At 39.1% G+C, this 57,671-nt stretch carries 50 protein-coding genes and 6 pseudogenes (1 of these 56 running past the window's edge); 29 read left to right on the forward strand and 27 right to left on the reverse strand.

Annotated features, from left to right (window positions below; translation table 11 throughout):
* Positions 1–191: DUF523 domain-containing protein (locus tag G0029_RS17195; protein WP_194087888.1), on the forward strand; the 191-nt coding region annotated here is incomplete at its 5' end.
* Positions 192–317: 126 nt separating this feature from the next.
* On the opposite strand, the gene G0029_RS17200 is transcribed toward G0029_RS17195, so the two are convergent.
* Complete coding sequence (locus G0029_RS17200; protein WP_038350081.1) at positions 318–1,106, reverse strand: aminoglycoside adenylyltransferase domain-containing protein; 789 nt, start codon at positions 1,104–1,106, stop codon at positions 318–320.
* A gap of 277 nt (positions 1,107–1,383) precedes the next feature.
* Here G0029_RS17200 and G0029_RS17205 point away from each other — a divergent pair.
* Positions 1,384–2,528 (forward strand): IS3 family transposase gene (locus tag G0029_RS17205; RefSeq protein ID WP_180110181.1). Its coding sequence is split into 2 segments (ribosomal slippage): positions 1,384–1,648 and positions 1,648–2,528, totalling 1,146 coding nucleotides; the frame shifts between segments, so codons are not numbered across the junction.
* Positions 2,529–2,700: 172 nt separating this feature from the next.
* Here G0029_RS17205 and G0029_RS17210 read toward each other — a convergent pair.
* Positions 2,701–2,922, reverse strand: coding sequence for a helix-turn-helix domain-containing protein (locus G0029_RS17210; protein WP_004658364.1), 222 nt, complete (start codon positions 2,920–2,922; stop codon positions 2,701–2,703).
* A 194-nt stretch (positions 2,923–3,116) separates the two neighbouring features.
* On the opposite strand from G0029_RS17210, the gene G0029_RS17215 reads away from it, so the two are divergent.
* A complete protein-coding gene (locus G0029_RS17215; RefSeq protein WP_004658363.1) occupies positions 3,117–3,368 on the forward strand; it encodes a hypothetical protein in 252 nt (83 codons plus the stop codon).
* A gap of 252 nt (positions 3,369–3,620) precedes the next feature.
* Here the strand turns inward: G0029_RS17215 and G0029_RS17220 are convergent.
* A pseudogene (locus tag G0029_RS17220) lies at positions 3,621–3,764 on the reverse strand (antitoxin HicB); the annotation flags it as partial.
* Here G0029_RS17220 and G0029_RS17225 point away from each other — a divergent pair.
* Positions 3,764–3,988, forward strand: a pseudogene (locus G0029_RS17225) (efflux RND transporter permease subunit); the annotation flags it as partial. The pseudogenes G0029_RS17220 and G0029_RS17225 overlap by 1 nt on opposite strands.
* Positions 3,989–4,072: 84 nt before the next feature.
* Here G0029_RS17225 and G0029_RS17230 read toward each other — a convergent pair.
* Together G0029_RS17230 and G0029_RS17235 are read right to left on the reverse strand one after the other, a co-directional pair.
* Entirely contained in the window at positions 4,073–4,960 is an 888-nt protein-coding gene (locus G0029_RS17230) for a cation diffusion facilitator family transporter (RefSeq protein ID WP_127800877.1), read from the reverse strand.
* Positions 4,947–5,351, reverse strand: a complete 405-nt coding sequence (locus G0029_RS17235; protein WP_180004480.1) for a hypothetical protein — start codon at positions 5,349–5,351, stop codon at positions 4,947–4,949. Before G0029_RS17235 ends, G0029_RS17230 begins: the two co-directional genes overlap by 14 nt.
* 79 nt (positions 5,352–5,430) lie before the next feature.
* Here G0029_RS17235 and G0029_RS17240 point away from each other — a divergent pair, with 79 nt between their 5' ends.
* Positions 5,431–5,844: a Cd(II)/Pb(II)-responsive transcriptional regulator gene (locus G0029_RS17240; RefSeq protein WP_005245163.1), complete on the forward strand. Its 414-nt coding sequence runs from the start codon at positions 5,431–5,433 to the stop codon at positions 5,842–5,844.
* A gap of 41 nt (positions 5,845–5,885) precedes the next feature.
* Here G0029_RS17240 and G0029_RS17245 read toward each other — a convergent pair whose 3' ends face one another.
* Positions 5,886–7,085 (reverse strand): tyrosine-type recombinase/integrase, encoded by a 1,200-nt coding sequence (locus G0029_RS17245; RefSeq protein ID WP_005245164.1) that lies wholly within the window; start codon positions 7,083–7,085, stop codon positions 5,886–5,888.
* Positions 7,086–7,727: 642 nt separating this feature from the next.
* On the opposite strand from G0029_RS17245, the gene G0029_RS17250 reads away from it, so the two are divergent.
* Complete coding sequence (locus G0029_RS17250) at positions 7,728–8,003, forward strand: hypothetical protein (RefSeq protein WP_227591948.1); 276 nt, start codon at positions 7,728–7,730, stop codon at positions 8,001–8,003.
* Positions 8,004–8,135: 132 nt separating this feature from the next.
* Here the strand turns inward: G0029_RS17250 and G0029_RS17255 are convergent, their stop codons facing one another.
* From G0029_RS17255 to G0029_RS17280, 6 genes are all read right to left on the reverse strand, one after another.
* A complete protein-coding gene (locus tag G0029_RS17255) occupies positions 8,136–8,744 on the reverse strand; it encodes a ParA family protein (protein ID WP_180110182.1) in 609 nt (202 codons plus the stop codon).
* A gap of 67 nt (positions 8,745–8,811) precedes the next feature.
* On the reverse strand, positions 8,812–9,204 hold the full coding sequence (locus G0029_RS17260; protein ID WP_180110183.1) for a hypothetical protein: 393 nt from the start codon (positions 9,202–9,204) through the stop codon (positions 8,812–8,814).
* A 150-nt stretch (positions 9,205–9,354) separates the two neighbouring features.
* A complete protein-coding gene (locus G0029_RS17265) occupies positions 9,355–14,322 on the reverse strand; it encodes a DEAD/DEAH box helicase (RefSeq protein ID WP_180110184.1) in 4,968 nt (1,655 codons plus the stop codon).
* A gap of 109 nt (positions 14,323–14,431) precedes the next feature.
* Positions 14,432–17,122 (reverse strand): hypothetical protein, encoded by a 2,691-nt coding sequence (locus G0029_RS17270; protein WP_106986720.1) that lies wholly within the window; start codon positions 17,120–17,122, stop codon positions 14,432–14,434.
* Positions 17,122–19,149: a hypothetical protein gene (locus G0029_RS17275; RefSeq protein ID WP_180110185.1), complete on the reverse strand. Its 2,028-nt coding sequence runs from the start codon at positions 19,147–19,149 to the stop codon at positions 17,122–17,124. Before G0029_RS17275 ends, G0029_RS17270 begins: the two co-directional genes overlap by 1 nt.
* 131 nt (positions 19,150–19,280) lie before the next feature.
* Positions 19,281–19,553: a LexA family protein gene (locus tag G0029_RS17280; protein WP_180110186.1), complete on the reverse strand. Its 273-nt coding sequence runs from the start codon at positions 19,551–19,553 to the stop codon at positions 19,281–19,283.
* A 553-nt stretch (positions 19,554–20,106) separates the two neighbouring features.
* Between G0029_RS17280 and G0029_RS17285 the strand changes: the two genes are divergently transcribed.
* A complete protein-coding gene (locus G0029_RS17285; protein WP_227591949.1) occupies positions 20,107–21,324 on the forward strand; it encodes an IS200/IS605 family accessory protein TnpB-related protein in 1,218 nt (405 codons plus the stop codon).
* A 30-nt stretch (positions 21,325–21,354) separates the two neighbouring features.
* Positions 21,355–21,573 (forward strand): hypothetical protein, encoded by a 219-nt coding sequence (locus tag G0029_RS17290; protein ID WP_000550047.1) that lies wholly within the window; start codon positions 21,355–21,357, stop codon positions 21,571–21,573.
* A 144-nt stretch (positions 21,574–21,717) separates the two neighbouring features.
* Here G0029_RS17290 and G0029_RS18605 read toward each other — a convergent pair whose 3' ends face one another.
* The 4 genes from G0029_RS18605 to G0029_RS17305 are packed head-to-tail and all read right to left on the reverse strand — an operon-like array spanning position 21,718 to position 27,866.
* Positions 21,718–21,825, reverse strand: coding sequence for a hypothetical protein (locus G0029_RS18605; RefSeq protein ID WP_372551473.1), 108 nt, complete (start codon positions 21,823–21,825; stop codon positions 21,718–21,720).
* Positions 21,826–21,885: 60 nt separating this feature from the next.
* Complete coding sequence (locus G0029_RS17295; RefSeq protein WP_127800785.1) at positions 21,886–25,086, reverse strand: site-specific integrase; 3,201 nt, start codon at positions 25,084–25,086, stop codon at positions 21,886–21,888.
* Positions 25,087–25,090: 4 nt separating this feature from the next.
* Positions 25,091–27,430: a hypothetical protein gene (locus tag G0029_RS17300; RefSeq protein WP_127800787.1), complete on the reverse strand. Its 2,340-nt coding sequence runs from the start codon at positions 27,428–27,430 to the stop codon at positions 25,091–25,093.
* A complete protein-coding gene (locus G0029_RS17305; protein ID WP_002046161.1) occupies positions 27,417–27,866 on the reverse strand; it encodes a hypothetical protein in 450 nt (149 codons plus the stop codon). Before G0029_RS17305 ends, G0029_RS17300 begins: the two co-directional genes overlap by 14 nt.
* Positions 27,867–28,183: 317 nt before the next feature.
* Between G0029_RS17305 and G0029_RS17310 the strand changes: the two genes are divergently transcribed.
* The 3 genes from G0029_RS17310 (at position 28,184) to G0029_RS17320 (ending at position 29,498) form a co-directional block, all read left to right on the forward strand.
* Positions 28,184–28,351 carry a YhfG family protein gene (locus tag G0029_RS17310; protein ID WP_000946583.1) on the forward strand — a complete coding sequence of 56 codons (168 nt, stop codon included), beginning with the start codon at positions 28,184–28,186 and terminating at the stop codon, positions 28,349–28,351.
* A gap of 12 nt (positions 28,352–28,363) precedes the next feature.
* Positions 28,364–28,960 carry a putative adenosine monophosphate-protein transferase Fic gene (locus G0029_RS17315; protein ID WP_000362164.1) on the forward strand — a complete coding sequence of 199 codons (597 nt, stop codon included), beginning with the start codon at positions 28,364–28,366 and terminating at the stop codon, positions 28,958–28,960.
* A 349-nt stretch (positions 28,961–29,309) separates the two neighbouring features.
* The gene (locus tag G0029_RS17320; protein ID WP_151829894.1) at positions 29,310–29,498 is read left to right on the forward strand and encodes a hypothetical protein; all 189 of its coding nucleotides are present in this window, start codon (positions 29,310–29,312) and stop codon (positions 29,496–29,498) included.
* 16 nt (positions 29,499–29,514) lie between these two features.
* Here the strand turns inward: G0029_RS17320 and tnpC are convergent, their stop codons facing one another.
* The 3 genes from tnpC to tnpA all read right to left on the reverse strand — a co-directional run bounded on the left by tnpC (position 29,515) and on the right by tnpA (position 31,888).
* Positions 29,515–31,098 carry an IS66 family transposase gene (gene tnpC / locus G0029_RS17325; RefSeq protein WP_180110187.1) on the reverse strand — a complete coding sequence of 528 codons (1,584 nt, stop codon included), beginning with the start codon at positions 31,096–31,098 and terminating at the stop codon, positions 29,515–29,517.
* A gap of 74 nt (positions 31,099–31,172) precedes the next feature.
* Positions 31,173–31,508: an IS66 family insertion sequence element accessory protein TnpB gene (gene tnpB, locus G0029_RS17330; RefSeq protein WP_180110188.1), complete on the reverse strand. Its 336-nt coding sequence runs from the start codon at positions 31,506–31,508 to the stop codon at positions 31,173–31,175.
* Positions 31,505–31,888 carry an IS66-like element accessory protein TnpA gene (tnpA, locus tag G0029_RS17335; protein ID WP_180110189.1) on the reverse strand — a complete coding sequence of 128 codons (384 nt, stop codon included), beginning with the start codon at positions 31,886–31,888 and terminating at the stop codon, positions 31,505–31,507. Before tnpA ends, tnpB begins: the two co-directional genes overlap by 4 nt.
* Positions 31,889–32,986: 1,098 nt before the next feature.
* Here tnpA and G0029_RS17340 point away from each other — a divergent pair.
* Together G0029_RS17340 and G0029_RS17345 are read left to right on the forward strand one after the other, a co-directional pair.
* Positions 32,987–33,292 (forward strand): helix-turn-helix domain-containing protein, encoded by a 306-nt coding sequence (locus tag G0029_RS17340; protein WP_000366814.1) that lies wholly within the window; start codon positions 32,987–32,989, stop codon positions 33,290–33,292.
* Entirely contained in the window at positions 33,292–34,557 is a 1,266-nt protein-coding gene (locus G0029_RS17345) for a type II toxin-antitoxin system HipA family toxin (protein ID WP_180110228.1), read from the forward strand. The genes G0029_RS17340 and G0029_RS17345 overlap by 1 nt, the downstream gene beginning before the upstream one ends.
* A gap of 606 nt (positions 34,558–35,163) precedes the next feature.
* Here the strand turns inward: G0029_RS17345 and G0029_RS17350 are convergent.
* The 3 genes and pseudogenes from G0029_RS17350 to repM all read right to left on the reverse strand — a co-directional run bounded on the left by G0029_RS17350 (position 35,164) and on the right by repM (position 41,530).
* Positions 35,164–36,762, reverse strand: coding sequence for an alkaline phosphatase (locus G0029_RS17350; RefSeq protein ID WP_000964377.1), 1,599 nt, complete (start codon positions 36,760–36,762; stop codon positions 35,164–35,166).
* Between the two features lie 163 nt (positions 36,763–36,925).
* Positions 36,926–37,036, reverse strand: a pseudogene (locus G0029_RS17355) (IS5/IS1182 family transposase); the annotation flags it as partial.
* Between the two features lie 3,555 nt (positions 37,037–40,591).
* Positions 40,592–41,530, reverse strand: coding sequence for a replication initiation protein RepM (gene repM, locus G0029_RS17360; RefSeq protein WP_002046604.1), 939 nt, complete (start codon positions 41,528–41,530; stop codon positions 40,592–40,594).
* A 404-nt stretch (positions 41,531–41,934) separates the two neighbouring features.
* On the opposite strand from repM, the gene G0029_RS17365 reads away from it, so the two are divergent.
* The 4 genes from G0029_RS17365 (at position 41,935) to G0029_RS17380 (ending at position 44,700) form a co-directional block, all read left to right on the forward strand.
* On the forward strand, positions 41,935–42,573 hold the full coding sequence (locus G0029_RS17365; protein WP_000585007.1) for an AAA family ATPase: 639 nt from the start codon (positions 41,935–41,937) through the stop codon (positions 42,571–42,573).
* 2 nt (positions 42,574–42,575) lie between these two features.
* On the forward strand, positions 42,576–42,863 hold the full coding sequence (locus tag G0029_RS17370; RefSeq protein WP_000908082.1) for a hypothetical protein: 288 nt from the start codon (positions 42,576–42,578) through the stop codon (positions 42,861–42,863).
* 442 nt (positions 42,864–43,305) lie between these two features.
* The gene (locus G0029_RS17375; protein WP_001232338.1) at positions 43,306–43,557 is read left to right on the forward strand and encodes a hypothetical protein; all 252 of its coding nucleotides are present in this window, start codon (positions 43,306–43,308) and stop codon (positions 43,555–43,557) included.
* Positions 43,558–43,995: 438 nt separating this feature from the next.
* A complete protein-coding gene (locus G0029_RS17380) occupies positions 43,996–44,700 on the forward strand; it encodes an IS6 family transposase (RefSeq protein WP_019383621.1) in 705 nt (234 codons plus the stop codon).
* 53 nt (positions 44,701–44,753) lie between these two features.
* Here the strand turns inward: G0029_RS17380 and G0029_RS17385 are convergent.
* Positions 44,754–44,921, reverse strand: a pseudogene (locus G0029_RS17385) (mobilization protein); the annotation flags it as partial.
* A 232-nt stretch (positions 44,922–45,153) separates the two neighbouring features.
* Here G0029_RS17385 and aph(3'')-Ib point away from each other — a divergent pair.
* The 3 genes from aph(3'')-Ib (at position 45,154) to G0029_RS17400 (ending at position 47,227) form a co-directional block, all read left to right on the forward strand.
* Positions 45,154–45,957 (forward strand): aminoglycoside O-phosphotransferase APH(3'')-Ib, encoded by an 804-nt coding sequence (aph(3'')-Ib, locus tag G0029_RS17390; protein WP_001082319.1) that lies wholly within the window; start codon positions 45,154–45,156, stop codon positions 45,955–45,957.
* The gene (locus tag G0029_RS17395) at positions 45,957–46,793 is read left to right on the forward strand and encodes an aminoglycoside O-phosphotransferase APH(6)-Id (protein ID WP_000480968.1); all 837 of its coding nucleotides are present in this window, start codon (positions 45,957–45,959) and stop codon (positions 46,791–46,793) included. The genes aph(3'')-Ib and G0029_RS17395 overlap by 1 nt, the downstream gene beginning before the upstream one ends.
* 167 nt (positions 46,794–46,960) lie before the next feature.
* A complete protein-coding gene (locus G0029_RS17400; RefSeq protein ID WP_052928020.1) occupies positions 46,961–47,227 on the forward strand; it encodes a hypothetical protein in 267 nt (88 codons plus the stop codon).
* Positions 47,228–47,242: 15 nt separating this feature from the next.
* Here G0029_RS17400 and tet(Y) read toward each other — a convergent pair whose 3' ends face one another.
* The gene (gene tet(Y), locus G0029_RS17405) at positions 47,243–48,418 is read right to left on the reverse strand and encodes a tetracycline efflux MFS transporter Tet(Y) (RefSeq protein WP_011931119.1); all 1,176 of its coding nucleotides are present in this window, start codon (positions 48,416–48,418) and stop codon (positions 47,243–47,245) included.
* A gap of 82 nt (positions 48,419–48,500) precedes the next feature.
* On the opposite strand from tet(Y), the gene tetR(Y) reads away from it, so the two are divergent.
* The gene (gene tetR(Y), locus G0029_RS17410; protein WP_011931118.1) at positions 48,501–49,124 is read left to right on the forward strand and encodes a tetracycline resistance transcriptional repressor TetR(Y); all 624 of its coding nucleotides are present in this window, start codon (positions 48,501–48,503) and stop codon (positions 49,122–49,124) included.
* A 63-nt stretch (positions 49,125–49,187) separates the two neighbouring features.
* Here the strand turns inward: tetR(Y) and G0029_RS17415 are convergent, their stop codons facing one another.
* Positions 49,188–49,484 (reverse strand): hypothetical protein, encoded by a 297-nt coding sequence (locus G0029_RS17415; RefSeq protein WP_044501921.1) that lies wholly within the window; start codon positions 49,482–49,484, stop codon positions 49,188–49,190.
* Between the two features lie 140 nt (positions 49,485–49,624).
* A pseudogene (locus G0029_RS17420) lies at positions 49,625–51,463 on the reverse strand (Tn3 family transposase); the annotation flags it as partial.
* Positions 51,464–51,523: 60 nt separating this feature from the next.
* Between G0029_RS17420 and G0029_RS17425 the strand changes: the two are divergent.
* Both G0029_RS17425 and G0029_RS17430 read left to right on the forward strand, forming a co-directional pair.
* The gene (locus G0029_RS17425) at positions 51,524–52,228 is read left to right on the forward strand and encodes an IS6-like element IS26 family transposase (RefSeq protein WP_001067856.1); all 705 of its coding nucleotides are present in this window, start codon (positions 51,524–51,526) and stop codon (positions 52,226–52,228) included.
* Positions 52,229–52,319: 91 nt separating this feature from the next.
* Positions 52,320–52,499, forward strand: a complete 180-nt coding sequence (locus G0029_RS17430) for a hypothetical protein (RefSeq protein ID WP_000902128.1) — start codon at positions 52,320–52,322, stop codon at positions 52,497–52,499.
* A gap of 153 nt (positions 52,500–52,652) precedes the next feature.
* On the opposite strand, the gene G0029_RS17435 is transcribed toward G0029_RS17430, so the two are convergent.
* Entirely contained in the window at positions 52,653–53,468 is an 816-nt protein-coding gene (locus tag G0029_RS17435; protein WP_000018323.1) for an APH(3')-I family aminoglycoside O-phosphotransferase, read from the reverse strand.
* A gap of 129 nt (positions 53,469–53,597) precedes the next feature.
* On the opposite strand from G0029_RS17435, the gene G0029_RS17440 reads away from it, so the two are divergent.
* The 6 genes and pseudogenes from G0029_RS17440 to G0029_RS17465 form a co-directional block, all read left to right on the forward strand.
* On the forward strand, positions 53,598–54,302 hold the full coding sequence (locus tag G0029_RS17440; protein WP_001067856.1) for an IS6-like element IS26 family transposase: 705 nt from the start codon (positions 53,598–53,600) through the stop codon (positions 54,300–54,302).
* Between the two features lie 375 nt (positions 54,303–54,677).
* Complete coding sequence (locus G0029_RS17445) at positions 54,678–55,073, forward strand: DUF6088 family protein (RefSeq protein WP_120376154.1); 396 nt, start codon at positions 54,678–54,680, stop codon at positions 55,071–55,073.
* On the forward strand, positions 55,066–56,013 hold the full coding sequence (locus G0029_RS17450) for a nucleotidyl transferase AbiEii/AbiGii toxin family protein (protein ID WP_120376155.1): 948 nt from the start codon (positions 55,066–55,068) through the stop codon (positions 56,011–56,013). Before G0029_RS17445 ends, G0029_RS17450 begins: the two co-directional genes overlap by 8 nt.
* 197 nt (positions 56,014–56,210) lie before the next feature.
* A complete protein-coding gene (locus G0029_RS17455; protein ID WP_001067855.1) occupies positions 56,211–56,915 on the forward strand; it encodes an IS6-like element IS26 family transposase in 705 nt (234 codons plus the stop codon).
* Between the two features lie 53 nt (positions 56,916–56,968).
* Positions 56,969–57,403: pseudogene (locus tag G0029_RS17460) on the forward strand (recombinase family protein); the annotation flags it as partial.
* Positions 57,404–57,654: 251 nt separating this feature from the next.
* On the forward strand, positions 57,655–57,671 hold the beginning of the coding sequence (locus G0029_RS17465; RefSeq protein ID WP_032073151.1) for an AraC family transcriptional regulator. Its footprint extends 802 nt past the window's final position; the window shows 17 of its 819 coding nt (coding positions 1–17); it begins with the start codon at positions 57,655–57,657; its stop codon lies off the right edge, out of view.

The raw sequence follows: 57,671 nt of genomic DNA on the forward strand, positions 1-57,671 counted from the left end.
AAAAAGTTCAATTATTAAAAGCTACTCTGGTAGTGCTTAAAGAAAATAGCCCTTCATGTGGTAGTTCAATGATTTACGATGGTCAATTTAATGGGAATAAGATCTATGGCAATGGAGTTACCTCCGCTTTGCTTAAACGTCATAATATAAAAGTCATTTCAGAAGAAACTTTTTGGCAACTTTTACCCTAGTTCCTCCGCTTTTATTTAAAATCTTCATGCAACTCCAACCACGCCCCCCTTTGCAATATCAAGTCTCTTCGGTATTTAGAGATATAGTGAGGTAATAATCTAAGAAGCATATCCATTACTTCCACATCAGTTAAAAAGTAGTGGTTCAATTTTATGCTGTAATTCTTTAACAATTTTAGCAAGCTGATCATGTAAAACTAACCAACATTGCTCATGACCTTGCCCAATATATTCATCTATTATGAGTTGCAAAATGTCTTGATCTATCTGACTTAAGAATTCTAAAAACCATGTCGCAGCAACATCCTTGGCAACTATTGTTTTATGATCTAATGTATAAGCTATACGGCATAGCGCTAAAATTTGATTACATTCATCCTGATCGTCTTTCCAATGAGCAATAATTTGTGGATAAGTTTTTTGCATGGCAAATATTAATTGTTCATAGCTAATTGGATTTAACCAATCGCAAATATCAGGTCCAAAGATAGTAATGTTATGTAATTGGGCAGTTTTAAGTAAAATACTAATATCTGGATCAGATTGACTATAAAGTAATTCACCTTTGAGTAATTCTTCTCTCAACCACTCGCCATATTGTAGCTGATATGTATATGGATGATTTTTATTGGTAATACTCCCTTTTTCTAATATCGTAATTTCTAAGGCACGCGCTGTAGCATGACCAATCGGAACAGATATATTTAGAAAATTCTGCGCTAATTGTTTTCTTTCCTGATCGGTAATTTCACGTTCAATAATAACTAAAATATCAAGATCACTTTTATGTTTTAAACCACCATCAACATACGAACCATATAAATAAATAGCATAAAGCTTATCTTTAAAATTTTTTTGTAAAAGCTGTTTTACACTTTCAACTTGGCGACACTCTTCATCATTTAAGCTTTGCATATGATTTTTAATTTAAAAAAATAAGTAATGAATTCATAGAGCATTATACAGAATAAGTGTAAATAATTTAATCAATTAGTAAATAACATACTATTTTTACAATATATTTACTTTCAATATAGAGTTTAATACATAAAACTCTATCAATCAAAAAAAGCTTGAAACAACATCTGAATAGTAAGAGTCATTTCCTCCTCACTTAGAGATGGATCCGGAAATTTGAACAACTCCTATAAGTGATACTCTGCTCCTCAAATGATGTTATAAACATCAATATATGGAGTATTTTATGGCACGTAGACCAAGAAGAAATCATTCAAACGACTTTAAGGCTAAGGTAGCACTTGCTGCGATCAAAGCAGAAAAAACACTTACTGAATTGAGTTCTGAGTTTGATGTTCATCAAAACCAAATTATTGACTGGAAAAATCAATTGATCTCAGCTTCCTCACAAGCTTTCGATCAATCAAAAGCTCCATCAGAACCTCCCATTGATCTTAAAAAGTTACATGCAAAAATCGGTGAGCAGGCATTAGAAATTGATTTTTTAGAAGGTGTGTTGAAGAAACTGGGCCGCTTCAACCACAAAAGTTAATCGATCACTCACTTCAGATTTCAGTATCTAAACAAGCTAAGTTACTGAAAGTCTCTCGTGGTTGTTATTATTATCGCCCAAAACCTGTTAGCTCATCAGATCTGAAGCTGATGCGATGTATTGATGAATTACATATGCAATATCCTTTTGCAGGCAGTCGTATGATGCGTGATTTGTTGAATCGTCAAGGGCATCATATAGGACGACGTCATACACGTACTTTAATGAAGAAAATGGGTATTCAGGCGTTATATTGCAAACCAAATTTAAGCCAGGCTAATCAAGCTCACCGTAAATATCCATATCTGCTCAAAGGATTGGCTATTCAGCGCAGTAATCAAGTGTGGTCTACGGATATAACGTATATCCCTATGGCAAAAGGCTTTGTTTATTTATGTGCTGTGATTGATTGGCATAGCCGCAAGGTACTTGCGCATAGGGTATCGATTAGTATGGAGGTGGATTTTTGTATTTCGGCTTTAAATGAAGCGATTGAAAAATATGGATCACCTGAAATATTGAATACAGACCAAGGCAGTCAGTTCACCAGTGATGCATTTATTGATGTATTGAAATCAAATGGCATTCAAATCAGTATGGATGGTAAAGGTCGATGGGTAGATAATGTGATGGTTGAACGATTATGGCGGAGCGTTAAATATGAAGAGGTGTATCTCAAAGCTTATAGCAGTGTCACAGATGCGAAAAAGCAATTGAGTGCATATTTTGAGTTTTATAATCTGAAACGACCTCATTCGAGTCTAGACAAAATGACACCAAATGAGTTTTACTATGATCAGCTACCCCAACAAAACAAGGTGGCTTAACTAGAGCGGAATATCACTTATAAATACGCTTTTAGTTGTTCAAACAAGTGGAACCACCTCTGTTTGTAATGATATTTTATAAAATTCAATATTAGATCTGCAGAGAAAAACTTATCAAACTAAGTATTGGCTAGTCTTTTTCTTCGAAAAACTTATCAAACGAAGTATTAAGTTAATCTTTTTCTTCAACTTCTTCCTTAAACTCAAACAAATCATTCATCGTACAGTTAAAGTACTTACACAACTTATCGGCGACTGGTAATTCAATACGTACAGCACGGTCATAATACATACTTGTGAGCGTGTTGCGATTGATACCTGTTGCATGCACCACTTCACTTAATTTTAAAATTTTTCTATCGCCCATGAGGCTAGATAACTTACAAGTAATCATATTTAAATTAATTTACAAAAAATAACTTGCTGTGGGTTATTTGAAGTTGTTGACTGAGTAATACTTTGCTAAAATTAACCTACAGCAGGTTATTACAACTTATAGAAAGTATATTTTATCCATTTCAACTAAATTATAACTTTTTAAATATAAGGATTGAACCTGCATTAGATTATTTTGTGGAGATGACCGCCGTGTTACCAAATGAGTTATTGATCAGCCAGCAAGCTCGTGACTTAGGAAATCAATTAATTAAAGAAATGAACATCAATAGAAGTTATGGAATGGCTAATTTTCTTGGAGTAAATACTTGCTATGATAATCATCAGGCTGTACTTATTTGGACATTTCAACTGCTTGAAAGGGAACCTGCCTTAAATGAATTAGCAGAAATTAAAAAATATTTTCTTTTAATCTTTCCAGATAGTGTTTATCAATTAGCCTAAGTTGTTTTTAAAATTAATTTATTAAATAAAAAGCACTAAATCAAAGAAAGCTTTATTTAAAAATACCTATTAATTCAAAAACATACCATTTACTGAATATATGAAGCATAGGTTCCTGCTCTATCACTCACTCGTACTAAAATTACATCGCTCTTTTTACTGATACTAAACAATTTATGTCCACGCCACGTTCTGCGGCTTCGAGGGCTAGTTTTTGTTGAACCACTGAGAACAAGGACAACAAACTGCCTACTATATTTTCCCGGAGAGTGGTGTAGGAACTTTTTCATTATTGCTAATCATATCAGCGACAACATCAGCAACGAGCTCCTCTATTCCTGAGAATGCTTTAGACTGATCCGCATCAAGCCAAGACAATGATGGAAACTCAGCACATCATTCGTTTAAGACCTATTTTAATGACGGCACTGGTCGCAAGTTTAGGTTTTATTCCAATGGCGTTAAACACTGGAATTGGTGCAGAAGTACAACGACCACTAGCAACAGTTGTTATCGGCGGTATTGTATCTTCTACAATTTTAACTTTGTTTGTATTGCCTATTTTATATCAATGGGCGCATGGCTCTGAGAGTAGCAAACAGCAATCCGACGAAATTTAAAATCAAAAAAAGCAGCTTAATTACTAGGTTATGCCTAATTAAGCTGCTTTTAATATTGTATGCCCAACATTTTATTGATAAAGCTTACTGCGCTTCATCCCGACAATTTTCATTTAAAAACTCAAACTCTATCGTTGTATGCGATAAATGATAGGAAGATAATTTAGCTGCAACTTCTTGTTTAAGCCTAATTAATTCTTTAACGTCAAAGTTGTCACTCAGCTCAAGGTGCGCTGTTAAAACGTGACTTTCACCATCTAGTGACCAAAAGTGCATGTGGTGGATACCATTAACTTCAGGAAATTCCATTAGTGATAGTTTAATACGCTTTTGAGTCTCTTTATCGGGTGCAGCTTGAAGAAATAAAACGAGTGTTGATTTCAGGTTTTTGAAAACATTAAACAAGATGAACAGCGTGAACCCTATTGATAAAAGGGGATCTAATATCGGCAGTTCAGCGAACAACAGTACGATAGAGACTATAAGAACGGCAACCCATCCAAGTACATCTTCAAGAAGGTGCCATGTCAGCACTTTCTCATTTAATGTTTCACCCGCTTTTAATTTTAATACAGCATATCCGTTAACGGCAACGCCGAGTATCGCTAGCCCTAACATCCCCTCGACTACAGGCATTTCAGGATTGGACAGCTTTGGAATTGCTTCAAATAAAATCCAAATTGAGCCAATGATTAAAACAATACTGTTTATCAATGCGCCAAAGAGAGTAAGTCTACGATAACCATAACTAAACTTATCTGATGCTTCTTTATCTGAAAAACGACTTAAAATCCACGCAAAACCTATTGAAAGACTATCACCAAGATCGTGAACTGCATCTGCCATTATCGCCGTACTGTTAGTGAGCCAACCACCTATAAATTCGATAATAGTGAATGTCACATTAAGGAAAAATGCCCAACCAATACGGTCATCTTTACCATGTTGATGACTATGATTATGGTTGTGCATTTTGTACCTCTAGTACTTTTCTATTTCTTAGTTTTGATACATTCATATTAATCAAGTGACGTATCAAGCGTTGATATATCCAGCGTTTGAACCCCGACAAGTTAGTCCCTTTTTCGAAATAGAACTCATCAGGGGAATCATAAAGCCCAAAGTCATCATGAATACCTTCTTTTTGAATATAGGTATTTTCTCCACGCCAATCTGTATCTGGTGATGAAAAGCACTTTGTTGCAACACCATAACCACAAAAATCATCTTTTACAAACTGATAAGCGGCACCAATTTTGTTGAAGTTATCCAAGTTTTTCCACCTACGTTGATCGATCAAGGATTGGATATCTTTGTGTTCAAAATTAACGATATTCGTATTGTTTAAATATTTCTCAGTCATTTTTTATATATCCTTTTCGTTGCATACTTATACTATAGACTCTATAGTAACTATAGAGTCAAATGTCTGGGGGAAATTGATGAAAATAGGCGAATTGTCAAAAAAATCGGGCTGTTCAATACAAACGATTAGATATTATGAAAGAGAAGGATTACTGTTAAATCCAAATCGTTCAGAAGGTAATTTCAGGCTGTATGATAGCAAAGCACTTAAACAATTGGAATTCGTAAAGCATTGTCGCAGCCTAGATATATCACTCAATGATATTAAACGTCTTATCGAATTAAAAAATAAGCCAGAAGAAAGCTGCTCTAGCGTTAATGCATTAATTGATCAGCAACTTGCACTAGTGAATAAACGCATGAAAGAATTAAGGGCGCTTAAAGCTGAATTACAACAAATGGCTAGTGCTTGTGGTTCGAACAACCCAACATACTCATTATATTCTGCTGACCATGTAACACGGCAAGTATATTGTTTACTATCCATTTGAAACCCCATAATGTTTTAAGTCTATGTATAAAAGTACGATTTTCACTTAGCAGTACTTAAATAATCACCCCACCACTGCATCATTTCAGTCCGCTGGGCTAAATAGTCAGCGTGATTATAGCTGGCACGGGTACGGTTCTTATCAATATGTGAAAGTTGTGCCTCAATCCAGTTATCCTGGAACAAACCTGAGTCATTCAAAATGGTACTAAAAGTGGAACGTAGTCCATGAGAGGATAATTGATGTTTTCCATAGCCCATCTTACGTATAGCCATATTTAATGTATTAAAATGAATCGGTTGATTATGTTTCCGTGGGCTAGCAAAAATGTACTTTTCACCGTATGACCATTGCATGACGTCTTTTAAAATATCTAAAGCCTGATCTGAAAGTGGAACTAAGAAGTCGGGAATCTCATGGCCTAATATGACTTTTCGTCGAAACTGTTTAATATGCAAGGCAGGTATTTTCCAGACTTTTTCATTTAAATCAAAATGATGAGGCTCAGCCAATAACAATTCAGCCCCTCGCACGCCAGTATGTAATTTGAACAGCAGTGCTTTTTTAATAATCGGATGGGCATCCAATTTTTGTAATTTATACTTAAAATCAGATATATCCTCCGCTTTCAAATACGGATAATTTTTCTTGATTTTACTGTTAATGGCGATTTTATTTAAACCATGCGCGATGTTGAATTCACAATAACCCATCGCTACAGCGTAGTCATAAATTTGGTTCAAATAACTACAAGCTTTCTTGACAGGTTCTTTTACTTGGCGTCCCTCTATTTTTTTGATTACTGAAACCAGGTCATAACGCTTGATGTTTTGAAAAGGTAGATCCTGAAGGTCTGGATAAATATCTTGCTGTAAGCATCTTTCTGCTAACTGTAGTACACCACAGCGGGGTAGATCGTTGAAGGCATTTTTCAGTTTGAACTGTAACCACTCCTCCCCGACCTTACCAAAGGTGATGACATTAGAGGCAGTATCTTGTTCAAAACAGAAATCATTGTCTTTAAAGTCATCTCTGACTTGTCGTGCCTTTTTCAGCGATAAATCAGGATAACGACCTAACTGAATGCGTCGACGTTTTTTAGTTTGTGGATCTGTATAGCGATAGCACCAAGATTTTCTTCCACTCGGCTCAATCTTCAGGCTAAGCCCATCTTCATCGGATAAAAAACTGGTTTTTTCCTTACAATGAGCTTGGCGAACTTTAATTTCAGTAAGACTCATGGAATTTAAATGAAACCTAACAATGGGTTGATTGGATCAATTATATCAAAATAGAACGCTTTATGTATGATGCGTACACTACGCATCATATATATTTGTAATATATTGTTTTATATATTTAATATTTTAAGTATTTGTATTTTAGTAACCATTATAAGTACCACCTCTTCTTTAAGTTCCCAACAACTCACTTTTTCTGTCATCAATGTTAAATAAGTCTTGTGCTTTAAATTCTTAGATGACCTCCTCTACCCTTTATTATCATTTTTATAAAAGTAACTATATGTACTCATTAAAATTTGTAGAGCTCAAAAACAAAAAAGACCGCTATATAGCAGTCTTTTAACTTAATTAAATAATAATTAATTCATTTTCATCATAAGTGCATAAGCATCACGTTTGTTTTGACGCAATGATTCTATCTCGGACTTCGTCAGCTGTTTTACGAGAGTAATTAACTATAACTAAAAATATAGACAAATATTTGCATAAGTTCTCATTTTGTCTATGTCGATTCAGTAGTGGCAAGGTGGGTATTTATTAGAGATTTAAATGATTATCTTTTGTATTTTAGGTGAGTGTCTTGGTATATTAGCATCCATATCTATTGATTATCCAATCCCTTAACCTAGGCATGACTTTGTGAAATTAACACGCATCCACCATTGTAAAAACTTGAATGTGCAAAAGTACAAACAGCTTGAGAAACAAGCTGTTTTACTTGGTCGTATTCGTAGCGAGGTGTGGGCTAAATATGGTGCTATTTCAGGTTTGAATATCAGTGACAGAGCTATTCGTGATGCGTGGATGAAAGAAAGTCGTGACTTTGGTGTTTCTGCAAATGCGTGGAAAGAAACGCTTTATGCTTCATTTTTTGAATGGTTTTTTTTAAAAAAATCAATTATTTATTATGAATAAATAGTTTTTATACACTGAGTAGAAAAAATTTTTAATTTCTAGTAGAAAACTCTATGAATTATTTGCTTTTTATTTTTTTCTACACAATAAGAAAGAGTGCATGTGCACTCTTTCTTATTTTCTAGTTTTACTTTATAGAATTTCTATAATTAGTTTATTTAATTCATCTTTAGCTTTTGAGCTATTCATCTCAGTAACTGATTTACTTTCAATAATTGCATCTCTGAATTGCTTTCTTTCAAATAGAACTGTTTTTAACAGTTTAAATTGATCAAAGTCTTTGATGAAATCAATTGCATCTGGTAGTTCATTCGATCGTGGTGATGCACGATTAATAAGAACATAAGCATCTAAATCACTATTTATTTTTCTTGCAGTTGCAATCTTATCTTGCATGTATTCAAGAACATCTAAATCCAATAATGATGGTTGAGTTGGAACTATTAGTGTATTTGCAACTAACAGTGCTTCACGAAAAATTGTAGAGTCTCGACCTGCTACATCAATAAGAATGTAATCATATTTACTATCGATTTCTTCTAGTTTGGTGAGTAGTTCTGAATGAACACCAATGCATTCTATATCATTGCGCTGTTTAGCCCATTTAGATGCTGATTGTTGCTCATCAGCATCAATCAGAATGCTTTTACCTTTATTATTTAATGCAACTGCTAAATTTGTCGCAAGTGTAGTTTTTCCAACGCCACCTTTTCTATTTGCTATACATATAATTTTCGCCATTATATTACTCCAGATACATTTATAATTAGCCTTAATATTAGTTGTATTTTTAAACCTAAATATAGACTTATTTTTTTTCCTTTTTAGGCTTAATTGAATTAAGTTGATTTGTCATAATTTGATTAAAATCCTCTTTACCTAGAACTTTTTTACATTGATCTAAAATTGTTTGTCTAATAAAAGTAGCCATTGAAATATCTTGTTCTTGCCCTAATTTTTTTACTGCTTCTTCGATTACAGTAAGTTCTTCGACAAAAAGAGGGGTTGTAAGATTTCTGCCATGTTTTGTTCGAACTCGTTTTGCAACAGGGAGTGTATTTTTCTCGATAGTAATTACACTTTGATTACGAGTAACAATATTCATTTTAGAAGGTTGTTCGATGTTTTCTTTAACATCAGAGTTCACATCATTATGAGTGAATTCTGTATTTTGTCTGGCTGCTTTAAAGCGATTAGTCATATAATTACTCAATTTATGTTTTAAATATCATTAATTATAAACCTATTTTTACAACCAATAATACAACTAAAGTTAAATTTATTAATAGCTGTTATGTTAATTGTAAAAATGAATTAAAAAAGCCCTTTCAAATAGAAAGGGCTTTTTTGCTTAAATATCTAATTTGGGTAAAGTCTTCACAATTTTCATTGTTTCCAAACTTACTGTGATGACCCGTAAAAACAACTCTAATGGATATTTAGCATCACCCATAGTTTCAATTGCCCAATCATTCGCATCATTCACAATGCCACTGTCTTTGTGCGTAGAAACGCCTTGACGCTCCATAACCCATTCAAGTGCAGACTTACCATTCACAACGTAGTCATACGCTTCTAAAGGGATTTCACGGATAGTAATGGCATTGTTATAGACCACCGTATCCTTTTGGTCTTTTTTAGGGAATTTCATCTTAGTTACATAGAAATCTTTATCTTCTAATTGCTTTAATGATTTACCGCCTAAATCCAATTTGGCTTTGTATGGCTCTACCGTTTCATAGTTTAAATGCCAATGTGCCAAATCACGCCCTGCTTTAGAGAAAGCCCAGAAATCGTCAGATTTTTTCACACATGGGATACGTGGTAACTCTTTAGTCAAGTTGTCTGCATAACGAGTACGATAATCTTCACTGTGCAATAAGCCATACACATAGTAGAAAATATCTTCCTTGCTAATCGTTTCAGTCGGATAAGCATCTTGGAAATGCTTTAGCCCTTCATCGCTAATTGCATCTTTACGAGTGTATTGACCATCTGATGTGTTAATTTCAGCATGGCTAAATAGGTCATCAGCCTTATTTTCTGTTGATGTTTCTTCATAAAGGTAAAGTGGGAAGCATTGACCATTTGCATGCAATTGAACATCAGGAATTACATCTGTAATAACACTTGAAAATTCTTTGCTTATTCCTAATCCAGTTAAATTTATTATTAAATTAGATAGTTTTTGAGTAGGTAGAATTTTAGGGATTTGCAGCATCCTTTCTACTAAATCTTTTGAAAAATATAGTGATTGTTTTGTAAATGGTCTATAGAGTGCTACACGTACATATTCAGCATCAATATGTAGAAGCTGCTTTTTAATAAATCTATTTTCAAGATTAGTTGTCCAGCTAATTTGACTAGAATCTCGGTTTGTAATAGATGTTTTAACAAGTTCTGAATTAAAGTTATTTGCCAAGTATTTTAAACTCGTTATAAGTTTGGTCTTACTAGAATTATACATCCAAGCATCACGATTAGTTTTTAAACCTCCTGAATATCCAGTAAAAAGAACATTCCTTACTTCTTTCTTATTTCCAATAGAAATAAACTCACCGAAACTATCGTCACGTTGATTGAGCCAATCATTGTGTTGGTCAGGCGTAATTGTCGTCCAACCATCAACTGCCGTAATGCCATTGATACTTACTAAGTCAGAAATCTTCTCTAATTTTTCCTCACGACTTAGATAATCACCGATGTCATGAAAATAGATTTGACCATGTTGTTTTGTATTTGGATTCTTCACCAATACCGCAATCAAAATTGGAGTTCGAGTGCCTTGACCAAAAACATTATCCTTTTCTTTACGTCTTTGTTCGCCTGATGTTCTTGCATTGCCTCTTAAATGGAAGAAATATAAAGAGCTAAATTCATCTGCTAAACATTTGCGTAACCCATCGGCTGAATTTGAATCGATATAACCACCATTGGTCACAAAACCAATCACACCACAGTCTTTAATACGATCACTCGCCCAACGAATTGCACGAATATATGAATCATAAAGAGAATTTTTTAGTGTAGCAGTTGTATGTTTTGCATAAGTTTCTTCAATGCGACTATCTAAAAAAGGATATTTCACATTGGCGTTATTATCATTGCCTGATTCTTGACCCGCAGAATAAGGAGGATTACCAACAATAACCGTTATATCGAGGTTCTTCTGGCGTTTACGTCTTGCACTGTTATCTACCAAAACCTTACTGACTAAATCCTCTTTTTCGTACATTTCAAAGGTGTCGGTTAAACAAATCCCTTCAAATGGGGTGTATTCCATTTCAGGATTGATGGTTTTCATTTGATCGTGATACACGGTTTCAATGTTGATTGAAGCAATGTAATACGCCAATAAAACGATCTCATTGGCATGGATTTCATTTTTGTACTTGTAGGTTAAACGATCCGCAGGGATTAAACCTGATTGAAGCAAACGGTTGATGAACGTACCTGTACCTGTAAAAGGATCAAGAACATGCACATTGTCATCAGCAAAGGTTTTACCAAATTCACTTTTTAGCACATCATTTACACTATGGATAATGAAATCCACGACTTCAACAGGTGTATAAACAATCCCTAGTTTCTCGGTCATACGTGGGAAGGCATTTTTAAAGAATGAATCGTATAGCGTTAAAATAATGCTTTGTTTACCTTCGGCAGTATTAATGCCTTCTGCTCGCATACGGACTGATTCATAGAAGGAATTAAGCGTATCCGCTTCTTTTTCTAAGTGATGCTCATTAAGGGCATCAAGTACCTTTTGCATTGCCAAGCTCATTGGGTTGTGTTCAGCAAAGCTATGGTCTTTAAAGAGTGCATCAAATACAGGTTTAGTAATTAAATGCTGTGCCAACATTTCAATGATTTCAGCATCAGATACGCTATTGTTTAAGTCATCACGTAGTTCATGTGCAAATTCATTGAATGCTGCAATTTCATTTGTATTAGCAGGATTCTCAAGAATGGCTTGAATACGGTCAATATGTGTTTTGGCAATTTTTGCGACATCACTTGCCCAATCTTCCCAATGATGACGATTACCACATTTTTTTACGATCTTGGCATATAAAGCACGTTCAATTTCACCGACTTCAAATTCCATTTCTGTTTGCTGTGGCATTGGTGAAACAGCTTGCCCAATAGATGATCCACCTCTAGCTTGGGCTTTTGCCTTGCGCTTTTTCCCTTCACTTAAACCCGATTGACCAGATGTTTCATTTCCATCAGTCGGTTGTGGTTTTGCTTTTTTAGTCTTTTTAACAACTTTATCTGCAATGGCAACGACTTCCATACGGGATACATCTTTGCCATTAAACTCAAGTTTGTTAATCATTGCATCAAAGCGGTCATCATGTGCGCGTAGGGCATTTAATACTTGCCACACTACACGATAGGCTTCGTTATTATTTAATGCTTGTTCAGGCTCTACACCCGCAGGGATAACGACAGGTAAAATTACGTAGCCCAATTCTTTGTTTGGAGCTTTACGCATGACACGGCCAACAGACTGAACTACATCTACTTGTGAGTTACGAGGCGTAAGGAAAAGCACTGCATCAAGTGATGGAACGTCAACACCTTCTGATAAACAGCGTACATTCGATAAAATACGGCATGTGTTTTCAGGTGCTTGTTCTTTTAACCAAGTGATTTTTTCTTTCTTTTCTGTTGCATTCATACCACCATCAACATGTTTCACTTGGCAGTTCAGTTTCAATGATGGATCAATGTATGGGTCTTCTTCTACTTGATACAAATGGTCCATTTCTGCTTGTTGGTAGGCTTCAACAACAGCACTAAACATTTCAGTAATTTGTTTTGAACTTACCTTATGTTTTTTACCTTTGTATTCTTTTTCAATGACCTGACAGAAAGCAACTGCACGTTCCATTGGCTTTGCAACTGTACCATCTGGATTATATAAACCTTGTTTAGCTAGTGCTTTCCAACAGCCAACAATTTTTGCAGCATCATCAACTTTTAGAGAATTATTTTCATCTTTTAATAAGCCCTGTAATTGGCGGTTAATATGGCTTTCTTCAACAGCAAGTACAATTACTTTGTAGTCGCATAGAATCCCCATTTTTACTGCTTGCGAGAATGTGATGACATATAAATCTTCACCGTAAAGTGATTTATCATCCATTGAACACAGTGTAACACCCTCAGTTTCTTTGGCTGTATCACCATAAATACGAGGGGTAGCAGTCATATACAGACGTTTTTTTCCTTGTACATAATCATTGTTATGAATACGCACAAATTTGGACTCATCGTCACCCTCAAATGTTGCACCTGTGGTCCGGTGAGCCTCATCACAAATGATTAAATCAAATTCAGGAAATCCTGCTTTTTGTGCTTCTGCAATAACATCAATAGAGTGATAGGTAGAGAACACTACATTCATGTCCTCATTGGCTTCATTAGGCTTGAATAAATCTCTTGCCTTAAATGCCTTAACTAAACTTTGGGGGTTAGTTGTAGCAGGGAATTTTAAGTCACTAATCCCGACTACAATATTGTCATCATCTTTTTTCTTACCCACATCACTATCAGAACACACTGCAAAGCTACGAATACCAATCATGGTATCTTGCGTCCACTCATCTAGCGTTTGACTTAGTAATGCAAGGCTTGGCACAAGGAATAAGACATTTTTGCCACGCCCTGCTAATTCTTCTGCAATACGCAACGAAGTAAAAGTTTTACCAGTACCACATGCCATGATCAGCTTGCCACGATCAGCAGTTGTTAAAGCATGCTTTACTGCATTTAATGCAGGACGTTGGTGTTGACGTAGTTGTTTTTTATCACGAAAAACTGGTTTCACATTTGGATCGAAATCAAATTGAGACCAATCAATCAAACTTCCTTCTAAATCAAGAAGCGATATAGTCGCAACTGGAGGGTGTGCATCAACTAATGATGATTTGGCATTGTCTGTCCAATCATCCGTTGAGGCTACGATATAGCGATACGCAAAATATGATTTACCCGACCCACCCAAAAAGCTATCAATGTCTTTTTTTTGAATTTTTGTAGTGTTGTAATTTTTACATTGAATTGGATGAAAATCACCTTCAATAGTTACCGCTACGAGATCAATACCATAATCTCGTTTATCAGTAATATTTAATTTTTCACCATACTTTTCGACCCAATCGGAATAAGATAAAACTTCTGTATAAAGTTCAGCATACTTTGGTTCATTTAAGAAATATTGAACCATCAAGTTTTCAAATGAAGTTCCTTTATCTCGTTGTGTTACTGATACATCCTGAATTTTTTCTAAAAGCTGTGTTAACGCTGTCACTTTAATAACCCTAAAATATAATTGACAATTCAATGGAAATAATTAAAAAAATAAATCATTTTTAGTTGTAAAAATACAACTAAAAATGATTTTAAATTTAAACTTTTAATTAGCTGTATTTTCCTTTTGACTTCTGTTCTTCTTGCAACCGCATAGACCTGAAATCGCAGTGAGAATTAGCGTAAGGACAAGAAGAACATCCTTTACAGAAATCAAAAGGCTCTTTGATATGATCAATAGTTGCTCCAAGTTCTTCTATTACTTGGTTGATTGCGTAATCATTAAATTGCATTACCTTCAATCTTTTTCCGTAAAAAGTAGTTCGACCTAAATCAACATTATCTAGTAAACCTAAAGTTCTCAATTGACGACCAATCCATTCGGGACGTTGCCACTCTGGTATTTGATTAGTCATGTTTGCACCAAAGTTATCATCTAAAAGAGTACGTAACTCCATTATTAGTTGAGTAACTGTAAAGCGGTGAAAACCATCTTTAATAATGTTTTTAACAGCCTCTTTTAGTACCTCAACAGGTTCATTACTTTCAAAAACAACAGTTCGTTGTTTAGATAAAGCTATTTCCAACTCTTTGCAACATTCTTCTGAAATCATTGAACCGATCACACGCAAAGGAAGTGCAATCTCATCAAATCGACCTGTTTTTTCATCGTGAGTTTGAGCAATTTTTTCAATCTTTTGACAATTTTCAAAAGCCCAAGCATGTAGTTCTTGACGTAAATTTTCAATTCTAGTGAAATCGGAAGCATTCATTTTCTTGATTGTTCCTTTCTCGCTATCAGGCATGTAAAGTGTTTGGATTCGCAACATACGTGTGCTTAAGATGTCATCTGCACCTGACGTATTGCTAAGTAACTTAATGCCAAAAAAGTTCAGCCTTTCGGTTTTCATCGTTTTTACATCAGTCCAAACTTTCTCTGCTGTATGCTTGTTATATGAAACTTTTAGGGCTTGAACTAAGTCACTAAATTGGCTTTCTTTACCGCCTTTACTTGCCACCCCCTCAAGATCATCAAATACAACAAAACCTCTAGCAGCATCAATGTGTCGTGCTGCTGTAGCTGCTGAAACTTGCCCAATTACCGAACCATTGCAAGAGAGTTTCGACATGATAATACCTGTTTGGGATTTACCTGTACCTGCTTGACCATTTAGGAAAATCAACGGTACAGATTCAAAAATATTTTGAACGTAAGTCGCAAGAACAGTTAAAGATAAGATGGTGTAATCTTCTTTGACAGGAAGCCAAACTGACTTTTTTAGAAAATTATAAATATCATCAAAAATGGATTTAATATCTCTTATTTTCAATTTTCCATTTATGTATGCATCAATGTGATTCCATTTCCAAGTACCATAGTCATTGGCTTTAGGCTCACTACGTATAAGAGTTCCATCAGTCAATCGAATGACACGCTCTGAATCAGGTGTTCCTTTCGGTGCAGGGGATTTAATTGCCTTATGAACGGTTTTATCAGATCGAACAACGACAGTTTCATAACGCTCAGAAACAAAGCTACTACCGTATTCATCTTCTTCCTGTTTTCGTACTAACGTCTGAATAGGGTAATACATGAATCCATTTAGGTATGCACCATTTATATCAACAGGAGCAACATTAAATCTACCTACACTAAGTTCTTCATTAGAACTAGCTTTTTCCAACCTAATAGAAAATAGTGGAGCATTCTGAATGTGATTAATAAATTCAGTTTTTCCGGGGTTAGCTTTGAAAAAATCAGTCCAATCAGCTCCCCATTCAGATTCATCTTTTAAAACTCCATCTACACTATATTTAGGTTTTGCAAAATGTGGAGGTACTTTCAAGCGGAATGCATCACGACCAATAAATGGCATAAGTTTTTCAGCCATAACATCACCAGCACTATCGTGATCATGTGCAAGATATATAGTTTCAAATCTAGTCCAAAAACTTTCATTTTTCATGGCATCTGGAATGGCAGAACCATGTGTGCTAGTACAAACTAATATTTTGTCTAATAAATTAAAATCTTTGAGATTTTGCCAAATTACCCATGCATCTTTTACACCCTCACAAATAAAAATTGCATCTTGCGAAGTATAAGCATGGGTAAAATATGGTTGTGCTGATCCTTTCATCCAACCGTTTTTATCTATTGGATTTTGGGTTAGATCAGAAATATTGTAATAACCATTAGAGCTTAGGAAGTCACCATTACAGCAACGAATAGGATAGACAAGAGCATCTGCACTAACTACTCCATCCTTATTTTTGTATGGTGTACTTAATCCAAGTCTGAACTCTTTAATCGTTTCTGCTGTTAAAGATCGACCATAAAGATATGCTAAAGCAACCTCATTTTTTGCAAGGCGTTGTTCCAACTTTTTAGACCATGAAACATTCAATTTCTTTGGAAGAATAGTATTTTTACTATCAGGTTCTTTTACTTTTAATTGTGGTTTTACAAATTTTAAGTTTTTTCTTTCTTCTACAGATAACCCAAGAAAAGAAGAAGCTATTTTAGCTGCTTCAAGAACGTCTACTGAATAAAGTGCAGCAAGTGCATCTAAAGGGCTGTAATGCTTATCACCATTAAAATCGTGAAATAAACCTTTTTTTGCACCACTTAAGGTAATTTTAAAAGACCCATCTTTACTTGATTTAGTGTTATAAACATCACCAACAACCCAATAAATCCCTTGCTTTTTCCCATTCGACCAAAAGTGGCTACAAATAGTGTCAACACTTTGAATAAGACGATTATTAATATCCTCAAAATCATATTTATAAGAATTCATTACGCTGCCTCCACGCTAATAATTTTGCCCCATTCAGCAAAGGCATCATATGGTGACAAATGACCGTAACTTTCCCTTATAGTTTCTTCGGAATCTAGTAACAAAAAAGCAGCGTAAGCGAAAGAACCTTTAAATTTTTTCAAAAAGGTTGTGGCAACAATTGCTCTAAAAGCATGAATATTAATGCCACCTATACGTAAGTTTTTATCATCATATTGATAAGTGAATTGTTTAATCATTCTGTTAAGTGATCCAGTATCAATTTTAGAAGAATGCTGACTCACTAAAAAATAATCACTTTGTTCTCCTTTTAATAATAAAGGTCTAGCTTCATTAATATAATCTGTAATCGCTTGTGTAAATTGAGGCAAAATTACAAGGCTAAATACATCAGGAATATTTTTCTGCTTGAAATTCTTAAATTGTGATTTTGGAATAGATAAGACATAACTTTTTTTATTGTCGTCAAAATATATACACTCATCATCCTGATGATAACCTATCTTCATATTAACCCAATTTCTTACTCGTAAAGGACAACAGAGAAGACATGAAACAATGCATATATTTCGGATGAGTGTTGCAGAATGACTAGATAATTCTTTACTGTCTAATACTGAATTCAAGTCCAATTTGGCATTTTTTAAAATATCCAAGATATACATAGATGGATTTTCTAACTCTAAAACGTTCCGATTTAGCAACTTATGAGAATTTTTGCTTTGCTTAACATACGATTTGACTTGCGACTGTAATTTTTTAAACCTATCTTGATTATCCTTACTTACTTGTAAAAGCTGATCCTTAGATAAGTTATAACGAGTAGAAAAAACCTCATCAGCAAATTCAACAAAAAAAGGGGAATTAGAAAACCATAAAGCTGCAAAAGAAGACAGATAGTTATACATGTGACTAGGAATAAATTGATCCTTATTGATTAAATGATTAAGAATCTTCTCACTAATTTCAGCTTGTGTGACTGTATAAAGAGATAACTCGTCAGCTTTAAGGAGTTTTAAGTCTAAAGCATACCTACTAATACGAATAATATGGCTAATGAGAACCTCAAAGGATGGGATACTTTGTTCTGGATTTAAAACACAAAGCTCCTTTATTAATGTAGCATTCATAATTGTTTTATATTTCTGTTTCGTTTTATTATTCTGTAATCTGACAGTCCATTTTTCATTGCGTTTTTTATTAATAATTGCAGATGTTTTATACTCTGCATAAAGTTTCAACTCTTTTCTAAAAGTGGAGTTAATTAATAAAATATCAAAAGAATCTGCTCGAACTCCAATTCTGCTAAGTTTTTCTTTTTTAATCTCACTAATATTAATTAGATCAATTAAGTAACCTTTGGGTGCGCCTGAAAGTTTTTCAATCGCTTTTGCTATACAAATAGGTTTATGTTGTTTTCCTAAATAAAAATCAGGTTTTATATCTATATTATCATTAACCCAAATAGGCATCTTTTTACGATAAAAATTCATTCTAAGGCTAAAAGAAGTCACATAATTACCTCCACATATATCATTAATTTGCGCCATAAAATATTTATAAGCACGATCAGTACTAATATTGGGATAACTAAGAGAAATAATCTCTTTCGCAGCTTCAATACACAGGAGAAAACGATCTAAAACGTTTAATTTTTCATCAAACTTCTTGCTATGTAAAGGCAACCAATGCTTTGTTTTATAATATCCCCATACTTCATAAAGTATGAAATTCATTGCTCGTCTTGATGAATTAACAGTTGTAATAGATTTATTATTAGCTAACTCTTTATAAAAAGAATCAAGTATTGTAATTATTTCTGGATCATTAAGAATGTCGAAAATATTGGCATCATCTGAAATAAATTGACATAGCAGTCTACAAGTTCGTTGGGAAAAGTCTTTAAGATGCAGGATCGAATTTTCTGATAGATTTGAGAGAACACGATCAGCATGAAAGCAAACATTCTTATGTAATTCAAAAAGACTATTTTGATTAATTATCTGTTTTTCAGTTAATTGACGCATAACAAACCCCTATGTTAGTTAGGTAATTTGAAACGAGTCTATAAATATGAGAGAATAATCTTATCTAGCGACTGCATTGTTAGATGAGATATTCAAAAACGGTACTGTTAGCAGCAGTGCCGTTTTTCTATTTATAGCGTTTCATTTTGAGTTAGATTTAACTTTTCATAAGCTAAATCCGTTAATTCCAAATTTCTGCGAGTGTGTTCAGATCGAACCAAGTAGCCCTTTTTTTCTAAGGGGGACAAATAAGCAGAAGCATTATTCGACTTCAATTTTAAAAACTGTGCAACTTCTCTACGAGTTGGCATGTAGCGGTGCTGACTCATATAGTCATAAAGAAACCGTAAAACAGAGGTTTGCCTCTCTGTTAAAAACGGTAGTTGCTGCACTTTTTCAATCATGTGAAAGCCTACGATACTTAGATAACATAGAAAAGTATACATTTTAAAACCTTTTTGAACAATATTACGGTACTAAAAAATCATACATATTAAATATTAAAAAAAATGTAGAAAAGGATAATTTAAATATTGGAAATATGCGTGTCACATAGTAAATGCATGTCAAAATGAAAAATAAAACTATGTAAAACAATAAGATGAAAAAAAAATTATATGACATGCTATATTGACATGCTATTGACACGCAAAATTGCATGTCAGGAAAAGCGAATCCATTAATTAAATTGCGTGTCAGAATAGTATGTCAAAAAATAAATATACATAAGTATATGATTTATATTTTTATATTTTTATATTTTTATATTTTTGTGACATGCAGTTATGAGAGCATGCCATACACTAACTTTTTGATTTTAAATAGTTTTATTTGTAATTGGATTCGCTTTTTTAATTTAATTTAATTATCTACATACTTTTTCTACGCATCATTTTTCTACATTTTTTTTTGTATTTTTTATTCCTTTCTACACCAATATGCTTTTTTAAACATAACATGTTGTTTTATATGGTTTTGTATGTATTTATATTTCCATGTAATGAAACGCTACGTGATTGCATAGGTGATATTAAAGCCTATCGAGAAGCATCAAAAGACAAAGTAAAGCAGGCGATCCGAAAACGCACCTCCTGTAATAATGAACAAAAAAGACTATACACCTTGCTTAAAAAAGATGAATGGATGACTGATAATTTCCTCCATCGTCAAATGCGTAATCACTTTAAGCATGGTGTTAATCACACACATAATCAAATTATTGTTCGTGCGGATATGTGTAAAACCTTTGAGTTAAATGGTCAATGTTGGCTTAAAGTACCAAGCCTAATCCCTCGACAAACCATTAAAATCCCATTAAATACGACTGTTGATTTTGCGCCACAAGGCACACTTAGAATCATTCTAAAAAACGGTAATGTTGAAGTTCACTCAACTTATGATGCAGTTGAAACACAGGATTGTGGTCAGGAAACCGTAGGTGTTGATAAAGGGTACTCAGAAGCTTTTGTGGACTCTGATGGCGATGTATATGGGAGTGGTCTAGGCAAGCTGATCTCAAGTGAATCAGATTATTTAAATCAAAAGTACAAGCACAGAAACAAGCTCAGAGCGATTGCTAAAGCTAAACCACACAAGAAACAGAAAATTGAGTTAAATAATCTAGGTCGAAAAAAACTAGATAAGCGACAAGATACTCAAAAAGCAAAGCTCAAAACATTAATATTTACAGCAACTCACAAGTTGGTTGATAAAGCCAAAGTGATTGTTGCGGAAGATTTAACATCCCCAATTCAAAGTAAACGCAACTATGGCAAAAACACCAATAGACGCTTAAATACATGGGCTAAAGGTTTGTTAGCTAATGCCCTAACTTCTATATCTCACCGTAGAGGTTCTACGGTGCATCTAGTCAATTCTGCATATACTTCGCAAAGTGATTCTTTCTTGCATGGCCTTTTAATAGGTACACGTAAGGGAGATCGTTTTCACCGTTTCAATGGGGAAGTTGTGCAAGCTGATTGGAATGCTGCGAGAAACGTGCTTGCAAGATTAAACGACAATGAGATAAGTCGTTATACGCCTTACAAAACTGTAAAGCGTATATTGCAAGAACGGACTGACCGCTACAAGTCGGAACTGACCGACTCAGGCTCTAGTTACACGCTTGGCAACAAGACATTAACAGAGTGCGAATTAGTCCTTGAGTATGTTTGAATACATTTTAAGGAACAGTAGGATAAAAACATGCACTTATTTAAATTAACTGACGAACAACTCGCACAAATTCTTATCCCGAAACGATTTGTACCACCTACTCCACCTGAACATGAAGGCAAGAATATGGTCTATGTATTTGATAGTGAGGATAAGTTTGAACTGACTTATGATGAGCTGGTGGAAATCATTAGCAAAGCTAGAATGGCTGGTCCGAAGTTGATACCTGTCTTAGGCACCGTGAATTAAATTGTGCAGTGTTCGCACGCCACTTGAAACATAACTTGATTGGAAATGAATTTGGGCTGAGAAAAATTCAGTTCAAATTTAACCTGACGGGCACACTAAAAAATGGGTAATTGTCAGATCGAGTTTGGACTACAACACTTTAGCTCATCGATTTACCATACCGCTAATCTTCACACCATTTTCGTAAATCCAGCGATCAAACTGTGATACTACATTCCGCTTATTAATCCAAGTCAGCATGGTGCTTTTCATAAAGGCAGTTTACTTATAAACAGGGAAATTTCTAAACAATTCCCCTTTAACATGCTTAGGCTATTTGATCCAGAGTTCATCTTTTTGCATCATTTTTAACATTAAATTAAATATAACCAGCGGAGTAACATTTTTTTTGTTAGAGCCGACAACTCTTTGAAAACTAAATTTAACGGTTCGCTCAGGAGCATCCAAATTAACTGGGTAGTTTTGTTTTTCTAAATACAGATGATCTCCTAACATTGGCTCTATACCAGTAATAAAATTAACAATTTGTTGCTCATCACCTTTCATTCGGCATTGAAAATGTAGAAAATTCTTACGCAGTTTTCCAAATAATAATAATATTTTAAGCGCCTTAACCATGTTCTTTTCTTTCAGTGCATCTTGCTGCCTATCATCTTTATAATGAAAATCAAGGAGAGGAATTATTTCATCTGGACGAGTCAGTTTTTTAGCCTTTTCGTAAAGTTCATCAAACCAACTCTCTTCTAAATTCTTACTATAAACATAATTCGTTTTTAAATTAAATTTTTGGCGATCCATCCATTTAGTGCTCATCCATTGACATCGTTGCATCCATTCTTGAGCTTGGGTATCTTCGCTTAATCGACCTTCTCTAAAACTTATCAAACGTTGAAAAGGTGTCAGAGTACTCTTCTCTATACTAAACTTCTTTTCTTGTCGGCCAGCCATCGTAACTGGCTGTGTTTGCTGATAAGAATTAAACCATTTCTGCTGCTGAGTATAACGATTTAGGTTTATGTAGTCTGTACTTGACTTCACTGGACTAAAACACTGTTCTAATACTTTTTTTGAAATGATACACGGCGAATTATAAATTCGATCGACTGCTAATAAATCCAAAACATGAAGGTAATTTGAAGCCGTTTGCTCAATACTGCTATGCCCCATCCAAGAGGCGAGCACCTGCCATTTATGTTGAATAATCTCTTCTTGAGCACGTGCTTTCATACCAAACAATAAATCCCTCATCTTTTTTGCTTTTACCCAAGGACAATCTGTGTAGGTCTTGATCATTTCTTTTGAACCGAGCAAAGTTATTGCTAGATAGTTAGCAGCACTGTGGCGTAATGTATGAAAACTAAAGCCATGATGCATACCTAATATTTGACTAAACAAATCTACTGTAATTTTGCTGATACATTGATCAGTTAATACACGATGATTCACACTAAAAAGTAGATCATCCTGCTGATTAACCAAATATTGCTCATAACGATGTTGTATGTAACGTTGTACTACTAAAAACTCATGTTCTGACAATGCAATTTTCAATGGTATTTGACGATTCGCACTTCGCGTTTTCAGACGGCGATATGAATTGTCTTGGATATGAAGCGTGATATTATTAAAAACTGTATTTTCTTTTTCTTTATAAAGTAGCTCTGGGCAAATAATATCTTGTATTTTAAGACAACGAACTTCATTTAATCGAAGTCCAGTTCTATAACTTAGTAAATACATCAGCTTTAAACAACTCAGATGATCGACCCACTCTGATGCCGTTGGCTCTTGACTTAAATTTTCTAGTTTTTCCAATAATTTGCCAAATAGCAAAGGACTCACTAGCCGTGCATTGCAAATTTGTAAATGCTTAAAACTTGAATTCTGTAACACCAATACCCCTGGAGCATCATAATTCTCTATACAGAATTGATGAAAATCTTTTAGGCGACCAAAACGGTATTCTGCGCTTTGGTGCATCTTACGAGAGGTTTTTCCTTTCACCGAATCTCGTTGAACTGCTTTTTCATCACGTTCACTGCTGTATTTCAATAGCTGCCGATATAAATCCTCATAGTCATCTATGGATTGTTGCTTTAAATCTAATTTATTGAGCCAAATCTCAAATATAAATTCTTTGCCAAACGATCCTAAGTAGCTTTCAATAGTTGATAATTGAAGCCCTCGTTTTTTTAAATGCATTAACCAGTGAATTAAGCGTAGTTGAGCATCAATTAAAGACTTTTCCTCCGTATTAGCATCAACTATCTTCTCCTCTAACACCCTTCTAGTTTCTTGCCAAAAACGTAGCGTGCGTTCTTCTTTATTCCTCTTTTTATCTAAACGCTCAACTTTTTGACCTTTACGTTTCTTTTGACCAAACAACATCAACTCATACGGAATCGTTTGTAATTTGCTTTGAACAGTCGGAACTTCAGGAAGTAACTGCTCTTGTTCAAAATGAATAGGGCGATTATCTGGTTCTGTGACTTGATTGTAATCATTATTCCACAGCAATCTAAATTCGGATGGCCTTAAAGCAACAGTATTAATCTCTTGCTGAAGCACATTACTCAAAAATATATCTATGCTGAGGTTTGGATTAAATTCGAGTACCATTTGCACATCATTAAATGCACGAAATCCACGGCGTTTAATTTGATATTGCAGATCCCCAAGACTTTTTTTCCTGCCTATCTTACTCAAGCTTTCTAAAATACAATCTTCAACTGAATGTTGCAGACAAAATTCTTTCTGAGCAGCTTTCAACTTTTTTAAATATTGCAAAATGAACTGCGCATATGGGTTAAAAAAAACATGTTTCCATTGGTACAACTTTCCCTGTTCTACATCGTTGCCATATTGAGAGTTTTCAACACGATAATGTAGTAACAATGGATTAGTGATTTTTTTGTAGTCCGAATGGTATAACCGAAAACAATTCAGATCTGTACCAAGCTCAATGGCCTCCTGCAATTGCTTCTGAATAGCAATCAAATGCTGTTCATCTGCACAGCCTGAAATATATATAAAACTTAAGCATAAATTTCCCCATAAGTACTTTGGTTCATTCCAATATTCAAATGAATCTTGCCAATACTGCCTTAATTCCTTAAGTACATGGATATGTAGATGCCCCTGTTCTAACCGTGACTCTGTACTCTCAATTTTTCTAGGCAGTACGATCCGTTTAGTATGTGGATTTAGCTTAATTCTGTATGATTTTTTATCTACATTCTGGTTGAATTGCTTCCTTCTTTTATTAAATTCATCTTCAGTAAATTGCATCAGTTTTGATTGTTCGTCTCGGCTCAACTTTTGACTCAAACAATCAACACTATCTTTAATGTCATGCCATTTTTCAGCGATCTGCTGATCAAGTTTTTGCTGCATTTCTTTCGTCAATACTTCAGGTGGAGAAGGCTGTCTATCTAGCGACTTTTTCACCATTTTATGAATATCAACAAATAGATCATCTAGTTGTGGTTTTATTAGTTCTTTGATTTTTTGCATACAACTATTTTCGCTCTAAGTGTTTAATCGATAAAGATTTGACATTATCTTGCAATTGCTGGCGGGCTTGCTGTACATAGACATTCGGGATAAGTGAAGAATGCGGATGAAAAGCCTCTCGGTCACGTTGGTCATGACCATACAGGGCCTGAATTAAGTGAAAAGCTAATGCTGGTTTACCCTCTTGCTGCTCATGCATCAAAAAGTTCATGTCAAAATGACGTAACCAATTCGAATACATATTCTTTGGAAAGACTCCTTGCATATATGAATTCACCCATTTTCTCGATAAAGGGATTAACTTAATTTTCCTGCTCTGCCATTCTTTGACAGTTATCGGCAAGATATCTTTACTAAAAATGACCTTACCAAAAAGATCATTTACAGTTATCTTCTTCTTTGCAAAGACTTGTCTAAAAAATGAACCGTACGCTTCAATAATTTGTTCTAAAAAGGCAGTGTAATTTTGCAGTGTTTTTATGAAAAAATCAGATAAAGGGATAAAACGACCATCTTTTCTTGCTTTACTATTTTTTTTATCATTCACATATAAAAGCTTGAGCTCAACACAATAATCATCCAAATTCCCCAACAGGTTTTTTTTAGGCCGACTTGCCAAACTCAACAAACTGATATGCCACATCCAACACGCATATGCATTAAGTTGATTAATAATGTGCTTATCTTCTTGGATGTTTTCGTGACAATGTCTATGTAAAATATGGAATTGCTCTTTCACAAAATTGGGTTCAAGTGCCAGTTGGCTCCCTATCCTTCCTATAGATAATGCAGATTGCACTTTGAATTGTTGTTGCAATATTTTTAGTTCAGCCGTGTCTTCAGTAAAATGTGTGGAATGTGGTGTAAGTGCTTTTTCTAAAAAGGCTAGATATGTGCTACTGAGTTGAGTTTTCGGTAGCCCGCCATAATAGATACCAGGCATGTGATGCTGACTATCCCGCCCAGCAATTACATGAGCAAGATATTCATTATATGTTTCATAATATATATGAAAATATAATTGAGCCTGCAGTTTTTCTACAGTGATCGAACCTACAAACCGATTATCAAGCCAATTCTTAAGTTTCGTATTAATGTGTGTTGATGAAATTAGTGGATTCGATGCTTGTTCTATATAGTCAAACCAAGCAGAAGGTAAATGTAGTTGATGTGTCATCACTTCATTCCACCGCACATGATTTAAGCTCTTAATCTTCTGCTCTGTAATTTTAAGATTTAATTTGAGTAAATATTCGCGACGTCTACTTGAACCATTCTGGATCAAAATTCCATCTTGAATAAGCTCGTTAAAATCCATCAGTGCGACGGGTGATAATCCCGTCAAAAGTGACAATAAACATGCTGCAGCGATTGCAGCATCCCTCCAGTGCCCGGATAACTCGGTTCTCAACACATAAACAATTTGCTTCAGTATATCTGGCGCCAAATAATGTGGATTTGTAACAAAAGGAGCATGACGGCGCTGGCGATGCCGCATTAGATGCGTCGCATTATCGCTGAGTATATAATTTAAATTTTTAGACTTTTCATCTTCTGAATAAAACTCCATTTCAGGATCTAATAGATCAACTTCACCCTCTTCATCTTTGTGAAGAGCGGCATCATAAATACTAATCTTTGCGTTATGTCCAATATCTACTTGCTTACCCGTTTTAATTTCACGAAATTTTTTGAGTTCATTTTTCGTCGGCCATTGCAAAACTTTGCTTTTTTTTGACTTACGCTGACGATGAACTACACGACGATCATCTAGTCTTTTAAAAATTATTAATAGAGCCGATAAATACTCTATGACTTGTACTTGTTCGAAATCTTTAATATTAAAAAGTTGATTACGATCCTCTTTTTTCAAATTACGTTCGTACGTGACATAACAATTTAGCAGCTTACTACATTCATGAAATAATTCAGCATGATTAGAATCCAGCACATATCGTGAGACATAGCGTAATAGGTCACAAACATGTTTTTGCTTATTCTCAGCTTTATCAATTTTTGCAAATTCTTGATACTGCCGATATGTTAAAAAACTCGCTTGTAGAATCAAATAACGTTGCGATGACAGCTCTTGTGTATTACTAGAATCTGGACATGCAAAAAAACTCACAGCAGCTAAAAAAGAATACTTACCGATCTGTCTGGAGCCTGATATATAGCTATAAATTTGTTGTGCTAATTTGTATAGAGCGTAGACATCTTTATACAAATCATCTGATAGATCGACAAATTGTGTATTTACAATATCATCACGTAATAGACAATAATCTTGTTGATATTTTTCTGCTAAATCTAAGAATTGCTCTTGTGTTTCAATGTTTGGCATATTCATTTTCGCTTAATATTTTTATCACGTTGCATTGTTTAAATTCATTGTGATCAGAACGATTTGGTAAAAGTTGATCCTTTATTGAATTCTTTGTTAGCTTAAAAAATCTTGCAAAAAATTTAGCATCCAGTTCTTTCTGAGCTTTTCTTTCAAAGCACAAGTGTTGTTGTGATTTTTCGATAAAATCATCAAGATTATGTATCAACTGTAAGATTGCAACATAATTAGAATGCACACGTAAGCCTGGCTCCGTTTGCATCAATAGCAAGATTTTTTGCCAAATTTTCACATAGATTATTTTGAACTTTGCTTGTACTACTACTTTCTGACTCTGTTTAATCTTTTTGATTTTCAGTAGTTCTGAGTTAATTTTTACTATCTCAAGTTGAACATTTTTTCGGTCAAAGCAAAAGGGCATGATAAATTGCCCCATAAAAATTTCTATATTTTTTACCAAATAGTCAAATCTTAACATTTTTATCGATTTAAAAAATGAGCATATCTTTGTATATGAAACTTCATTTAATTTATCAACTAAATTTTCTCAAAATTACAATTCTCAACAAATACATACGGTTTGCTTATCTATGACGGTCTAAATTTTAAGAATTCTTCCACTTTTTTTTAGTTTTCTGTTATTACATGAAACAATACCGTTGTATTACATTTTAGAAATGCTGTGTATGCAGCATTGATCAAAAAGATTCTCTGCTATACTTACTTCACGTGTAGCATCAATGGAGTTTCGAAATGCTCAGAACCACTGAACAGAAAAGAAAATATATTCAAGCGACACGTTCGCAAAACTATCAAGCCAGCCTAAAGCTTGAAGGCATTACAACGACAGCTCAAACAACTCAACAAAGTAAAGCTGAAATCTTGCAAAAATATAAGAAGTATTCGCAACCCGAATCTTAGTCAGGTGCATGTATGGATAAATATGGGGAAATGGGTGACAGCCTGTATTGTTACCCTGGCACAAATATCCTAAAGAACAAACTCAATATTCGTGATGAACAAATTTTAGAACAAGCTGAACTGGAACTGTCTGGATTAGCAAGTAGTCTCATTGAATATGCTGAACCACCCTACGACTTAAAATACTTAAAATCAATTCATGTACAGCTTTTTGGCGACTTATACGACTGGGCAGGAAAATTAAGACAAATCGATATTTCCAAAGGTGATACCCGTTTTTGTAATTTTTCCCGTATTGAAATTGAAACCAATAAATTACTTAGGCCACTTCAAGAAAAAAAATACTTTCAAGGCTTAGCACCACAAAAACTAATCCCTCAACTTGCCGACTTGTATTGTGAGCTTAATGTCATACACCCATTCCGTGAAGGTAATGGACGTACACAACGGATTTTCTTTGAGCATCTGATTGCTCATTGTGGTTATGGTATTGATTGGTCTCGCATTGACTCTCAACAACAATGGATTCAAGCAAATATTGAAGGTTTTTATGGTAATTTAAATCCATTAATTCAGATTTTTGAAATATGCTTTATTCAAAATACCTAAAATTTAAGTAGTCGAAGCCCACAATCCTTAATGAGCCATCATCTTTGCTTCAATCCACTGATTAATTTCCCAAATAAACCAACAATCACGATTCTTAGAAATCTTAATACTCTTCGGGTAATTTAGGATCGTAATATTCAGATTACTTATCCAGAATTGAATAGATCGTTAACTTAGATAGACTTTTAAGCAATGTAACTTGCCGCATGTTTATCAACATATGTCTCAAAAAAGTCTGCCCATACATAGATTTATGGTGTTTAGTGCTTAAATTTCAGATTAATCTTCGTCTGATGACCTGAATGGATGTTACAGATTACATGCAGGTGAATTACTCTGTGGCTGTATCATGGCTTTTGTGCAATCCAATCCATTTGATCCGAATGTTCTCTTTTGCAATAAAGCAGCCTCTTCTGCTTTTCCTGAACCAACGAACTATGTCATTGATTTGATTCAACCGACAACAGTGATGCTGAATCAAATCTCCAAAGAAGGGATTAAATGCAAGAAATGTGGTAAGAAAGTAAGCGTCCGCTGAATCCCATGCCTATTTTTTAATTTTGGTCGGATTTCCAGCGGTGTGGCAGTAATTCTTCTATTTGGGTCACTTTATGCGTCGGCAGCCTTTTCAGCACATCACTTAAATAGGCATACGGATCCAGTCCATTCAGCTTTGCTGACTGGATTAAAGTCATGATATTGGCAGCTCGTTGGCCGCTGCGCAGCGAGCCAGCAAACAGCCAGTTCTTACGTCCCAACGCCCAGGGACGCATCTGATTTTCAATCCAGTTATTATCTATAGGCAAATTACCATCATCCAGATAGCGGCAGAGTGCCTGCCAACGTTTTAGGCTGTAATTGATCGCCTTGGCAGTTGGAGAACTCGATGGCACCGTCAGATAATGTTGGTTGAGCCATTCATACAGTTGTTGCATCACCGGTTGACTATGCTGTTGCCGATATTCGCGGCGCTGTTCTGCTGTACTATCGGTCTTTTTCCTGAGTTCTGCTTCTATGGCATACAGTTTCTGAATCAGCACTAATGCCTGTTCAGCAACCTGACTTTTTTTGGTCACATGCAGTTCATGGAATTTACGACGTGCATGGGCCATGCAGCCCACCTCAATGACCTGGCCTGATTTAAAGCGTGCTTTATAACCACTGTAATCATCACAGACCAGATGACCCTGCCAGTCTTTCAGGAACGCTTCAGCATGCTGACCTGAACGGCTATCCTGAAAGTCATAGATCACCGCCTGAACTGGATTGTACTGTGTGGTGGCATAGGCCCAGACATAACCTTTCTTCGGTTTTTTCTCATTCTCACCCATCCGCATAATGGTGACTGGTGTTTCATCTGCATGCAGCACCTGCTGTTGCAGCACCACCTCTTTTAAGGCATTGGCCAGAGGCTCCAGTTCCACACCGCAGCGACCAATCCAGTCAGATAAAGTGGATCTGGACAGATCAATGCCAGCCCGCTGATAGATCAGGCGCTGACGGTACAGCGGCAAATGATCGGCATACTTCGATACCAGCACATGGCTGAGCAGTTCAGGTGAAGCAATGCCTTTATCAATCACATAGGCAGGCATCGCTTGCTGAGTCAGGGTGTCACACTGATCACAGACCCATTTGCCACGAACATGCTGTTCCTTGTAGAACTGTGCCGGTCTGAAATGCAGTTTTTCACTGATATCTTCGCCGATACGACGTAACTGGCAGCCACAACTGCATTGGGTTGATGCAGGTTCATGCTCAATACGGATGGTGTGTAGATGATCTGGCAGCAGTCGACGTTTAGGTTTATTGGTTTTGGCTTTCTGTGTCGCTGCATCGGTTTTATCTGCATTTAATCGTTCTAATTCCAGATCAACGGCTGCGATATCTTCTTCGACCGCTTCGTCCCATAGATGGATTTGTTTTGCCGTTAAGTGTTCATTCTTTTGGGCGAATTTATGCTTTTTAAACAGCGCCAGTTCATGCTCGTATTTTTGATTGAGAATAGAAAGATGCTGAACTTTGGCATCCAATTCTTGATTTGATTGTGCCAGAGACTGATGCTGCATCGCCAACTGCCGGGTAAATTCCAGCAGTTGTTCATGGGTCAGTTGGCTTAAGTCAGGCAGTGTATTCATGACCGCAGTATGCCTGAGGTCATGACGCAGAGGAAATAGAACGTTTGGAGAATAGTAGAATGTAGCAGCCTAGTTTAGAGCATTGTGACCACTTGCTGTCGTCCAATGCGCTGCCAGGGCAAACCCTGAATGAGTGCCTGTAACTGTTCTGGACTGAGAGCTACATTTTCACCCTGGTGAACTTTAGCCCAGTGGAATTTTCCCTGTTCCAGCCGCCGGGCACACAGCCAGATGCCCAGTCCATCATGTACCAGCACTTTCATGCGATGGCCACGTTTATTACAGAACAGGTAAGCACAATGCGGTTTGATGTAGCCAAAGGCTCTCACCACCTGAGCCATGGCAGTATCCATTCCTGCACGCATGTCCATGGGCTGAATAGACAACCAGATTTCATCAATGCGGATCATGTTGCAAGTGCCTTGAGTAATTCTGCTAAAGCAGATATTTCTGATACTTGCCATTTCAAGCCAATTTCTGCTTTTGAGTGGGGTAAAGTAATTTGAACTTTTAACATGTCAGTAGGAGTAGGATCTAATGGTGCAGAGCAAGATAAGGCAATAAATGCAGGTTTATTCGGTAGTGGTGTGCGATCACTCCCTGGCTTAGCATCAATTAAGCGAATCCATTTGGATACAAGATTTGTATTCAATCCATGTTGCAAAGCGACTGAAGCAATTGAAACGTCCGGTGCTTTACAAGCCTGAACGATCTGCTGTTTAAATTCAGCACTGTATGTTCTTCGTTTTTTCGCAAGAGATGCGATGGATGTCTGATGATTTGTAGTCATAAATTTAAGTCCCCACTTGTTTCTAAGTGGGGACTAAATTAAGGCTTATAGGATGAATTCATAAGGTGTGTTCAGCGGACGCTTACGTAAGAAAAAGATAGGGGATGGAAGTTATTATCCGTCTAATTGGAACCAGCCCATGAGTCGAGATCAGTTGAGTAAGAATCATTTTAAATGAATAAGAGAAGGATGGCTTACCTCACTTCTCCGAATAACAATGCTATGCTTTTCAACCAAGGTTATAAATTGGCAACTACATTTCATTCTTCTTCATGCTGGTCCTATAGCCTGTAGACAATTACTACATCATTTGCATTCAATGCTCAATACAGCCTGTCAGCAGAACCGCAGCGATACTTTTTTTCGTGCATACATGTAGTGTTTAAATCCATTCATTTTTCAATGATCCTCTGCCGTTTATCACATTTATGGTCGATCTTTAACCTTGTGAAAAATGCACATACCGATCCCTTCAAACTGTCAAATTTATGTATGCATGACATTTAAAGAAAATTATCTGATCAATTTTTTTAGGTAAAATTCATCAAGAAAAAAGTTATTATTATTCATAACATCACCAATAACCACATAAAAACAATAATTTAATAAATTATTCTTCCAATTTTTTTATATTTAGTGTTATTACCTCTAAATCCATGTTTACCACCTTCTATTACATAAGTAATTTAGAAGTATCCACGATATAAATTGCTTGCCCTCACACCTCTCCCCTCTCACGCCCAAAAAATTTATACTGAAAGGCAGATTAAGCCCGTTCGAGTTACATATAGCCGCATGCTATATTGAAAGCATTAAGAAAATATCCTCAATATTTATAGGATTTTTAAAGTATGAACTAATTTTCGAAGAACCCTTTCTAAGTAATGTGACCTATTAGGAAAAATGAAAATACTGAAATCTCCGTATCAACAATCAGTCAAAGTACATCCTGATGATTTTCTGTAACCGATACCCAAGGACTATACCTACCCTTCTGATGTGCTGTGCAACAAAGCCCTCCTTAGCCACACTATAGCTATAGATTAATTCCATTATTTTGTGATTTAATTAAATTATTCATTCTTAAGACCCAATTTAATGGATTTATATTTCACTAAACCAGAAGAAGTTGTGACTCTTTTAGGTGAGCGTTTACGTAAGCAACGACTCTTTCTGGAGATGTCTCAAGCTGAGGTAGCAGCACGCGCTGGTGTCGGCGTGAATACAGTTTCGAATCTTGAAGCGGGACGAAATGTATCTGTTGAAAATTTAGTCCGTATTGCAATGGTCTTGGGTCGATTAAACGAACTTCAGGAACTATTTAAACCTCAGCTTAACAGTGTGAATGACATTCTTCGCTATGAGAGTCAAAGTAAGCGCCACCGTATTAAGAGGAAGGGATAATGCTCAATAGACTTAATGTTTATTACAACGGTTGGGGCGAATCATGGTTATGGGGAACGCTGATTAGTTCAACAGCCACGACAGGTAGACCCACCATTGCTTTTGAATATAGTCCAGAAGCAATACAGCAAGGTGTTGAGCTCTCTTCTTACTTGCTGCCTTTAAAAGGTCTACCATTCAGACAAGGTTTTCCTACTCATCAAATGGGACTCCCAGGTCCAGTCTATGACGCTTTACCAGATGGTTGGGGCATGATGTTGATGGATCGATATTTCAAAAAAATTGGCTTAAATTCAGCACGAATTGGACCTTTGGAGCGTCTGACCTATATTAGTAGTCACGCAATGGGTGCCCTCTCCTTTGAACCTTGTGTTGCTGACATGCAAACCTCAGAAAATATCCCTTTACAACAACTGGCCCAGGAAGTTCAAGAAGTACTCAAAGGTGAAGGTGGTGAATTTCTACAGCATTTATTGGTCATGGGTGGCTCCCCTCAAGGTGCCAGACCAAAAGCGTTGGTTTACCGAGATCCTGTCAATTTAGAGTTTTCGACTCAAGATTCTGATCAACATGAAGCCTGGCTGATTAAGTTTCCTGCTCAGCAAGAGCATCCTGAAGTCTGCGCCATTGAAGCCGTCTATGCAGAATGTTTGCGACTTTGTGCAATTGAGACTCCAGATACCCATTTCTTTAATTTGCCCAATGGTTTAACGGCTTTTGCTTCTAAACGATTCGATCGTCAAAATGGTATGCGGATTCCAATGCAGAGTTTGGCTGCATATACAGGAGCAGACTATAAAGTTCCAGGTAGCCTAGACTATCGCAATTTTCTCCGGGCAACCTTGATGTGTACGCAAGATGTACGAGAAAGATTGCATGCTTTTAAACGTGCTGTGTTTAATGTGCTTTTCAATAATCGGGATGACCATACTAAGAACTTTTCATTTCTCATGGAGAAAAATGGTCAATGGAAATTGGCTCCAGCCTATGATGTGACCTTCTGCGAGGGTCCAGGTGGTTATCATCAAATGGACATTATGGGAGAAGCGCTCAATATTTCCCGAAGTGACATACATAAACTCGGTACTTCAGAAGCTAATCTGACTACTCTAGAAGTCGATGAGATCATCTTGACTATGCGTGAAATTGCACTTCAATTTAGTCAAATTGCGCAGCGCCTGTATCCCCATCAAATTCGAGAATCTACCCTACAGATGATTCAATCACGGATTCAACAGAATATTGATTTTTTAACTGAAACCTAAGCGTAAATATAAACTAAGCGCCAACCATCAACTGCAAATAGACTTTGATATAGTTAGTCGCTACATAATCTGTAGAACCTGTGAATTAGCTCTCTTTATAATCACGAATATTAGATGGATCACCGCCAAGATATATTCTGCAAACGTGAAATCACTACATCCAGATCGAAAATCACTAAGAAAAAACTGTCACCAAAAAAAGGTCTGCACTATGGATAGATGCAGACCAAACTCTGGATAACTACCAGCACGAGAAATATGTCGCAATTTTGCATAGACATGAATTTGATAAAATCAGCCCAGAAAGCCAGAAATTCATAAAAACTATTTCATCAATCCCCTATAACTTAATCACGTTCATGGTCGATCTTAAATCTTGTGAAAAGTACTCATGCTGACCTAGCCAAACTGTAAAACTCATGTATTTATAGCCTTTAAATGAATCTTTCAATCGGTATATTTAAGGTAAAAACTAGTAATCAGAAGTTATTATCACCCCCATATAAAACAAGGATCAACTTAAAAACAATAACTTAGTAAATTATTCTTTCATTTTTTTTATATTTAGTGTTATTTTAATGTACTATTCATTGGATATCCCTCTACTTATAAGCCTGTGATCTTGCGAATCAGATGGTTCACTTTAACATTCTCTAAGCTGCCCGAGAATTGCTCTGCTCCCTGCCCTATGGCTTCCAAGAAAACATCAGCCCCGCCATGTGTTTCTTTATCTTTAAAACCTGTCTGAATCACGGCTTCTTGCTGGAAATCATCCGCAGCAGCTCCCGTACACCAACCAGTTTCACTCAAAGGATAAGTAAAACTATATTTCTCACCTTGTTTAGGTTGTGGACCCTGTACTGGATGACAGATATCACTGTCTTTCAAATTGATTACTAGGTCATCCATCCGATTTTGTGTCGGACGCTTTTTGCCCGTACCAAAACCAATAATCGGATAAGGTTGTCCATGAATATCTTTGGCAAAACCCGCACGATCATAGTTTTTAACCAAACCTAGTACACTGGTTTCCTGACCTTGTACATATTTTCCAGTACGCTTGGCATAGCCATTTAAAATTAGAGTGTGATCATGATCTGCAGTTATCACAATCAAGGTATTTTTTAATTCAGGGTCACTTTGTCGAAGTTTTTTAATGGTTGCATCCAAAGCCTCGTTTAGGGCAATTGTATCCTGTAATGCACGCTTAGCATTGGTGTCATGTAAAGCATGGTCTATACGTCCCCCTTCAACCATCAGGAAAAAACCATTTTTATTTTGGGTTAGAATGTCCAAAGCGGCCAACGTCATTTGCTTTAAGCTAGGTTCAGGCAAGTTTTTTTTGGTTCGATCTAAGTCATAATTTAAATGGCTAGTATTAAACAAACCCAATAATTTTTCATTCTTTCCTAACTTCATCTGGGAGAGTTGAGTTTGATCATAGACCACTCGATAGCCTGCTTGTTGCATTTCTGCGATCAAATTCCGTTGGTCTATCCGTTCTCCCCCTTGATCTTTCGGCAGAAATTGACGCTTACCCCCGCCTAGAATCACATCAACCCCATCTTTTAATTTGACGTTATAACGCTGATAGGTATCACCTTGCGAACTTGGTACTAATTGGGATGCTATGTCATTTTCAGCATCACGATGACAAATATGGGCATAAGTCGATGCTGGTGTAGCATGCGTAATGCGAGTTGTTGTGACTACCCCTGTACCCCAACCTCGTGCTTTGGCCAATTCAAGTAAAGTTTGAGTGTCTTGCTTATTCTGGTTCTGAGGATTGGTTCCACATTGATGATTTCCGGCCTGATTTGGTTCTACTGCAATTGTTCCAGTCTGCATGGATATCACTTCATTTTTCATTTTTACACCTGTCATATAGGCACCCATCGATGGTGCGCTATCTGTAACCTGTGCATCTTCTGAGAAAGTACGAACAAATGCTGACTCTGGCAGTTGATCTATCGGCAGTTGGCCATCTTCACCAACAGCATAAATTCGTGCAGCTGTCAGTGTCGTGATACCCATTCCATCTCCCAAGAAAAAAACCACACGGTGGGGCTGTTTTAGTGGTTGTACTGAAGCAGAAGATGATTGAACTAAAGCAGGACTTTGGCAGCCCGTCAAAATAACTGTGCCCAAACTACAGCATGCCAAACTTATTGATTTTTTATTAAATTTTTTCTTATGCCAAAGCATTGCATCGCCTCATCTTAGGATGGTCGAAAAATACGCTTTAAATATTCAATTTACATGACAAATTTATGAAAATATTATTATGACTAATTAGGGTCTGTTGACATTTACTGTGGCTTTGTTGCACAAAGATTTTAAAAGTAGAACTCCCCTAAGCTTCTCAAACTTAAGTGACAACTTGGGTGTGAGGTCTGCCTAAATCCGTAAATTTATTTAATACTGTCACACGAGCATGAATCTCATTCACTTGGCTCTGAAAGTTTCTCGCACTGAGTTTATATGCGGACCAATTCGTTGTACGGTAGATTTTAGTTGCTGGCTTCTTCATTCGGAAATTATATTGCTGAATCAGACCTTACAAACAGCTTTGTGCAACAAAGCCGTCTTTAAGTACTTTTTTTAAAGGAAAAATCATCGACTTAAATCTATATTTCCAACAGTGCCACTTTTATCGCTTTAGCACCTCAACTTATTTAAGTGGCGTAACTTACATAACTTATGCATCCCATTTAAGTGACCTCAGTTATAGTATTCCGTGTCAGGAATTTGTCCACTTATTCCAATGATGATGAGAACTGCAGCATTGACTTAGATCGCCAGTGCTCAGTACTGGCCATCATGTAGCTTTTATCGCTTTAGCGCCTTAACTTATTTAAGTGGCGTAACTTGCATAACTTATGCATCCTATTTAAGTGATGTAAGTTATAGTATTCCGTGTCAGGAATCTGTCTACTTATCAGCGTCCGCGGAACTGCAGGATTTCTGGCTTTGTTGTTCGCAACGAGGGCTAATTCTGGAGTTCCGTATAAGGCATAATCAATAACGACATCTCGGCTGATAATCAGCGCAGTAACTTTAGCCAATCTCGCTGCAATTTCCATGTCAGGAATTTGTCCACTTATTCCAATGATGATGAGAACTGCAGCATTGACTTAGATCGCCAGTGCTCAGTACTGGCCATCATGTAGCTTTTATCGCTTTAGCGCCTTAACTTATTTAAGTGGCGTAACTTGCATAACTTATGCATCCTATTTAAGTGATGTAAGTTATAGTATTCCGTGTCAGGAATCTGTCTACTTATCAGCGTCCGCGGAACTGCAGGATTTCTGGCTTTGTTGTTCGCAACGAGGGCTAATTCTGGAGTTCCGTATAAGGCATAATCAATAACGACATCTCGGCTGATAATCAGCGCAGTAACTTTAGCCAATCTCGCTGCAATTTCCATGTCAGGAATTTGTCCACTTATTCCAATGATGATGAGAACTGCAGCATTGACTTAGATCGCCAGTGCTCAGTACTGGCCATCATGTAGCTTTTATCGCTTTAGCGCCTTAACTTATTTAAGTGGCGTAACTTGCATAACTTATGCATCCTATTTAAGTGATGTAAGTTATAGTATTCCGTGTCAGGAATCTGTCTACTTATCAGCGTCCGCGGAACTGCAGGATTTCTGGCTTTGTTGTTCGCAACGAGGGCTAATTCTGGAGTTCCGTATAAGGCATAATCAATAACGACATCTCGGCTGATAATCAGCGCAGTAACTTTAGCCAATCTCGCTGCAATTTCCATGTCAGGAATTTGTCCACTTATTCCAATGATGATGAGAACTGCAGCATTGACTTAGATCGCCAGTGCTCAGTACTGGCCATCATGTAGCTTTTATCGCTTTAGCGCCTTAACTTATTTAAGTGGCGTAACTTGCATAACTTATGCATCCTATTTAAGTGATGTAAGTTATAGTATTCCGTGTCAGGAATCTGTCTACTTATCAGCGTCCGCGGAACTGCAGGATTTCTGGCTTTGTTGTTCGCAACGAGGGCTAATTCTGGAGTTCCGTATAAGGCATAATCAATAACGACATCTCGGCTGATAATCAGCGCAGTAACTTTAGCCAATCTCGCTGCAATTTCCATGTCAGGAATTTGTCCACTTATTCCAATGATGATGAGAACTGCAGCATTGACTTAGATCGCCAGTGCTCAGTACTGGCCATCATGTAGCTTTTATCGCTTTAGCGCCTTAACTTATTTAAGTGGCGTAACTTGCATAACTTATGCATCCTATTTAAGTGATGTAAGTTATAGTATTCCGTGTCAGGAATCTGTCTACTTATCAGCGTCCGCGGAACTGCAGGATTTCTGGCTTTGTTGTTCGCAACGAGGGCTAATTCTGGAGTTCCGTATAAGGCATAATCAATAACGACATCTCGGCTGATAATCAGCGCAGTAACTTTAGCCAATCTCGCTGCAATTTCCATGTCAGGAATTTGTCCACTTATTCCAATGATGATGAGAACTGCAGCATTGACTTAGATCGCCAGTGCTCAGTACTGGCCATCATGTAGCTTTTATCGCTTTAGCGCCTTAACTTATTTAAGTGGCGTAACTTGCATAACTTATGCATCCTATTTAAGTGATGTAAGTTATAGTATTCCGTGTCAGGAATCTGTCTACTTATCAGCGTCCGCGGAACTGCAGGATTTCTGGCTTTGTTGTTCGCAACGAGGGCTAATTCTGGAGTTCCGTATAAGGCATAATCAATAACGACATCTCGGCTGATAATCAGCGCAGTAACTTTAGCCAATCTCGCTGCAATTTCCATGTCAGGAATTTGTCCACTTATTCCAATGATGATGAGAACTGCAGCATTGACTTAGATCGCCAGTGCTCAGTACTGGCCATCATGTAGCTTTTATCGCTTTAGCGCCTTAACTTATTTAAGTGGCGTAACTTGCATAACTTATGCATCCTATTTAAGTGATGTAAGTTATAGTATTCCGTGTCAGGAATCTGTCTACTTATCAGCGTCCGCGGAACTGCAGGATTTCTGGCTTTGTTGTTCGCAACGAGGGCTAATTCTGGAGTTCCGTATAAGGCATAATCAATAACGACATCTCGGCTGATAATCAGCGCAGTAACTTTAGCCAATCTCGCTGCAATTTCCATGTCAGGAATTTGTCCACTTATTCCAATGATGATGAGAACTGCAGCATTGACTTAGATCGCCAGTGCTCAGTACTGGCCATCATGTAGCTTTTATCGCTTTAGCGCCTTAACTTATTTAAGTGGCGTAACTTGCATAACTTATGCATCCTATTTAAGTGATGTAAGTTATAGTATTCCGTGTCAGGAATCTGTCTACTTATCAGCGTCCGCGGAACTGCAGGATTTCTGGCTTTGTTGTTCGCAACGAGGGCTAATTCTGGAGTTCCGTATAAGGCATAATCAATAACGACATCTCGGCTGATAATCAGCGCAGTAACTTTAGCCAATCTCGCTGCAATTTCCATGTCAGGAATTTGTCCACTTATTCCAATGATGATGAGAACTGCAGCATTGACTTAGATCGCCAGTGCTCAGTACTGGCCATCATGTAGCTTTTATCGCTTTAGCGCCTTAACTTATTTAAGTGGCGTAACTTGCATAACTTATGCATCCTATTTAAGTGATGTAAGTTATAGTATTCCGTGTCAGGAATCTGTCTACTTATCAGCGTCCGCGGAACTGCAGGATTTCTGGCTTTGTTGTTCGCAACGAGGGCTAATTCTGGAGTTCCGTATAAGGCATAATCAATAACGACATCTCGGCTGATAATCAGCGCAGTAACTTTAGCCAATCTCGCTGCAATTTCCATGTCAGGAATTTGTCCACTTATTCCAATGATGATGAGAACTGCAGCAATAAATTATAAAGGCAGGATAGGTGGTTACTTAACCAGCATAAGTTATGTAACTTATGCTAATTCATATTAAAATCACATGAAAGCAATCTTAATTAAAAACTTAGTATGAGAGGGCGTGGTCTTTTGTTTAAAGTGACAATTAACTAAAGGGTTACTTCTTGTATTTAGGAGCATAACCAACTTCTAACAAATAAGAAAAATACTTTCTAACATTATCGCTATCAAGAAGATCACTTGATATCCTTTCCTGAAAGTCTTCTAGAGTCTCTCCACGATGTGCGAAATCATTACCAAATTTTGGATAGTTAGTAATATCACATAGCTTTTTAGCAAAGAATATACATTGCTTAGCTGTCAATTTATAAGTTGGCTCTAAAGGAGCACTTGTACTCGTTTTATTTTGTTCTTTTTCTTCAAACATGAAATGTAATTCTGAAATATTTCTTCCCTCCTTTTTTTGTATATAAGAAACAGTAATATCCGTAAATTTGTTAATTTGATTTAAAGCTACGGTAAGAACCCTTTTTTTAAAGTCTCCCATCTTTTTATATTCATCTTCTATCAATCCGAGTTTTGATCTAAGCTCATCTATAGAAATATATAACTTACCAGTTGATCTCCAACGTATGAGTAACTCATACAGGCGAATAGCATAAATGCTTGTAAGTGGTGAGATTTGTTTAAGTTCATATCTTGTGAACTTTTCTTCAAGTTTTACAAATAAGGGGATAATATCTGGTGCAAAAATTAGTTGGACGCATCCCTCTTCCTTAACATAACCAACTTTTGAAACCCACCTACTTTTGTATATTCCTATTTTTCCAGTTATAGGATCTACTGCTTTATAATTCAAATGCCGTTCAAAAAGATTATCACATGCAGATTGTAACGCTTCATAAGATGCTTGACGTCCTAAATTAAACTGTTTCATGTATTCAGAAGCATGAATCGTAAGTATAGTATCAGAAGTAAGTTCTTTCTCAATTTCTCGAGCAGCAATGATCGCAATTAATATTAGCCTTTGCTCAGATAGATTTAGTGAATACGATGCTTCAACCAAATTATTATCTTTATATACTATGTTACTCATAGGAAGATATATTAAGGAAAATGTTATAAATAGATATATTGACAATACTACTTAACGTCCACAAATGAAAGTATTTTTAATAAAAGAATTTGTCAACTTATGCACAGAATTTGTCAACTTAGAAACAGGAAAAAGTCAACTTATTGGTAGGAATATGTCAACTCAGAAACAGGAAAAAGTCAACTTATTGGTAGGAATTTGTCAACATATACTTCCTGTATCCCTTTGCTAGTCAAGCTTTGAGCAGAGATATAAATAATAAATTTAAATAAATATATATAAATTCAAAAAGACCATTCTTTTGTGGATAACTTTTTTTTTAATTTTTTTTTTCATGATAGTTGATTACTTCATAAATCACCGTTAAATTATACACAAACAAACTTACGTAACTTACATAAATTATGATTATCTTAGTTGGTGGTGAAAAAGGCGGTGCTGGTAAAAGCTGTTTAGCTCAAAATCTTGCAGTTTACTTACAACAAAGTCAAAGAGACGTCCTCTTATTAGATGCTGACCCTCAAGGAACAACAACAGATTGGGTCAAAGAAAGAGATGAAAACGATGAATTAAATAATATTCCATCAGTACAAGCATCAGGGAATATACGTTCAGTTTTAAAAGATTTAGATAAAAGATACCAAGATATTATCATTGATGCAGGTGGACAGGATTCTGAAGCATTACGTTCAGCAATGACTATAGCTACACATATGTTATTGCCGTTTAGACCCAAACGAAGAGATCTAAAAACTTTAGATCATATGGAACAAGTTTTAAAATTAGCAAAGACAGTAAATCCAAATCTGAAAGCTAGAGCAATTATTACTCAGTGTCCAACTCTTCCTTCTCAAGTTCAAAGAATTTTAGATGCAAAAGAGGCATGCAAATCATTTGGTATTGATGCATTGAATTCAATCACAACAAATCGAAATGTTTATGATGATGCAGATGAAAATGGGCTTTCGGTTTTTGAAGTAAATAGTGATCCTAAAGCGAAAGCTGAAATTGAAAGTATTGCAAGAGAGTTTTTAGGAGTATAACTATGGCTGGTTTAACTGGGCTAAACAAAAAACCTGAACCTACTGAACAAGATAAAATGTTAGATGCATTTATATCTGGTGCAGAAAAGAGGGTAAAGGCTTTAGAATCAAGTGAAAAAAAATTTATTCGTTACACTTTTTCTCTCAATGAAGATATTAGTAAACTAATTGATGAGCTGGTTGTAAAAGGGCAAAATGCAAGAATAAATCGTTCAAGTATTGTTCGAGCAGCTATAGAAAATTTATCGACATATAGTGCAGATGAATTAAAAGAAATATTAAATAAATAAATTAAAAATATCCCACTTTTTTAAGGGGGATATTTTTTATCCAAGTTAAATTTACTGTAAGTCCCCGGTGAACCCTATAGATATTTTTAAATTCAGCTCAGGCTCTAGCAGTGTGGTGGTAATTTATCTATTTGAGTTATTTTATATGAAGGCGTCCTTTTCTGCACAGACACGGATCTAGGCTATTCAGCTTGGCTGACTGAATTGATGTCATGATGTTTGATGCACATTGTCAAATTCTTTATCAAGCGAAACTCTGAATCAATGCTTGTAATTGTTTCACTATGATGAGTTTGAGTCCAGTGAAATGTTGCTTGTTCCAACCGTAGAGCTTTGAATACCCAGTCCATCATATATCAACACTTTCATACAATGACCACGCTTATTCCAAAACAAGATAACCTCAATGTTGCGATTTGACATGGTCAAAGGCTTTTAGGACATGAGAAAGAGCAGTATAAGTAACTGCTCGCATATCCATGGGCTGAGTAGAAAGCCAGATTTCATCAATGTGAATCTTATTGTGAGCACCTTGGGGAATTCTGCCAAAGCGATTGCTCCTGATACCTTCCGTTTCAGCCCAATCGCTATGTTCGCATCAGGCGTCGTTATTGATTATGCCTTATACGGAACTCCAGAATTAGCCCTCGTTGCGAACAACAAAGCAGAAATCCTGCAGTTCCGCGGACGCTGATAAGTAGACAGATTCCTGACACGGAATACTATAACTTACATCACTTAAATAGGATGCATAAGTTATGCAAGTTACGCCACTTAAATAAGTTAAGGCGCTAAAGCGATAAAAGCTACATGATGGCCAGTACTGAGCACTGGCGATCTAAGTCAATGCTGCAGTTCTCATCATCATTGGAATAAGTGGACAAATTCCTGACATGGAAATTGCAGCGAGATTGGCTAAAGTTACTGCGCTGATTATCAGCCGAGATAAAGTAATGTGAACGGGTAGTATTGCTGTAATGGATGGATTAAACGTTGCAGGGTAAGGCAATGTAATAAATGTGGGCTTTGGTGGTGCAGAGCTTGTTCTCCATCCAAAAGGCGAATATATGGCACTGTTGCAAATAGGCTGACATGATAAGCTAAATATCTTATTTATTTCGAGATACAGCAGATGAATCCCTTCCACGGTCGGCACTTTCAAGGTGAAATCATTCTTTGGGCTGTTCGTTGGTATTGTAAATATGGCATCAGCTATCGTGAACTTCAAGAAATGCTCGCTGAACGAGGCATAAATGTGGATCACAGTACAATTTATCGTTGGGTTCAGCGTTATGCTCCAGAAATGGAAAAACGCTTACGCTGGTATTGGCGTAATCCTACAGATTTACATTCATGGCATATGGATGAGACTTATATCAAAGTGAAGGGGCGATGGACTTACCTGTATCGTGCAGTTGATCAACGTGGTCATACGATTGACTTTTACCTTTCCGCTAGGCGGAACAGTAAATCAGCCTATAGTTTTCTAGGAAAGATATTCAATACGGTGAAAAAATGGCAAATTCCACGGGTCATCAATACAGATAAAGCAGCGACCTATGGGCATGCTTTATCACGATTAAAGCGAGAAGGAAAATGTCCACCAGACCTTGAACACAGGCAGATTAAGTATAAAAATAATGTCATTGAATGTGATCATGGTAAGTTAAAGCGGATCATCAGGGCCACATTAGGATTCAAATCTATGAAGACGGCTTATGCCACAATTAAAGGTATTGAAGTCATGCGTGCACTACGTAAAGGACAAGCATCGTCATTTTATTATGGTCAGCCTCAGGGTGAAGTGTGTCTAATCAACAGGGTTTTCGGTCTCTAAGCACTTTTTAAAGGGAACTTCATCGACTCAAATCTCTATTTGCAACAGTGCCGTAAAATTTTACGTCTGGTATCGTTTTTTCGATTTTGTTCTTTCTGTTTTGCCTTTTCACGAGCGTCTTTAGCCTGCTTTTGAGCTTTAAGCTGCTTTAAGCGTTCTTCCTGTTGCTTTAAGCGTTCTTCCTGCTTAGCAATTCTCTGTTCTAAAGATTCATTTGTCATTGTAATTCCCATACCTAAAAAACCATTCAAGCATAGGATACCTGCCATTGAGATTCAATGCCTTCCTAAGCTATAATGGTTTTCCAGAATGGGGCACTTTACCAAACTAATTTCATTAAGTTTGGAAGTCCGAAAGGGGATACCCCTTTACCCCATAAAATTATTTTGTTGTTGTTGAGAAAAGACAAATGAGCCACCTCCGCGCTTCATCAGAAAACTGAAGGAACCTCCATTGAATCGAACTAATATTTTTTTTGGTGAATCGCATTCTGACTGGTTGCCTGTCAGAGGCGGAGAATCTGGTGATTTTGTTTTTCGACGTGGTGACGGGCATGCCTTCGCGAAAATCGCACCTGCTTCCCGCCGCGGTGAGCTCGCTGGAGAGCGTGACCGCCTCATTTGGCTCAAAGGTCGAGGTGTGGCTTGCCCCGAGGTGATCAACTGGCAGGAGGAACAGGAGGGTGCATGCTTGGTGATAACGGCAATTCCGGGAGTACCGGCGGCTGATCTGTCTGGAGCGGATTTGCTCAAAGCGTGGCCGTCAATGGGGCAGCAACTTGGCGCTGTTCACAGCCTATCGGTTGATCAATGTCCGTTTGAGCGCAGGCTGTCGCGAATGTTCGGACGCGCCGTTGATGTGGTGTCCCGCAATGCCGTCAATCCCGACTTCTTACCGGACGAGGACAAGAGTACGCCGCAGCTCGATCTTTTGGCTCGTGTCGAACGAGAGCTACCGGTGCGGCTCGACCAAGAGCGCACCGATATGGTTGTTTGCCATGGTGATCCCTGCATGCCGAACTTCATGGTGGACCCTAAAACTCTTCAATGCACGGGTCTGATCGACCTTGGGCGGCTCGGAACAGCAGATCGCTATGCCGATTTGGCACTCATGATTGCTAACGCCGAAGAGAACTGGGCAGCGCCAGATGAAGCAGAGCGCGCCTTCGCTGTCCTATTCAATGTATTGGGGATCGAAGCCCCCGACCGCGAACGCCTTGCCTTCTATCTGCGATTGGACCCTCTGACTTGGGGTTGATGTTCATGCCGCCTGTTTTTCCTGCTCATTGGCACGTTTCGCAACCTGTTCTCATTGCGGACACCTTTTCCAGCCTCGTTTGGAAAGTTTCATTGCCAGACGGGACTCCTGCAATCGTCAAGGGATTGAAACCTATAGAAGACATTGCTGATGAACTGCGCGGGGCCGACTATCTGGTATGGCGCAATGGGAGGGGAGCAGTCCGGTTGCTCGGTCGTGAGAACAATCTGATGTTGCTCGAATATGCCGGGGAGCGAATGCTCTCTCACATCGTTGCCGAGCACGGCGACTACCAGGCGACCGAAATTGCAGCGGAACTAATGGCGAAGCTGTATGCCGCATCTGAGGAACCCCTGCCTTCTGCCCTTCTCCCGATCCGGGATCGCTTTGCAGCTTTGTTTCAGCGGGCGCGCGATGATCAAAACGCAGGTTGTCAAACTGACTACGTCCACGCGGCGATTATAGCCGATCAAATGATGAGCAATGCCTCGGAACTGCGTGGGCTACATGGCGATCTGCATCATGAAAACATCATGTTCTCCAGTCGCGGCTGGCTGGTGATAGATCCCGTCGGTCTGGTCGGTGAAGTGGGCTTTGGCGCCGCCAATATGTTCTACGATCCGGCTGACAGAGACGACCTTTGTCTCGATCCTAGACGCATTGCACAGATGGCGGACGCATTCTCTCGTGCGCTGGACGTCGATCCGCGTCGCCTGCTCGACCAGGCGTACGCTTATGGGTGCCTTTCCGCAGCTTGGAACGCGGATGGAGAAGAGGAGCAACGCGATCTAGCTATCGCGGCCGCGATCAAGCAGGTGCGACAGACGTCATACTAGATATCAAGCGACTTCTCCTATCCCCTGGGAACACATCAATCTTACCGGAGAATATCGTTGGCCAAAGCCTTAGCGTAGGATTTCGCCCTCTCCCGCAAACGACCCCATGTGGGCGGTAAAATCAGCTATGTCCGTATTCCCTCACCTGAAGACTTCTGGTGATGAAAATGGCATCCCCACCCGGAAACTGGAAAACCCGCTATAAAGCCAGTGATCTTGCAGACCATCAAAGATTAGAAATGACCTGCAAGAAATGTAACCGCCTTGTTTATATCAATAAGGCAATGATCAGCTCAATTCGAGGACACGAGCAATTATATTTGGACGAAGTTGAACGACGCGCACGCTGCAAAGCTCAAAATTGCCGTGGCACCATGCGCATGGCAATGGTGCGTCTTGATGAACTCAGCGGTTTTATTGGCGGGATTGCTTGATCTCCCGCCAAGATTTTAAGATCGCAATAAACTGGCTGACTGGCGCAATAATGGTATAGCAATAAGATAAAGGCTTGCTGCGACGAGCCAAACCCAACCATCCCACTGCCCCGCGGTTAAGCCATAAAGCGTCGTAAATCCGACCGGCCCGATAATCGAGGTTATATTCGTCAACCCCGTTAAAGTTCCCTGTAAAGCACCTTGTTTTTCATCGCAAACAAGACCTGAAATAATGGCCTGCAAAGCAGGCATACCAATGCCGCCTGTGGCCAGCATAAAAATTGCCGGCAGAACCATCCAGCTTTGCGTGATAAAAGCCAGCAATAAAAACCCGCACATATCAGCGCCCATTCCAAGCAGCAACACACCGCGGTCACCCAGTCGCTTTGAAAGAGTGCCGGTTAAAACAGCTTGTACGAATGTATGTGCTGCACCAAAAACGGCCAGCGACACACCTGCTGTGCCAATATCCCAATTCAAGCGCTGTTCGCCATAAATCACCCACAAAGCGGCGGGCGCCTGCCCAATCAGCTGCATAAGAAAAAACAACGCAAAAAAGCTGGCAAGTCCCTGAACTGCAAAATTGAAGCGAAAGCCTTCAAACAAATTGATTTTGGCTGGCTGTCCTTCAGGCGGTTGTGACGGCGTTTTGGGCAACAAGAAAGCCACCAAACAAAAGGCAATTGCATTGAGAAGAGCCCCTGCCACAAAGGGCGCATGCACAGATATATCACCAAGAACACCGCCAATAGCAGGCCCTGCAATCATACCTGCACCAAAACACGCCCCCATAAAACCAAACCAACGCGCACGTTCTTCCTGTTTAGTTGTATCAGCGATAATTGATGCCGCGATTGCACCAGTTGCTCCGGTAACACCTGAGATAATCCGGCCGATATAAAGCACCCATAAAACAGGCGCTGCCGCCATTATGCTATAATCAATCGTGGCACCTAAAAATGAAACCAGCAAAATAATCCGCCGTCCATAGCGGTCAGATAACCGCCCTAAAACGGGCGCGCAAAAGACCTGCATAAACGCATAAAGCGATAAAAAAACACCATAGTGAAATGCTGTTTGCTCTGCCGGTACAAATTCATTTAATAAAGCCGGAACCACCGGCATGATTAATCCCAAACCAATCGCATCAAGCGCGACAACAATGAGTGCGGTTATAAGTGATTTTGACATAGATGTGACTTTTATTTATCATTGATAAGTTGGCGATAATAAACTTTATCAACGATAAATTGTCAAGAGGTAATGCAATAAAATGACCAAATTGGATCGTGAGACCGTTATTCAGGCTGCACTTGAACTTCTCAACGAAGTCGGTGTTGACAATTTAACAACGCGAAAATTGGCCGAGCGCCTGAAGGTGCAGCAACCTGCTCTTTATTGGCATTTTCGCAATAAGCGCGCCCTGCTTGATGCCTTATCTGAAGCCATGTTAGAAAAAAATCACACCCGCACCGTGCCTCAGACAGGAGAAGACTGGCGTGTCTTTTTAAAAGAAAATGCACTCAGCTTTCGTAGCGCACTGCTTTCTTATCGTGATGGCGCACGCATTCATGCGGGCACACGCCCAACCAGTGCGCAATATGAGCGCGTGGAAAAACAGATCAGATTTTTATGTGAGAGCGGATTTGAACAGCCCGATGCCGTACGGGCATTAGTGATTGTCAGTCATTATACGACGGGCTCTGTCAGTGAGCAGCAAGCAGCCCTCGAAGATAGTTCTGAACGCAAACAAGCCTCAAAAGAAGCCCCTGCACAGCCATCACAGTTTCTATCTCATGCCTTTGATACATTCGATGCGGAAGGTGCCGATTTTGCCTTTGAATATGGATTGGATGCTTTAATTTCCGGTCTGGAAATGAAGAAAGCCACAAAATAACTTAGCAGATGCAACATAAAAAAGCCCCGCAAAGCGAGGCTTTTAAAATGATTAACTTAAAGATTATGCTTTTGGTGCAGCTTTTGGTTTGCGTGTTGAATAGACGACAAAGAACCCTGCAACCAAACCATAACCAAGCCATTTAAATGGCAGTATATCCGCATCTTCGCTGCGGATTGCACGTACCGCAACCGTGCCCGGACGTGTTTCCACACCCGCTTTACCACTGCTTTGAGCCGCTTCAATCTGATCAGGTGAGACGACCCATTCACGGCCTGTATATTTATCATAGGCCATAAAACCAAAGCCCACGATGAGTGCGGTGATTGCGCCTGCAATCAAACGAATGCGCATATTCATATCAAATTTCCATTATTTAATCTTGTTCAGCTTTTAAGCTGACAACAGCAAAAACATCAATTAGCAAAGCCGATCACTTATTATTATCTAATTCAAAATCACAAAATGGGGTCGTTTGCGGGAGGGGGCGGAATCCTACGCTAAGGCTTTGGCCAGCGATATTCTCCGGTGAGATTGATGTGTTCCCATCCGAGCGGCGAAACATGGGCCAAGAGATCGGGCGATAGCAGCTTTCCATCGCGTTTCTGGTTTGCAACGACCTCGCCGAGCTTCATGGTGTTCCAGAAGATGATGATGGCGGCGAGCAGATTCATGCCGGCGATGCGGTAATGCTGGCCTTCGGCGGAACGGTCGCGGATTTCACCGCGGCGGTGGAAGCTGATTGCCCGCTTCAGCGCATGATGAGCTTCGCCTTTGTTGAGCCCGATCTGGGCACGCCGTTGGAGTTCGGCATCCAGAATCCAGTCGATCATGAACAGGGTGCGCTCGACGCGACCGACTTCCCGCAGGGCTGTCGCGAGCTCGTTCTGCCGCGGATAGGAGGCGAGTTTCCGCAGAATCTGGCTTGGCGCGACGGTCCCGGCAGCAATGGTGGCGGCGATGCGCAGGATGTCGGGCCAATTGCGCTCGATCATGGCTTGGTTGACCTTTCCGCCGATCAACGCTCGCAGGTGCGCCGGGGCGGCCGACGGATTGAACGCGTAGAGCCGTTTGGATGGCAGGTCGCGGATGCGCGGAGCGAACCGGTAGCCGAGAATGGCACATGCGGCAAAGACGTGATCGGTGAAGCCGCCCGTGTCGGTGAACTGCTCGCGGATATGGCGTCCAGCATCGTTCATCAGCAGGCCATCGAGGATGTAAGGCGCTTCGCTTGCCGTTGCAGGAATCACCTGGGTTGCGAACGGCGCATATTGGTCGGAGACGTGGCTATAGGCTTTCAGGCCCGGGGTATTGCCATATTTCGCGTTGACCAGGTTCATGGCCTCACCTTGCTCTGTAGCGACGAAGAACTGTCCGTCGCTCGAAGCCGACGTGCCCATGCCCCAGAACCGGGCCATGGGTAACGCTGCCTGTGCCTCGACCACCATGGCCAGCGCCCGGTCATAGGCTTCGCCCTCGACATGCCACCGTCCAATGCGGATCAATTCCCAGAAGGTGTGGGTGTTTGTCGCATCCGCCATTTTGCGCAAGCCGAGGTTGATCCCTTCCGCCAAGATAACGTTCATTAGCCCGATCCGGTCAGCGCAGGGTGCTCCTGTGCGCAGATGGGTGAACGCTTCGGTGAAGCCGGTCGCCGCATCCACCTCCAGCAGGAGATCGGTGATGCGCGTGGGCGGGATCTGCTTGTAGAGATCGAGCACCAGATCTTCGGCGCCTGTCGGCGCGGCGGCTTCGAGTTTCTCGATATGCAGAACGCCGTTTTCAATCGACCCGCCCGGGATCGTGCCTGCGCGAGCGGCACGGCCAAGCTCGCGCAACCGCATGTCGAGGCGAGCTTGCCGGTCTGCCAGCCATTCCTCCGGCCGCAATGGCACAGCGAGACGACCGCCTTCCGCGATGGATTGTGCCGGAACGAGTGCGTGTTTCAGATCGCCATAGCGCCGGGACCTAGTAAGCCAGACATCTCCGGAGCGGAACGCATCGCGCAGATGGAACAGCACCGCGATCTCCCATAGGCGAGCGTCGCCAGCCCTCTGGGCCCGAAGGTGGCGATGCCATTTCGAGCTGGGCCGCAAGAAGCTGGTCATCGCGGCATCGTTCAAACCGGTACGAAGGGCCGTCACCGCTTCCAGAAGCGGCAGTGCAACGGGCGCAGCTCGCAGATCGAGCAGGCGCAACATGCGTGGAGCGTATCGGCGGAAGCGGTGATAACCGTCGAGCACATGATTGAGCGGATCGTCGGCCATGGTGGCGGTCAGCCTGGTTGCCATTGCAACAAGGGTTTTTAAGCCGTCCCACCCTGACCCACTCGCGATGGCACTGTTGCAAATAGTCGGTGGTGATAAACTTATCATCCCCTTTTGCTGATGGAGCTGCACATGAACCCATTCAAAGGCCGGCATTTTCAGCGTGACATCATTCTGTGGGCCGTACGCTGGTACTGCAAATACGGCATCAGTTACCGTGAGCTGCAGGAGATGCTGGCTGAACGCGGAGTGAATGTCGATCACTCCACGATTTACCGCTGGGTTCAGCGTTATGCGCCTGAAATGGAAAAACGGCTGCGCTGGTACTGGCGTAACCCTTCCGATCTTTGCCCGTGGCACATGGATGAAACCTACGTGAAGGTCAATGGCCGCTGGGCGTATCTGTACCGGGCCGTCGACAGCCGGGGCCGCACTGTCGATTTTTATCTCTCCTCCCGTCGTAACAGCAAAGCTGCATACCGGTTTCTGGGTAAAATCCTCAACAACGTGAAGAAGTGGCAGATCCCGCGATTCATCAACACGGATAAAGCGCCCGCCTATGGTCGCGCGCTTGCTCTGCTCAAACGCGAAGGCCGGTGCCCGTCTGACGTTGAACACCGACAGATTAAGTACCGGAACAACGTGATTGAATGCGATCATGGCAAACTGAAACGGATAATCGGCGCCACGCTGGGATTTAAATCCATGAAGACGGCTTACGCCACCATCAAAGGTATTGAGGTGATGCGTGCACTACGCAAAGGCCAGGCCTCAGCATTTTATTATGGTGATCCCCTGGGCGAAATGCGCCTGGTAAGCAGAGTTTTTGAAACGTAAGGCCTTTGAATAAGACAAAAGGCTGCCTCATCGCTAACTTTGCAACAGTGCCGAATTTAGCGCGGTCGCTAAACATTTCGGCACCACCCAGGTGCTGCACGATATCAATCTGAAAATTGATGCCGGTGAATACCGGCTGGCTGCCGACGATCCGGATGAGGAGAACACCCTCGCCACGGCAGTTTTCACCCTCGATGCCAACCACGTCAGGTGGCAAATTTTCGACATTAACCGCGACGATGCTAAATTTCAGGGAGAAGTGCGTGGGTGAGATAGCCGGTCGTCAGTCATAAAGGGCAGGGTAGTACCGTTGGCCCGGCGTTCGATAGTACCGTCCGGATACTGCCAGATATCGGCGTCCAGGGAGATGTCCTGAAGCGCGGTGTCCGGAATTTCAGGTTTGTGTCTCTACAAAGACTAACTATCAGAAAAACTCATCGAGCATCAAATGAAACTGCAATTTATTCATATCAGGATTATCAATACCATATTTTTGAAAAAGCCGTTTCTGTAATGAAGGAGAAAACTCACCGAGGCAGTTCCATAGGATGGCAAGATCCTGGTATCGGTCTGCGATTCCGACTCGTCCAACATCAATACAACCTATTAATTTCCCCTCGTCAAAAATAAGGTTATCAAGTGAGAAATCACCATGAGTGACGACTGAATCCGGTGAGAATGGCAAAAGCTTATGCATTTCTTTCCAGACTTGTTCAACAGGCCAGCCATTACGCTCGTCATCAAAATCACTCGCATCAACCAAACCGTTATTCATTCGTGATTGCGCCTGAGCGAGACGAAATGCGCGATCGCTGTTAAAAGGACAATTACAAACAGGAATCGAATGCAACCGGCGCAGGAACGCTGCCAGCGCATCAACAATATTTTCACCTGAATCAGGATATTCTTCTAATACCTGGAATGCTGTTTTCCCGGGGATCGCAGTGGTGAGTAACCATGCATCATCAGGAGTACGGATAAAATGCTTGATGGTCGGAAGAGGCATAAATGCCGTCAGCCAGTTTAGTCTGACCATCTCATCTGTAACATCATTGGCAACGCTACCTTTGCCATGTTTCAGAAACAACTCTGGCGCATCGGGCTTCCCATACAATCGATAGATTGTCGCACCTGATTGCCCGACATTATCGCGAGCCCATCTATACCCATATAAATCAGCATCCAGGTTGGAATTTAATCGCGGCCTCGAGCAAGACGTTTCCCGTTGAATATGGCTCATAACACCCCTTGTATTACTGTTTATGTAAGCAGACAGTTTTATTGTTCATGATGATATATTTTTATCGGCACTGTTGCAAATAGTCGGTGGTGATAAACTTATCATCCCCTTTTGCTGATGGAGCTGCACATGAACCCATTCAAAGGCCGGCATTTTCAGCGTGACATCATTCTGTGGGCCGTACGCTGGTACTGCAAATACGGCATCAGTTACCGTGAGCTGCAGGAGATGCTGGCTGAACGCGGAGTGAATGTCGATCACTCCACGATTTACCGCTGGGTTCAGCGTTATGCGCCTGAAATGGAAAAACGGCTGCGCTGGTACTGGCGTAACCCTTCCGATCTTTGCCCGTGGCACATGGATGAAACCTACGTGAAGGTCAATGGCCGCTGGGCGTATCTGTACCGGGCCGTCGACAGCCGGGGCCGCACTGTCGATTTTTATCTCTCCTCCCGTCGTAACAGCAAAGCTGCATACCGGTTTCTGGGTAAAATCCTCAACAACGTGAAGAAGTGGCAGATCCCGCGATTCATCAACACGGATAAAGCGCCCGCCTATGGTCGCGCGCTTGCTCTGCTCAAACGCGAAGGCCGGTGCCCGTCTGACGTTGAACACCGACAGATTAAGTACCGGAACAACGTGATTGAATGCGATCATGGCAAACTGAAACGGATAATCGGCGCCACGCTGGGATTTAAATCCATGAAGACGGCTTACGCCACCATCAAAGGTATTGAGGTGATGCGTGCACTACGCAAAGGCCAGGCCTCAGCATTTTATTATGGTGATCCCCTGGGCGAAATGCGCCTGGTAAGCAGAGTTTTTGAAACGTAAGGCCTTTGAATAAGACAAAAGGCTGCCTCATCGCTAACTTTGCAACAGTGCCATAAAAACACGTACGTGTTTAGAGGTACATAAGTGGACAGGTTCCTGACACATAAATTGTGTAAGTTGTATAACTTATGATTATTATGTAATCAGGGTGCTTGATAACCAATTCTGGATCATAAGTAGTTATCTACAGCTGTTTAATGTAATAGAGTAATAGAATTCTGCAACTCAACCAAGAACTGTCAGATCAGACAAAGTTGTCTTCCTGAGTAATTTATCTACAGTCTCATCTAGTATAATGTCGTATTTTTGCTCGACAAAATGTCGTATTTTTGCTAGTTTAAAGGTATGTGAAAACTGATGTATAAGGGAGATGCGATGACAACTAAAGCGAAAATGCAAATGCGCATCAAACGCTCAAAACGTTATGTTTTTATGCGTGATGATTTTAATGACATTGCGAATTATGACCAAATTGGAAGAGTTCTGCGAAACTTAGTTCAAGAAGGTGAGCTAATTAAAGTTGGTTATGGTATTTATACCAAAGCAAGAAAAAATCAAATTACCGGCAAAGTAATGCCAGCCTGTCCAGAAGGCGCGGATGCAGTGATCTTAGAGGCATTAAAAAGATTGGATGTGCAGGTTACGTTAGGAGAGGCTACGGAAAAATATTTATCTGGTCAATCCACCCAGATTCCAGCCTTTACTCAAATTAAAACCCCGCGTCGTTTTACACGCCAATTGTCTGTAGGTCGTAGCCAAATTAATGCCTGATATAAAAAATGTGTTTGCAGATGTCGCTGATGCACTTGGTATTGGTGCAACTTCTATTGTTGAAAAAGATTACTATGTTGTCGAGTTATTGAGACTATTACAGTCTCTAGAATTTGAAACGCATGACTTGGTTTTTGCTGGTGGAACTTCTTTAGCTAAAGCAAATATTCAGTTAAATCGGATGTCTGAAGATGTGGACATTAAAATAGTTCCAAAACCAAATATTGCATTAAGTCGCTCTAAAGCTAAAGTTGTACGTAAACAATTGCTTCATCAAGTACAAGACAAAATCTCTCAATCTGATTTCTTTACAATTGAAGAGGAACCAGTTGTCTGGGATGAATATCGTTATATGGAATTATTAATTCGATATCCTCAGCATTTCAACCAAGCTCCCTGTTTACGACCATTCATTAAATTGGAATTAGTTGAAACAGACTTACTTGAGCCTTTTGAATCTAGAAGTATCACCTCGTTTGTGTATGACTTGGCTAAGAAAGGGAAGCCAGTCGATGCTTTTCCCTCCGTCACAATTGTCAGTACCAGTATCGAGAAGCTGATAGCAATTTTAAGGCGTACAGCGGCCTTTGCTAGAAATGCTGAAAGAGCTGATGATGAATCATTAGTTCGACATGTGTATGACTACTTTAAAATTACCTATGGTAAACCACAAGATTTTGTTTATTTAGGGCACTTAGCTACTAAAGTTATAAAAACTGATATTGAGCGTTATGGTCGTCAGCATACTCTTATGGTTGAAGACCCGATTGCTGAATTGTTATTTGGTTTAAATGAATTAAGTCGTAATCCACTCTATAAAGCCAGGTTTAATAATTTTGTTGTTCCTATGGTGTTCGGGGACAAACAAATATCATGGCAGCAAGCCTATTCACATTTTCAGGACTCAGTTCAACAGATCTTCGCTAACTTAAAGTTGTAAATGTAGAAAAGAAATTAGCTTAAGCACAATAGATTATTTATTTACAATCACTCTTATTACAACTAAATTTGTCAAAATTCTTCAGAGTTTTTTCTTTGAATTCTAACTCGTAACTCATCGAAGATAGAAAATGTGGCACTGTTGCAAATAGTCGGTGGTGATAAACTTATCATCCCCTTTTGCTGATGGAGCTGCACATGAACCCATTCAAAGGCCGGCATTTTCAGCGTGACATCATTCTGTGGGCCGTACGCTGGTACTGCAAATACGGCATCAGTTACCGTGAGCTGCAGGAGATGCTGGCTGAACGCGGAGTGAATGTCGATCACTCCACGATTTACCGCTGGGTTCAGCGTTATGCGCCTGAAATGGAAAAACGGCTGCGCTGGTACTGGCGTAACCCTTCCGATCTTTGCCCGTGGCACATGGATGAAACCTACGTGAAGGTCAATGGCCGCTGGGCGTATCTGTACCGGGCCGTCGACAGCCGGGGCCGCACTGTCGATTTTTATCTCTCCTCCCGTCGTAACAGCAAAGCTGCATACCGGTTTCTGGGTAAAATCCTCAACAACGTGAAGAAGTGGCAGATCCCGCGATTCATCAACACGGATAAAGCGCCCGCCTATGGTCGCGCGCTTGCTCTGCTCAAACGCGAAGGCCGGTGCCCGTCTGACGTTGAACACCGACAGATTAAGTACCGGAACAACGTGATTGAATGCGATCATGGCAAACTGAAACGGATAATCGGCGCCACGCTGGGATTTAAATCCATGAAGACGGCTTACGCCACCATCAAAGGTATTGAGGTGATGCGTGCACTACGCAAAGGCCAGGCCTCAGCATTTTATTATGGTGATCCCCTGGGCGAAATGCGCCTGGTAAGCAGAGTTTTTGAAATGTAAGGCCTTTGAATAAGACAAAAGGCTGCCTCATCGCTAACTTTGCAACAGTGCCATTTCAGGAAATGTTGAACTATGTCCGGGAAGGGGACAGGGTGATTGTACATTCAATGGATCGTTTTGCGCGAAGCCTAAAAGATTTGGTCACTGAAGTAGATAAACTGGTCAAACGAGGGATCGCCATCCAGTTTGTAAAAGAAAATATTACTTTTACAGCCGAATCCACCCCGATGGATAATTTGATGCTTCAAATGATGGGTGCTTTTGCACAGTTCGAACGTGAGATCATTTTAGAGCGGCAAAAGGAAGGAATAAAACTCGCCTCTGCTCAGGGGAAGTACAAAGGTCGGGTGCATAAACTAAAGCCTGACCAAGCTGAAGCTTTACGACAAGCATGGAAGGAGGGGAAGTATCCATCGAAAATGGCATTAGGGAAAGCTTTTGGGATTAGTCGTCAGGCGGTATACCGATATTTACAAGTTAGTGAATAGCTTATTGGGATTAGCAACTAAATTTAGTTTAACTTATAAAAATCATGAAACACTGTTCGAATTTTAAGCGTGGAACATGAATAATCAATAAAAAGCCGCTCTGCTGGTGCCCTATATTTCAGAACGGCTTGCTTTAATATAATGATATTTAAAGAGAAATATCAAGCATTACGTATAACGTGTATTATGTTAATTTTAGGAAAAGTGAAAAATAATCTACAATAGAATCTACGAAAAATTGGCCATCAATTATGCCTGATTTCTCCAG

Origin of the sequence: Acinetobacter sp. YH12138 (genome assembly GCF_015218525.1) — a bacterium.
GTDB lineage: Bacteria > Pseudomonadota > Gammaproteobacteria > Pseudomonadales > Moraxellaceae > Acinetobacter > Acinetobacter amyesii.

Coding starts and splice junctions, on each gene's coding strand:
- G0029_RS17240 (WP_005245163.1), top strand. CDS start 5,431: ATGAAAATAGGCGAATTGTCAAAAAAATCGGGCTGTTCAATACAAACG.
- G0029_RS17400 (WP_052928020.1), top strand. CDS start 46,961: ATGGCATCCCCACCCGGAAACTGGAAAACCCGCTATAAAGCCAGTGAT.
- G0029_RS17320 (WP_151829894.1), top strand. CDS start 29,310: ATGGCTTTTGTGCAATCCAATCCATTTGATCCGAATGTTCTCTTTTGC.
- G0029_RS17450 (WP_120376155.1), top strand. CDS start 55,066: ATGCCTGATATAAAAAATGTGTTTGCAGATGTCGCTGATGCACTTGGT.
- G0029_RS17370 (WP_000908082.1), top strand. CDS start 42,576: ATGGCTGGTTTAACTGGGCTAAACAAAAAACCTGAACCTACTGAACAA.
- G0029_RS17425 (WP_001067856.1), top strand. CDS start 51,524: ATGAACCCATTCAAAGGCCGGCATTTTCAGCGTGACATCATTCTGTGG.
- G0029_RS17230 (WP_127800877.1), bottom strand. CDS start 4,960: ATGCACAACCATAATCATAGTCATCAACATGGTAAAGATGACCGTATT.
- G0029_RS17440 (WP_001067856.1), top strand. CDS start 53,598: ATGAACCCATTCAAAGGCCGGCATTTTCAGCGTGACATCATTCTGTGG.
- G0029_RS17290 (WP_000550047.1), top strand. CDS start 21,355: ATGCACTTATTTAAATTAACTGACGAACAACTCGCACAAATTCTTATC.
- G0029_RS17260 (WP_180110183.1), bottom strand. CDS start 9,204: ATGACTAATCGCTTTAAAGCAGCCAGACAAAATACAGAATTCACTCAT.
- tnpA (WP_180110189.1), bottom strand. CDS start 31,888: ATGACTACAAATCATCAGACATCCATCGCATCTCTTGCGAAAAAACGA.
- G0029_RS17310 (WP_000946583.1), top strand. CDS start 28,184: ATGCTCAGAACCACTGAACAGAAAAGAAAATATATTCAAGCGACACGT.
- G0029_RS17395 (WP_000480968.1), top strand. CDS start 45,957: ATGTTCATGCCGCCTGTTTTTCCTGCTCATTGGCACGTTTCGCAACCT.
- G0029_RS17415 (WP_044501921.1), bottom strand. CDS start 49,484: ATGAATATGCGCATTCGTTTGATTGCAGGCGCAATCACCGCACTCATC.
- G0029_RS17435 (WP_000018323.1), bottom strand. CDS start 53,468: ATGAGCCATATTCAACGGGAAACGTCTTGCTCGAGGCCGCGATTAAAT.
- G0029_RS17300 (WP_127800787.1), bottom strand. CDS start 27,430: ATGCCAAACATTGAAACACAAGAGCAATTCTTAGATTTAGCAGAAAAA.
- G0029_RS17380 (WP_019383621.1), top strand. CDS start 43,996: ATGAATCCCTTCCACGGTCGGCACTTTCAAGGTGAAATCATTCTTTGG.
- G0029_RS17345 (WP_180110228.1), top strand. CDS start 33,292: ATGCTCAATAGACTTAATGTTTATTACAACGGTTGGGGCGAATCATGG.
- G0029_RS17245 (WP_005245164.1), bottom strand. CDS start 7,085: ATGAGTCTTACTGAAATTAAAGTTCGCCAAGCTCATTGTAAGGAAAAA.
- tnpB (WP_180110188.1), bottom strand. CDS start 31,508: ATGATCCGCATTGATGAAATCTGGTTGTCTATTCAGCCCATGGACATG.
- repM (WP_002046604.1), bottom strand. CDS start 41,530: ATGAGTAACATAGTATATAAAGATAATAATTTGGTTGAAGCATCGTAT.
- G0029_RS17350 (WP_000964377.1), bottom strand. CDS start 36,762: ATGCTTTGGCATAAGAAAAAATTTAATAAAAAATCAATAAGTTTGGCA.
- G0029_RS17285 (WP_227591949.1), top strand. CDS start 20,107: ATGTTGTTTTATATGGTTTTGTATGTATTTATATTTCCATGTAATGAA.
- G0029_RS17315 (WP_000362164.1), top strand. CDS start 28,364: ATGGATAAATATGGGGAAATGGGTGACAGCCTGTATTGTTACCCTGGC.
- tnpC (WP_180110187.1), bottom strand. CDS start 31,098: ATGAATACACTGCCTGACTTAAGCCAACTGACCCATGAACAACTGCTG.
- G0029_RS17295 (WP_127800785.1), bottom strand. CDS start 25,086: ATGCAAAAAATCAAAGAACTAATAAAACCACAACTAGATGATCTATTT.
- G0029_RS18605 (WP_372551473.1), bottom strand. CDS start 21,825: ATGAAAAGCACCATGCTGACTTGGATTAATAAGCGGAATGTAGTATCA.
- G0029_RS17305 (WP_002046161.1), bottom strand. CDS start 27,866: ATGGGGCAATTTATCATGCCCTTTTGCTTTGACCGAAAAAATGTTCAA.
- G0029_RS17210 (WP_004658364.1), bottom strand. CDS start 2,922: ATGATTACTTGTAAGTTATCTAGCCTCATGGGCGATAGAAAAATTTTA.
- G0029_RS17200 (WP_038350081.1), bottom strand. CDS start 1,106: ATGCAAAGCTTAAATGATGAAGAGTGTCGCCAAGTTGAAAGTGTAAAA.
- G0029_RS17280 (WP_180110186.1), bottom strand. CDS start 19,553: ATGATTGAAAAAGTGCAGCAACTACCGTTTTTAACAGAGAGGCAAACC.
- G0029_RS17340 (WP_000366814.1), top strand. CDS start 32,987: ATGGATTTATATTTCACTAAACCAGAAGAAGTTGTGACTCTTTTAGGT.
- G0029_RS17365 (WP_000585007.1), top strand. CDS start 41,935: ATGATTATCTTAGTTGGTGGTGAAAAAGGCGGTGCTGGTAAAAGCTGT.
- G0029_RS17270 (WP_106986720.1), bottom strand. CDS start 17,122: ATGAATTCTTATAAATATGATTTTGAGGATATTAATAATCGTCTTATT.
- G0029_RS17455 (WP_001067855.1), top strand. CDS start 56,211: ATGAACCCATTCAAAGGCCGGCATTTTCAGCGTGACATCATTCTGTGG.
- G0029_RS17445 (WP_120376154.1), top strand. CDS start 54,678: ATGACAACTAAAGCGAAAATGCAAATGCGCATCAAACGCTCAAAACGT.
- G0029_RS17375 (WP_001232338.1), top strand. CDS start 43,306: ATGAGAAAGAGCAGTATAAGTAACTGCTCGCATATCCATGGGCTGAGT.
- G0029_RS17235 (WP_180004480.1), bottom strand. CDS start 5,351: ATGACTGAGAAATATTTAAACAATACGAATATCGTTAATTTTGAACAC.
- G0029_RS17275 (WP_180110185.1), bottom strand. CDS start 19,149: ATGCGTCAATTAACTGAAAAACAGATAATTAATCAAAATAGTCTTTTT.
- G0029_RS17255 (WP_180110182.1), bottom strand. CDS start 8,744: ATGGCGAAAATTATATGTATAGCAAATAGAAAAGGTGGCGTTGGAAAA.